Source organism: Streptomyces sp. NPDC046862 (assembly GCF_040704615.1).
Lineage (GTDB): Bacteria > Actinomycetota > Actinomycetes > Streptomycetales > Streptomycetaceae > Streptomyces.
In genome coordinates this window covers 113,359-171,029 of record NZ_JBEYXP010000015.1, presented here as the reverse complement: position 1 = coordinate 171,029, position 57,671 = coordinate 113,359, and the positions used below count along the sequence as shown (strand labels likewise).

Annotated in this window: 44 protein-coding genes and 6 pseudogenes (1 of these 50 running past the window's edge); 21 read left to right on the top strand and 29 right to left on the bottom strand. The window is 70.1% G+C overall.

Going from position 1 to position 57,671, the window contains the following annotated elements:
• Positions 1-31: 31 nt before the first annotated feature.
• From AB0959_RS19085 to AB0959_RS19070, 4 genes and pseudogenes are all read right to left on the bottom strand, one after another.
• Positions 32-505, bottom strand: coding sequence for a VOC family protein (locus tag AB0959_RS19085; protein WP_366827562.1), 474 nt, complete (start codon positions 503-505; stop codon positions 32-34).
• 459 nt (positions 506-964) lie between these two features.
• Positions 965-1,135, bottom strand: coding sequence for a hypothetical protein (locus AB0959_RS19080; RefSeq protein ID WP_366827606.1), 171 nt, complete (start codon positions 1,133-1,135; stop codon positions 965-967).
• The gene (locus tag AB0959_RS19075; protein WP_366827600.1) at positions 1,128-1,214 is read right to left on the bottom strand and encodes a hypothetical protein; all 87 of its coding nucleotides are present in this window, start codon (positions 1,212-1,214) and stop codon (positions 1,128-1,130) included. Before AB0959_RS19075 ends, AB0959_RS19080 begins: the two co-directional genes overlap by 8 nt.
• A 107-nt stretch (positions 1,215-1,321) precedes the next feature.
• Positions 1,322-1,372 (bottom strand): annotated as a pseudogene (locus AB0959_RS19070) (hypothetical protein); the annotation flags it as partial.
• Positions 1,373-1,408: 36 nt separating this feature from the next.
• On the opposite strand from AB0959_RS19070, the gene AB0959_RS19065 reads away from it, so the two are divergent.
• A complete protein-coding gene (locus tag AB0959_RS19065) occupies positions 1,409-1,582 on the top strand; it encodes a nucleotide disphospho-sugar-binding domain-containing protein (protein ID WP_366827561.1) in 174 nt (57 codons plus the stop codon).
• Positions 1,583-1,885: 303 nt separating this feature from the next.
• Here AB0959_RS19065 and AB0959_RS19060 read toward each other — a convergent pair whose 3' ends face one another.
• From AB0959_RS19060 to AB0959_RS19045, 4 genes are all read right to left on the bottom strand, one after another.
• Complete coding sequence (locus tag AB0959_RS19060) at positions 1,886-2,731, bottom strand: putative RNA methyltransferase (protein WP_366827560.1); 846 nt, start codon at positions 2,729-2,731, stop codon at positions 1,886-1,888.
• A 93-nt stretch (positions 2,732-2,824) separates the two neighbouring features.
• A complete protein-coding gene (locus tag AB0959_RS19055; RefSeq protein ID WP_366827559.1) occupies positions 2,825-3,148 on the bottom strand; it encodes an NDP-hexose 2,3-dehydratase family protein in 324 nt (107 codons plus the stop codon).
• A 508-nt stretch (positions 3,149-3,656) separates the two neighbouring features.
• Positions 3,657-4,079 carry a hypothetical protein gene (locus AB0959_RS19050; RefSeq protein ID WP_366827558.1) on the bottom strand — a complete coding sequence of 141 codons (423 nt, stop codon included), beginning with the start codon at positions 4,077-4,079 and terminating at the stop codon, positions 3,657-3,659.
• A 168-nt stretch (positions 4,080-4,247) separates the two neighbouring features.
• Positions 4,248-5,189, bottom strand: a complete 942-nt coding sequence (locus tag AB0959_RS19045; RefSeq protein ID WP_366827557.1) for a hypothetical protein — start codon at positions 5,187-5,189, stop codon at positions 4,248-4,250.
• 247 nt (positions 5,190-5,436) lie between these two features.
• Here AB0959_RS19045 and AB0959_RS19040 point away from each other — a divergent pair, with 247 nt between their 5' ends.
• Positions 5,437-6,327, top strand: coding sequence for a M23 family metallopeptidase (locus AB0959_RS19040; RefSeq protein WP_366827556.1), 891 nt, complete (start codon positions 5,437-5,439; stop codon positions 6,325-6,327).
• A 4-nt stretch (positions 6,328-6,331) separates the two neighbouring features.
• On the opposite strand, the gene AB0959_RS19035 is transcribed toward AB0959_RS19040, so the two are convergent.
• The 4 genes from AB0959_RS19035 to AB0959_RS19020 form a co-directional block, all read right to left on the bottom strand.
• Positions 6,332-7,738, bottom strand: a complete 1,407-nt coding sequence (locus AB0959_RS19035; protein ID WP_366827555.1) for a serine/threonine-protein kinase — start codon at positions 7,736-7,738, stop codon at positions 6,332-6,334.
• Complete coding sequence (locus AB0959_RS19030; RefSeq protein WP_366827554.1) at positions 7,735-8,604, bottom strand: serine/threonine protein kinase; 870 nt, start codon at positions 8,602-8,604, stop codon at positions 7,735-7,737. Before AB0959_RS19030 ends, AB0959_RS19035 begins: the two co-directional genes overlap by 4 nt.
• Positions 8,605-8,946: 342 nt before the next feature.
• Entirely contained in the window at positions 8,947-9,285 is a 339-nt protein-coding gene (locus tag AB0959_RS19025) for a hypothetical protein (protein WP_366827553.1), read from the bottom strand.
• Positions 9,286-9,437: 152 nt separating this feature from the next.
• A complete protein-coding gene (locus AB0959_RS19020; protein ID WP_366827599.1) occupies positions 9,438-10,640 on the bottom strand; it encodes a helix-turn-helix transcriptional regulator in 1,203 nt (400 codons plus the stop codon).
• A gap of 333 nt (positions 10,641-10,973) precedes the next feature.
• On the opposite strand from AB0959_RS19020, the gene AB0959_RS19015 reads away from it, so the two are divergent.
• Positions 10,974-11,360, top strand: a complete 387-nt coding sequence (locus AB0959_RS19015) for a hypothetical protein (RefSeq protein WP_366827552.1) — start codon at positions 10,974-10,976, stop codon at positions 11,358-11,360.
• Between the two features lie 170 nt (positions 11,361-11,530).
• On the opposite strand, the gene AB0959_RS19010 is transcribed toward AB0959_RS19015, so the two are convergent.
• Positions 11,531-11,659, bottom strand: a complete 129-nt coding sequence (locus tag AB0959_RS19010) for a hypothetical protein (protein WP_366827551.1) — start codon at positions 11,657-11,659, stop codon at positions 11,531-11,533.
• 5 nt (positions 11,660-11,664) lie between these two features.
• On the opposite strand from AB0959_RS19010, the gene AB0959_RS19005 reads away from it, so the two are divergent.
• Both AB0959_RS19005 and AB0959_RS19000 read left to right on the top strand, forming a co-directional pair.
• Entirely contained in the window at positions 11,665-12,249 is a 585-nt protein-coding gene (locus tag AB0959_RS19005; protein WP_366827550.1) for a DinB family protein, read from the top strand.
• A 36-nt stretch (positions 12,250-12,285) separates the two neighbouring features.
• Positions 12,286-13,054: pseudogene (locus tag AB0959_RS19000) on the top strand (IS5 family transposase).
• Between the two features lie 51 nt (positions 13,055-13,105).
• Here the strand turns inward: AB0959_RS19000 and AB0959_RS18995 are convergent.
• A pseudogene (locus tag AB0959_RS18995) lies at positions 13,106-13,651 on the bottom strand (isochorismatase family protein); the annotation flags it as partial.
• Between the two features lie 145 nt (positions 13,652-13,796).
• Here AB0959_RS18995 and AB0959_RS18990 point away from each other — a divergent pair.
• Positions 13,797-14,072 carry a DUF6207 family protein gene (locus AB0959_RS18990; protein ID WP_366827549.1) on the top strand — a complete coding sequence of 92 codons (276 nt, stop codon included), beginning with the start codon at positions 13,797-13,799 and terminating at the stop codon, positions 14,070-14,072.
• Between the two features lie 174 nt (positions 14,073-14,246).
• Here the strand turns inward: AB0959_RS18990 and AB0959_RS18985 are convergent, their stop codons facing one another.
• The gene (locus AB0959_RS18985) at positions 14,247-14,924 is read right to left on the bottom strand and encodes an SDR family NAD(P)-dependent oxidoreductase (protein ID WP_366827548.1); all 678 of its coding nucleotides are present in this window, start codon (positions 14,922-14,924) and stop codon (positions 14,247-14,249) included.
• Between the two features lie 129 nt (positions 14,925-15,053).
• Here AB0959_RS18985 and AB0959_RS18980 point away from each other — a divergent pair, with 129 nt between their 5' ends.
• Positions 15,054-15,767, top strand: coding sequence for a helix-turn-helix domain-containing protein (locus tag AB0959_RS18980; protein ID WP_366827547.1), 714 nt, complete (start codon positions 15,054-15,056; stop codon positions 15,765-15,767).
• A gap of 94 nt (positions 15,768-15,861) precedes the next feature.
• Here AB0959_RS18980 and AB0959_RS18975 read toward each other — a convergent pair whose 3' ends face one another.
• The 5 genes and pseudogenes from AB0959_RS18975 to AB0959_RS18955 form a co-directional block, all read right to left on the bottom strand.
• Complete coding sequence (locus AB0959_RS18975) at positions 15,862-16,137, bottom strand: hypothetical protein (protein ID WP_366827546.1); 276 nt, start codon at positions 16,135-16,137, stop codon at positions 15,862-15,864.
• Positions 16,138-16,390: 253 nt separating this feature from the next.
• Positions 16,391-16,678 (bottom strand): hypothetical protein, encoded by a 288-nt coding sequence (locus tag AB0959_RS18970; protein WP_153548069.1) that lies wholly within the window; start codon positions 16,676-16,678, stop codon positions 16,391-16,393.
• 161 nt (positions 16,679-16,839) lie between these two features.
• Positions 16,840-17,850 (bottom strand): annotated as a pseudogene (locus tag AB0959_RS18965) (dihydrolipoamide acetyltransferase family protein); the annotation flags it as partial.
• 81 nt (positions 17,851-17,931) lie between these two features.
• Positions 17,932-18,900, bottom strand: a pseudogene (locus AB0959_RS18960) (alpha-ketoacid dehydrogenase subunit beta); the annotation flags it as partial.
• 1 nt (position 18,901) lies between these two features.
• Positions 18,902-19,876 carry a thiamine pyrophosphate-dependent enzyme gene (locus AB0959_RS18955; protein WP_366827545.1) on the bottom strand — a complete coding sequence of 325 codons (975 nt, stop codon included), beginning with the start codon at positions 19,874-19,876 and terminating at the stop codon, positions 18,902-18,904.
• Between the two features lie 413 nt (positions 19,877-20,289).
• Here AB0959_RS18955 and AB0959_RS18950 point away from each other — a divergent pair, with 413 nt between their 5' ends.
• The 10 genes from AB0959_RS18950 to AB0959_RS18905 all read left to right on the top strand — a co-directional run bounded on the left by AB0959_RS18950 (position 20,290) and on the right by AB0959_RS18905 (position 45,348).
• The gene (locus AB0959_RS18950) at positions 20,290-21,588 is read left to right on the top strand and encodes a cysteate synthase (protein WP_366827544.1); all 1,299 of its coding nucleotides are present in this window, start codon (positions 20,290-20,292) and stop codon (positions 21,586-21,588) included.
• Entirely contained in the window at positions 21,585-29,240 is a 7,656-nt protein-coding gene (locus tag AB0959_RS18945; protein ID WP_366827543.1) for an amino acid adenylation domain-containing protein, read from the top strand. The genes AB0959_RS18950 and AB0959_RS18945 overlap by 4 nt, the downstream gene beginning before the upstream one ends.
• Before the next feature lie 6 nt (positions 29,241-29,246).
• Positions 29,247-35,657 carry an amino acid adenylation domain-containing protein gene (locus tag AB0959_RS18940; protein WP_366827542.1) on the top strand — a complete coding sequence of 2,137 codons (6,411 nt, stop codon included), beginning with the start codon at positions 29,247-29,249 and terminating at the stop codon, positions 35,655-35,657.
• A 60-nt stretch (positions 35,658-35,717) separates the two neighbouring features.
• Entirely contained in the window at positions 35,718-39,716 is a 3,999-nt protein-coding gene (locus AB0959_RS18935; protein WP_366827541.1) for an amino acid adenylation domain-containing protein, read from the top strand.
• A gap of 44 nt (positions 39,717-39,760) precedes the next feature.
• Positions 39,761-39,973 (top strand): MbtH family protein, encoded by a 213-nt coding sequence (locus tag AB0959_RS18930; protein ID WP_366827540.1) that lies wholly within the window; start codon positions 39,761-39,763, stop codon positions 39,971-39,973.
• A gap of 85 nt (positions 39,974-40,058) precedes the next feature.
• Positions 40,059-40,754 carry an alpha/beta fold hydrolase gene (locus AB0959_RS18925; protein WP_366827539.1) on the top strand — a complete coding sequence of 232 codons (696 nt, stop codon included), beginning with the start codon at positions 40,059-40,061 and terminating at the stop codon, positions 40,752-40,754.
• A 45-nt stretch (positions 40,755-40,799) separates the two neighbouring features.
• Positions 40,800-41,624 carry an SDR family oxidoreductase gene (locus AB0959_RS18920; protein ID WP_366827538.1) on the top strand — a complete coding sequence of 275 codons (825 nt, stop codon included), beginning with the start codon at positions 40,800-40,802 and terminating at the stop codon, positions 41,622-41,624.
• 96 nt (positions 41,625-41,720) lie between these two features.
• Positions 41,721-44,426 (top strand): amino acid adenylation domain-containing protein, encoded by a 2,706-nt coding sequence (locus AB0959_RS18915; protein ID WP_366827537.1) that lies wholly within the window; start codon positions 41,721-41,723, stop codon positions 44,424-44,426.
• A 56-nt stretch (positions 44,427-44,482) separates the two neighbouring features.
• Entirely contained in the window at positions 44,483-44,626 is a 144-nt protein-coding gene (locus AB0959_RS18910; RefSeq protein ID WP_366827536.1) for a hypothetical protein, read from the top strand.
• An 8-nt stretch (positions 44,627-44,634) separates the two neighbouring features.
• Positions 44,635-45,348 carry a hypothetical protein gene (locus tag AB0959_RS18905; RefSeq protein ID WP_366827535.1) on the top strand — a complete coding sequence of 238 codons (714 nt, stop codon included), beginning with the start codon at positions 44,635-44,637 and terminating at the stop codon, positions 45,346-45,348.
• Between the two features lie 71 nt (positions 45,349-45,419).
• On the opposite strand, the gene AB0959_RS18900 is transcribed toward AB0959_RS18905, so the two are convergent.
• On the bottom strand, positions 45,420-46,385 hold the full coding sequence (locus AB0959_RS18900) for an SMI1/KNR4 family protein (protein WP_366827534.1): 966 nt from the start codon (positions 46,383-46,385) through the stop codon (positions 45,420-45,422).
• Positions 46,386-46,590: 205 nt separating this feature from the next.
• On the opposite strand from AB0959_RS18900, the gene AB0959_RS18895 reads away from it, so the two are divergent.
• A complete protein-coding gene (locus tag AB0959_RS18895) occupies positions 46,591-47,190 on the top strand; it encodes a YdcF family protein (protein WP_366827533.1) in 600 nt (199 codons plus the stop codon).
• Positions 47,191-47,210: 20 nt separating this feature from the next.
• Here the strand turns inward: AB0959_RS18895 and AB0959_RS18890 are convergent, their stop codons facing one another.
• Positions 47,211-47,936, bottom strand: coding sequence for an IS5 family transposase (locus tag AB0959_RS18890; RefSeq protein ID WP_366827532.1), 726 nt, complete (start codon positions 47,934-47,936; stop codon positions 47,211-47,213).
• 131 nt (positions 47,937-48,067) lie between these two features.
• On the opposite strand from AB0959_RS18890, the gene AB0959_RS18885 reads away from it, so the two are divergent.
• Both AB0959_RS18885 and AB0959_RS18880 read left to right on the top strand, forming a co-directional pair.
• Positions 48,068-48,274, top strand: coding sequence for a DUF6083 domain-containing protein (locus AB0959_RS18885; protein WP_366827531.1), 207 nt, complete (start codon positions 48,068-48,070; stop codon positions 48,272-48,274).
• Between the two features lie 318 nt (positions 48,275-48,592).
• Positions 48,593-49,489 carry an arginase family protein gene (locus tag AB0959_RS18880; RefSeq protein WP_366827530.1) on the top strand — a complete coding sequence of 299 codons (897 nt, stop codon included), beginning with the start codon at positions 48,593-48,595 and terminating at the stop codon, positions 49,487-49,489.
• 203 nt (positions 49,490-49,692) lie between these two features.
• Here AB0959_RS18880 and AB0959_RS18875 read toward each other — a convergent pair whose 3' ends face one another.
• Complete coding sequence (locus AB0959_RS18875) at positions 49,693-50,043, bottom strand: extradiol dioxygenase (RefSeq protein WP_366827529.1); 351 nt, start codon at positions 50,041-50,043, stop codon at positions 49,693-49,695.
• A 2-nt stretch (positions 50,044-50,045) separates the two neighbouring features.
• A complete protein-coding gene (locus AB0959_RS18870; protein WP_366827528.1) occupies positions 50,046-50,351 on the bottom strand; it encodes a hypothetical protein in 306 nt (101 codons plus the stop codon).
• Positions 50,352-50,682: 331 nt separating this feature from the next.
• On the opposite strand from AB0959_RS18870, the gene AB0959_RS18865 reads away from it, so the two are divergent.
• Positions 50,683-51,597 (top strand): DUF1963 domain-containing protein, encoded by a 915-nt coding sequence (locus tag AB0959_RS18865; protein WP_366827527.1) that lies wholly within the window; start codon positions 50,683-50,685, stop codon positions 51,595-51,597.
• A gap of 626 nt (positions 51,598-52,223) precedes the next feature.
• Here AB0959_RS18865 and AB0959_RS18860 read toward each other — a convergent pair.
• The 5 genes and pseudogenes from AB0959_RS18860 to AB0959_RS18840 form a co-directional block, all read right to left on the bottom strand.
• Complete coding sequence (locus AB0959_RS18860) at positions 52,224-53,327, bottom strand: hypothetical protein (RefSeq protein WP_366827526.1); 1,104 nt, start codon at positions 53,325-53,327, stop codon at positions 52,224-52,226.
• A gap of 285 nt (positions 53,328-53,612) precedes the next feature.
• Positions 53,613-53,981 carry a hypothetical protein gene (locus AB0959_RS18855; RefSeq protein WP_366827525.1) on the bottom strand — a complete coding sequence of 123 codons (369 nt, stop codon included), beginning with the start codon at positions 53,979-53,981 and terminating at the stop codon, positions 53,613-53,615.
• Between the two features lie 739 nt (positions 53,982-54,720).
• Positions 54,721-55,908, bottom strand: a complete 1,188-nt coding sequence (locus AB0959_RS18850; RefSeq protein ID WP_366827524.1) for a protein kinase — start codon at positions 55,906-55,908, stop codon at positions 54,721-54,723.
• 650 nt (positions 55,909-56,558) lie between these two features.
• The gene (locus AB0959_RS18845; protein ID WP_366827523.1) at positions 56,559-57,155 is read right to left on the bottom strand and encodes an ATP-binding protein; all 597 of its coding nucleotides are present in this window, start codon (positions 57,153-57,155) and stop codon (positions 56,559-56,561) included.
• A 444-nt stretch (positions 57,156-57,599) separates the two neighbouring features.
• Positions 57,600-57,671: pseudogene (locus AB0959_RS18840) on the bottom strand (GAF and ANTAR domain-containing protein); its annotated part runs 307 nt beyond the window's last position; the annotation flags it as partial.

Sequence of the window (57,671 nt, the reverse complement as noted above, 5' to 3'; positions counted from 1 at the left end):
AACACCGAGGCCGACCGGCTCACCGGCACCGTCAGGTCTCGGTGCCGGTGCGCGCCAGGATGCCTTTGAGCATCCCTGTCGCCTGGCCTACCTCGATGAGGTAACCGTCCGGATCCCGCATATAGCAGCGCAGCTCGGCGCGGCGGTCGATGGGCGGGGTGAGGAACTCGGCCCCCTTGGCGCTCGCCGTGGCGTAGAAGTCGTGGATGTCCGCCACCCGTACGTTCAGGAAGCTGGAGACGGTGTTGGGGTCCTCCGGTGTGCGCAGGACAACATCGGGTTTGTCGTCGGTGGGCCCGCCGCCTGGGTTCATGATGATCCAGCTGTTGGCGACCTTGACGATGCAGGGGTTCTCATCCAGCACCACCCTTCCACCCAGTACATCGGCGTAGAACGCCCGCGAGCGAGGGACATCGCTGACCGTGAGAAAGTGCGTGAGCACCAGGCCCTCGGCCGGTGCAGGAAGGTCGTCGGCTGCGGCGCCGGCAGACTTGAGGTCGGACATGTGCCGAGCGTATGGCGCGCATGGCCGACCGGCATCCTCAGCCGGTGTGCCTCTTCACCTGACAGAACCGTGCCCGTTGGTCCACCGATCACAGCGCGCCGGGCGCCGCAGACGTCACACCCGCGCGACGTTGCGCAGCAGAGTCGTCATGTGGACTGTGTCTCAGCCTGACGACCAAGCAGGAGTGGGAGTGCCGGCGTGGAGCAGTGCCTTCGGGAAGCGACCTGACATGCGGCTTGCTGTCTGCACCACGACGGCGAACGGCCGGACAGTGTGGTGGCGGCGGGTGATGGCGATGTCGCTCGGGGAGACCTCAGAGTTGCTCGGCTTGTTTCCCCGGCCCCACGCTGACCTACTGTCCTTTCTTCCTCCGGAGTGCCTCATTGACCTGATCGAGTGATCGACACGACGCGGGATGTCCACAGGTGTCTCCTTCGGGGCCGAAGCGTCCCAAGCGCGCTATGGCAGTTGGAGAGTCACGCATGTGGGGCCACGCGAGGAACGCATGTGCTCCCGCTCCGCCTGGCTGGTCATCTCGGTGGCGACCCGGGCGGCGTGGCCTGCCAGGATCGCGGTCAGATAGTCGCTCTCGATGCCGAACGGGCGCATGACGCCCCTGTCCTCAGCCACCGAGGCGCCAGTAGGCACCCTGCCGGTCCACCTGGTGGATCTCGTCCTCGATGCCCAAGCGGTCCCGGACATCGTGCACGGCCTGTCGGCAGGCAGGGATTGCAGTAGTCGTCGACGATCACGAACCCCACCGGGCGACACCTTCCCGTACAGGTGCGTCAGTACGTCCATGGTGACCCCGTACGAATCGCCGTCGAGTCGCATCACGGCCAGCCGTTCGACCGGAGCTGTCGGCATCGTGTCCCTGAACAACCCAGGCAGGAACCGGACCTGGTGCTGTTTCCCCGTACGGTCGCCGTGATCCACCACGGCGGGTTCGGTACCACGGCCGACGTACTGCGCGCGGACGTGCCCCAAGTCATCGTGCCGGTGTTCGCGGACGATCCCTTCTGGGCGGCCCGGCTGCACCGGGCCGGACCGGCCGGCGGGCGCCCGTGCGCCGGATGAACCAGCGGGAGCTCGGCGCGAGCGTGCTGCGGGCGGCGACCGACCCGGCCGTGGCCGAGCGCGCCCGGTGGCTCGGGCATGCCGTGGCGGCCGAACGCGGAGTCGACACCGTGTGCACCGTCATCGAGGAATGGGCACGGCTAAGGGAATCGAGGCGCCGACCGCAGGCTGAGAGCCCTCCCGCACATCACCGCCCTCGGCCAAGCCCCGACTCGCCGGGACGGGGCCACATCCCACGGGCCCGGCTCACCCGAGACGGGGGCGTCCGGCGGCCGTGTCCGATCGCCGCCGTCCCCTGGGCGGTCACCCCAGCGGCCGGTACGCGGTGAGGGTGACGGAGAGCGTGACGTCGCAGGGCTCGGGCAGCAGCGAGACGCGCTGCGCCAGCTGCCCGCCCTGCTGGTGCCAGGCGTTCGGGCCCATCCCCACCAACTGCGGCAGGGCCTTGTGGTCCAACGCCATGGTGCTGTGCAGCCCCTGCCTGGCCACCTCGGTGAAGTGCCCGGCGAACTGGTCGGCCAGCCGCTCGTCCTTCTGTTCGTCCACCCGCATCAGCCCGAGGGCGTCGACCAGCTCCCGCAGGTGGTCGGGCCGGGGCGTCACCACCAGCAGAACCCCTTCCCGACGCAGGACCCGCCGTAGCTCGGCCGGGTTGCGCGGCGCGAAGACGTTGAGGACCACCGACGCGGACCTGTCGCCGAACGGCAGCCTGTCCCAGGCGTCGGCCACGACCGCGCTGATACGGGGATGCGCCCGAGCGGCCCTGCGGGCGGCGAACTTGGAGATGTCGAGCAGGATGCCCTCACGGCCGGATAACTCCGACACCACGCGAGCGTGGTAGTAACCCGTGCCGCCGCCGATGTCGACGACGCAGCCGGGATCCCCGGACACCGGTGCCGACTCGCGCGCCAGCGCGGCCAGTGACTCGGCGATCGGGGCGTAGTGGCCGGCAGCGAGGAAGTCCGCGCGGTCCGTGACCATGTCGGCGGTGTCCGCGCTGAACCTGGCGGCCCCGCGCAGCAGGTTCACATAGCCCTGCTTCGCCACGTCGAAGCTGTGCTTCAGGGAGCAGCGCAGCGTGCCGTCGGCCATCGTCATCGCGTCGGAACAGTGAGGACAGCGAAGGTACCGCACCGCCTCTTCCCGCATCGTGTCCCCCGGCGCCGCTGTTGTCGTGACCGGATCTCAGCCTAAGCAATGCGCGTCACGTGCCGCTCAGCGGGTGGTCCGTCGGATGCCGGGTCAGCACATCGTGTGGGCACAGGCCGGCAGGGTGCGCAGTTCGATGTTGAGGTAGTTGCCGTGCGCCAGCGGGCCCGAGAGCTGACCGAGCGTCAGCCGGGCGAAGTCGTGGGGCGCGTCCTCGGGGAAGTCCGGCGGGACCTCCATGATCACATGGCGGTTCTGCGCGTGGAAGAAACGCCCGCCCTCCTCGGACTGGACGGCGTCGTAGCGGAAGCGGTCCGCGGGCCCCGACTCCACCTGCTCCAGATACGGCGGGTACGGCTGAGTCCAGGAGGTGACCTCCCGGTTGCTCGCGGTGACCTCGGCGGCCGTGATCGTCACCCATGTGACGGGTGAGAGCAGGCCATGACTGCATGGTCATCATGCCGGACGCACTCACCGACCTGCTGTTGAAGGCCGACTGACCGGTTGCCGGTTGCCGGTTGCGGGTTGCCTGGCGCAGGGCCTTGCGTGGCCGCGGCTTGAGCTCGATCACCCGGTGGTGGTCCGTCATGTCTGCTTGGCGCGAGACCGGATACAGGGGTAAGCACGGGCTCGTTGATCATGTAGGTGTCGCGTCCACATGGCCACAACCGAAGACCGTGCCCGCCGTCCCATCTCTTCCTATGCCGTGGGGCCTGGAACAACTGGCCCGTACCCACTCGCCACAGGGCTGCGGCGGTGTGGGGGTGAAGGTATCGCCGAGCGTGACGAGGTCAGACCATGAAGAACGAGCAGGACGAGCAGGACGAGCAGGACGAGTAGGGCGAGTAGGGCGAGTAGGGCGAGTAGGACGCACCGGCCGGAGCCGGTGCGCCCTACTGGTACGACCCGATACGGCCGGTTGCGATCAGGTGTTGTTTCCGCAGGTCCAGACCCACTTGTGGGCGGCCGCGTCGTCGTGGACGGCCCGGCCCTGGCCAGCGGTGTAACCGGCGGTCCAGTTGAAGGTGTGGCTGTTGTTGCGCAGGTTCCATTCGTGGCCCTGCCCGAGACAGGCGTAGGCGCTGCGGTAGTTCTCGTTGTAGTAGATGTTCACCTGTGCCGGGGAACCGCTGGTGCCCCGGTTCCCGACCCAGTCGACCTTGTTCTGGATCCAGTCCGGCCAGTCGGTGCTGTTGCCCTGGTTGCGGTAGGTCATTCCGTTGTCGTCGGCGTAGGCGCAGAACTCGCCGGTGTTGCAGCCTCCGTCGGCCTGGGCGATGCCGGGCACGGCCAGGATCGCTGTGGCGGCCATGGCCGCTCCGGCCAGCGCGGAACGAAGCTTGCTCATGATCTCATCAGTCCTTTGATCGTGTCGGTCATTGATGTCGGTGACTGGTTGATGCGCCGGATTTCCTTCGCGGCCCCGATAGCCCCGGTAGCCCCGATGTGCCGGCTGCCGGTGTCCCGGTTTGCTCCGTGGTCCCTCTTGGCCGCCTCGTTGTGCTGTCACGCGGTGTCAGCCCCGGCCGACCACACCGCGAGCCTTGGGCAGGGCGTCCAACTGCATGCGCCGCGCCGTGTCGTACGCCGTGCGGTACTCGCCGTACAGGACGTCCGAGTACTGTCGGTCCAGGCGCTTCGCCGTGGCCGAGAGCCCGGTCGTGCGGCCGCACTCGGCCTCGTCCACGGCAGTCCTGACGTCCTTCGCCTGTGCTCCCCGGCCGGTGTCCCGCAGACGGATGTCGCGCAGCGCCGGGGGATTCTCGGCGACATGGCCGCGTCGCTTCATACAGTCCCGCCACTTCGCGAGCGCGGACCGGAACGCCGGGTCCTCGGCGACCCGGCCGACCCGCATGCCGGGCAGACCGTTCACCACCTGGATCGAGCGGTACCAGGCGCGCACGTCTCCGTAGAGGCTGCGCCATGAGTCCGCGACACAGCCCTTTTTGCTGTGGCTGAGCGTGCCGCCCATGGGAGGCTTCGCCTTGAGTCTGTCGCCGCCCTCGCTCGGCCCGTAGAGGGCGTCGCCGTAGGCCTCGTACCGCGCCTTCGGAAGTGAGTCGAGGTAACGCTTTCCCTCGCTGTCCTTCCAGTTGCGTTCGAGACGCTGCTCGATGTCCCGGCCGTACCCGTGCCGCGCCGCCCATGTCTCGTCGTCGATCCCGTAAGGGAATTCGCGGTAGTCCGGTGCGGGCAGTCGGGGGGCGGGCCAGTAGCGGAAACCCTTCTCAGCCATGCAGCCCCGGATCAGCAACTGTTCCGCGCGGTGCAGGACGTCCACCTCCGCCGTCGTCGGTTTGCGGGGCGGATCCTGGCCCGGCCCGGACGCCGCGTCCGCGTTCCCCTTGGGCGGCTGGGCGGCCGAGTCGCTGCCGCCGATCGCCACGACGGCCGCGGCCAGTAGACCCGCGCACATCGCGGTGGCGAGCAGCCACCGAAGTCCCACCCCAAGACGCACGAGCGCTCCCTCCCTTGCAGTGCCTGTCCCTTGTGATGCGTGTGCGGTCTGTGAACCGACGGTTCGGAAGCTAGCCGCGGGGCGGTGCGGGAGGACATCCGGAACATGCGGGAGTCCCTTTCCCTGCCGGATCGGGCACCGTGGCGACGCAACAGCCATATGGATCGGTGACAGGGAGGGGTGGGGTTCCGTGCGGCTCCGACGAGGGAGAGGTCCGGGTCGGGCGGCCTCGGTTCTGGTCGTGCTCGTGGCGGTCTTGACGGCTCTGGCAGCCACGGCATCGGCGACTTCCGCCGCGCCACGGGCCGCGCGCTCAGCGCCCGCGGCACCGGCCGCCAGACCGGACTTCAGACTGCCCTTCGCCTGCGAGGAGACCTGGCAGCTGCAGACGTACCGTGGCCATGCGCCGGATGACAAGAAGCTCGACATGTACCGGGTGGGCGGAAACACCCTCGGCTCCATGGTGGCCGCCTCTGCGGCCGGCACGGTCACCCAGTTCTTCGAGCCGGGCGGCTTGGAGATCAACCACGGCAACGGCTGGTTCACGGTCTATCTGCACATGGACCGCATCGACGTACGCCTCGGGCAGCAGGTCGCCTCCGGGGCCACGCTCGGGCGGCTGGGCCTGGTCGGTACGAGCTCGGCGCATCTGCACTACGAGCAGCTCTACGACACCAACGGGGACAACGACGGCGAGAACGACGAGATGGTCCACCCGTTGATCCAGGGGACCGAGTACCGGCTCTCACCGGACGGGCCCTTCCCTCAGGTGACCAGTACCAACGCCTGTGGCGGCGGTGGCGGCGAGCCCACGAGGTACTGGGTGGACACCTTCGCCGACGCGACCGGCTACGCCGCCGTCGACTGCGTCGGCGACAGCAGGCCGCAGTGCGCGCCCCAGGGCAAGCTGTACAAGGGCACCAACTACGTCCTGTGCAAGAAGTGGGGTGACGAGGTGCGGGTGGGCGACTCGTACAACCACTGGTGGCTGCTGACCGATCTCGACGAGGTGGCGCCCGGTGGGAAGGGCCGTGCCTATGTGTCGGCGTACTACCTCCAGCGCTGGGGGAACGACGTGGCGAAGGACAACGACGGCCGTGTGATCCGTGACTGCGGCGCTGACGAGGTTCCCGCGTGACGTCTCAGGAACACTCGGGCAGCACCGGATGGTCCTGCGTACGCACAGCGGGCAGCCAGGCCGTCCTGCTCGGTTCCTCGTCCGGGAGGCGGACCCGGAACCACCGGGCGGAGCGGATGCCGGTCTCGTCGGTGACCGCCGTCCCTCGAGGAAGGTGGCAGTCGACAGAGAGTACGTCGTCGTGCCACACCCGGGTCGCCACGACGTTCTCGACGGTGTACGGGCGTGCGGGATCCACGGCGAGTCCGAGGCTGCACGCCGGAAGGCGGTCCTCGGCTCGGTCACGGCACAGCTTCACGACGTTGTACACGGCGATTCGGCCCGCCGGTTCGGCGGCGTCACGCCCCTCGGTCCTGTCCCCTCCGGCGGCGTACGTCCATCCGGCGGCGGCCACCCCGCACAACGCGGCGGCCACGGCGACGCCGAACAGCGTCTTCCGCCGTTCGCCGGACCTCGGGACCGGCGAGACCGTCGGGACCGATGCCGTCCGCATCCGAGCGAGCAGGCTCTCGGCGGTGTGGACGGCGCGCTCGGCGTGCGTCGGGGCCAGGCAGTCGGCGGCCAACTCGCGCCAGAACAGAGGGACGGCGTTGTCCAGTCGCAGCGGCGCGCGCCCCTCGCCGTACTCCTGCACCGCTGCCCCGCGCGCCATCGGTGTGGCCCCGGGGAACGGTGACGTACCGTCGGCGAACATCTGGTGGATCACGATGCCGAGAGCCCAGATGTCGTTGCTCGGCCGCACCTGCACGCCGCGTTCGCCCAGCGGGGCTCTCCAGCGCTCGGGAGGCAGATAGTCGAGGGTGCCCAAAGGCGGCATGTAGCCGTGGGTGCCGTGGGTGCCGTCCAACTCCACGGCTAGTCCGAAGTCGGAGAGCCTGGCCGAACCGTCGGCCATGATCAGTACGTTGTCGGGCTTGAGGTCGCCGTGCACCCAGTTGATGCCGTGCAGATGGACCAGCCCCTCGCAGATCTCGGTGAGGAGCCGGGACTTCTCGAGCTCCGTGGGCCCCGGCCCGTCCTGTTCGAGGAACCGGCGCAGGCTGTGCCCCGCCCGCTCCATGACCAGAACGACGGATCCGTCAAGAACGGGGTCGCCGGGTTCGCTGAGCACGACCGAGTCGAGCATGCGGATCAGCCGTGGATGGCGGGCCCGGCGTCCGAATTCGCTTTCCCGCCGGGCGGTCTCCACGAGGGCGCGCGCCTGACGTGGGGCCAGCCCGGCGGTGGGCAGGAACTTGAGCGCGACGACTTCCTCCTGCCCGTCCCCGGACCCGGCTCCTGGTTGGCTGTCCCTCGGGCCTGCGGGCCGGCCCTCGTAGACGGTCCCCCAGCCTCCACTGGCGATCCGTTCGCCGACCTCCCAGTTCCCCACCCGGTAGCCGGGCGGGAGCTGGTCCAAGGGCGCGCTCACTCGGCGTACGCTCTCGCCCGTGCCCCTGCGGACGCACGCGGAGGCAGCAGACCGAGGTGCTCCTCGCGGACCAGCCCGAAGCGGAGCGCGAGCCCGACGATCGACTCGCGCTTGCCGTTGCGGCGTGCACCCTGTCCCGCCGGGTCTGTGGCGGCTGGGGCGCCCAACCGGAGTTTCTCCTCGGCGAGGTAGTCGATGTGGGAGCTGACGGCGCGGGCGGTGAGCCCGCCGTACTCCGAGCAGCTCCTGAGCCGTTCGACGACCTGGGGCGTGGTCGGCACGGCGACCGCCGACTCGTCGCGCAGCCGGGGTTCGCAGAGCGCGACCAGGACCAGGAAGTAGGTGGCGGTCTCGTCCAGGGAGTAGGCGGTGAGGGTCTGCGTCCCCCACCGGCCGCCCGCGTGTTGCGCGCGGTCCGGATCGAGGTACACGTGATCCGGCGCGAACACCAGGAAACTCGCCGTCGATCCCCGGGTGGGCAGGACGACCCGGGCGAACTCGAAGGGAATGGGTGCCCCCGCCCGGCGCGGCGGGACGCGTAAATATTCCCCCGCCCCTTCCGGGTTCTCCACCAAGTAGCTATGGGTGGCACTGAAGTTGCTCAGTTGCCAGTGATCCTCGGTCACCCGTATCTCGCCCGCCAGCCGGGAGACCGCCGGATCACCGAGCCGCAACTCCACCGGGGTGTTGGCCGAACCGCGCCCGAATCGGGCCACCTCACCCGGCCCCAGCCGCAGGGTCACCGGCCCCGCACCGTGTTCCAGTCGGCCCTCGGCCTCGGCGTGGCTCCCGTTCCCCACCCCGCAGCCGTAGCCTCTCCCGTTCCACTCTCCGTCCTGCGGAAGATGGATCACTACTCCGCTCATCCCAATCCCCCCATACTTGCGGGCTTCGCCCGTCGGTGCCGTACACGGTGAACACCAAGCTGTCTCCGAGGAGTTCACTGCCGTCGTTGGCCTTCCCCAGGGTGCCGCTGACAACGTGCGTCGTCACGACGGCGGGCCGTCCGGCTGTTCACACGATCGCCAGTTCGGTCGTCCGGCCGCCCTGCTCCACGGTGCTCCGCGCGGCCGGTGTGCTCCTGGTGTACGCGGACGTGGGCCACTCCCGTCGTCACCGAGGGGCCGCGCTCCGGGTCATCGGCAGCGATCGGTCCACGTCCAGCGGTCCACTCCCTGCGCCCCCTGCGCCGCGCGGGATCGCTGCCGTCAGGCAACAAGGTGCCCGGTCGGTTTGGTGTGCACCTTCATCGCCGGACCTGAATGGGACCCATCTTCGGCCAGAGCACGGGTGTGCGCTGGGCGCTTGCCGCGCCGTTCGACCGGAACATCAACAAGATCCACGAGCGCGCTGGAGAACTTTCGAGGCAGGAAGGCTGCTGTGGTGCCGGATGCGGCCTCAGTGACGGCGGCCAGGGCGTCGAACAGGAAACGACCCAGATCCCTGCGGTACCCGACCGGCAGACTGCCGAGGGAAGCCAGGACACGCTGCCAGGCCTCCCACTCGTCGGGCCCGGTGAGACTGGTGGCCACATCCTCGAGCATCATCCGGACCTGGTGCGGGCTTCGTTGTCGGGGCTGCCAGCCGGTGCGGCGGGCAGCGTCCGACATGACCACGCGGGGGCCGACGAGCGTAGCCCTGCCCGTGCCTGGTGGCGAGCCGGCCGCCTCGGCTGAACGGGGCCGAGCACTACAGGCTCTTATGACGCAGGTGCGATCGTCCCGACTCGCAGATACTTCGCGAACTTGATCTGGGTGAGGGGCGCATAGGCGTCTCCCTTGTTGCCCGGCGGCTTCGATCCGTACTCGGAGGTGAAGCTGAACTCCCCGGCGTTCTTGACGTTGAACGCGCCGTACTCCTGCAGTGCCTTTGCGACCATCCGCTCGTACGGCTTGAGTGAGGTGTCGGCGTCGATGTCGTACGCGCTGTCCAGCCAGATGAACTGCCCTTCACGCCAGCGGCCTTGCCCCGGCCCGTCGCTGCCAACCGCCGGGAAGACGTACTGGCCGTTGTTGTCCGGAGTGCCGAAGCTGAGAGCATGATTGATGCGGCCGGCCTTCCAATCGGCGTGGGTGATCACTCCGGCGAGGCGGGACAGGCCGCTGCCGGTGGCCTGTCCCTTCTCGGAGACCGACGAGCCGCGGGTGTTGGACACGGCTCCCCATTCACAGCTCGGTTTTCCGTCCTGTACCTCGGTTCGCCAGCATTCCAGCGATCGCCCGTCCGGTGTGATCACCACCGTCCACTCGCGCTCTGGTGGCGGCGCCTTCCACGAGGCGTCCCATGGAAAGTCGATGTTCTCGAAGGGATTGGGCCCCCACTGATCGAGGTGCTTGCGCGGGGTGACTTCGTAGGTCGGGGTCTTGGAGGTGGCACGGTACACAAGGGAGCCGGCCTTGCCGGTGTACAGCTTTGCCCGGCCTCGGCCCCGGGCCAGCAGATCGGTGACCATCTGCGCGGAGTCGGGTGACAGACGGGGACGCGGATGCCGTTGATTGAAGACATCATCGTCAGCGAAGAGGCGGGGGGAGTGGTCGGCGGAGTCCGACGGTGGCGGCTCGTGCGCAAGCCGATTCGTGAGAATCGTTCCGGCGACCGCCAAGGTGAGCGCAGCGGTACCAGCGGCGGCAACGACCGGCCACCGGCGTCTCGGTGTCGGTGCAGTGCCGGACTCGGCCTCCGCCGCCCGCCACCGTCGTTCCCATTCCGCGCGGTCGCCGCCGCAGGCTTCGACGTAGGCCAAGGCTATTTCGAGGGGCGGCAGCTGTCTGCCTTTCGCGGCGTTGGACAGGGCACTGGGCGACTGTCCTGTGCGCGCGGCCATCTGGCGGTACGTCGGGCCGCCTGCCGAGTCACGGAGAGCACGTAACTCAAGGGCGAATTGTTCTGCAGGATCCTCCACCGGATCGCCCGATCGAGGATGTGATGCTGCGGCCACCTGTCCGCCCTCCAAGCCATGGCCTGTGATCGTCCGTATATGACGTCCCGTCAACTTCTTTGAGTCTAGAGAGGCGAAGATCTGAGGAACAGGTCTCGCACGTCGGCATACCGCAGAAGGATGGACTTCATGGATCAAGGATGGGCGGCCCTCGCGGGAGCCGGAGTAGGCGTCGTCGGCACCCTGTGTACCTCGTGGGTGACATATGTGGCTGCTCGCCGGCAGACACGTGACCAGGGGGCAGTCGAACACAGTCGGGCGCTGCGGAGCGAACGTCTGGAGGCGTACCTCGCATTCATGAAGGCAGCGGAGCCAGTCGACAGCGTGCTGCACCGAGTCGCGCACCAAGACGGTGTACGGGTCTCCGCGCGGAACGCCCCGCCTCCGGCCGATGTGTTGCACGAAGCCGTCGAGGGCCTCGCCACCGCAGTCGACGCGCTCTACAAGGCACAGGCGCGGCTCGATCTGATGGGTCCGAAAACCGTGGCCGCGGAGGCCGTGAACGTGTGGTCGGACGTGAGAACCCTGCGGACGTACCTCGAAAGGGTGCGCCACGCGATGCTCGAAGGGGAGTTGCCGGACGACGGGTATCGCACCGGCCTCGAAGACGCAGTTGACGCGGTCGAGGTGAGCCGGGAGGAGTTCGCCCGGCGCGCTCGCGAGGTGATAGAGACCCCGCCGTGAGGCGATTGACGCGCGGTCAAGAGGGTGTTCAGGTCTTGCGTTACACCATGATCTTGAGCGCCCTCTCTTCAAACTCGCGCACCGGCCCCGACCACCGGAATCATGCGTTTAGGGCGAGTTACCCGTTACTACCAGGGAGATCCCCGGAAACGACGGTCTGAAAGGCTGGCTCACGTGGGCAGCTTCCCGAGCTCCTTGCGGCGGGTCAGGGCGGCGACCGTGGCCTGCCGGCAGTACTGCCAGTCGTTGCGGACTACGTACGGGATCTTGAGGCCACGAGCAGCCCATGGCAGGCTCATGCCGCATGATCGATGAGTTCGCCAAGGACAACCTGCACAGGAGACTGCGGCGGGACCGCGAGACGCTGCTCTGGAAGCTCGATGGCTTGTCCGAATACGACGCCCGCCGGCCTTTGACAGCGAGTGGGACCAACCTCCTCGGCCTGGTCAAACACGTGGCCAGCGTTGAGGCCAGGTACTTCGGCGAGGTCTTCGACCGCCCTTCCCCGGAACCGCTGCCCCGGTGGCAGGACCACGACGGCAGCGATCAGTGGGCGACCGAGGACGAGACGCGCGATCAGATCATCGAGTCCTACCGGCGCACGTGGGAACACTCGGATGCGACGATCAACGAGCTTCCCCTCGACGCCCCCGGCCACGTGCCGTGGTGGCCGGAGCCTTATCCCAACACGAACCTGTTCGCCGTCATGGTCCATGTCCTCAGCGAGTCCGTCCGGCATGCCGGGCACGCCGACATCCTGCGCGAGGGCCTCGACGGCCGGACCGGGCTGCGCGCCGAACACGAGCAGCGGATCGACGAGGAAGCCCGTGTCGCCCACTGCGCGAAGATCGAGCAGGCCGCCAGATCGGCCGCATCAGTCAAGGCTTAGAGGCTGGCCCACGTGACTTGATGTTCGAGCGGCATGATGCCGGCCGTGGGTGCTGATCTGTCGAAGCGTCTGGTTCCTGATGAACTCGGGGAGCCGGTTGCCCCGTTACTGCCGTCGTTCGCCGCTCGACCGCAAGGTGGTGGAACCGCTCCGTGTGACGAGCCGGCCGTGTTCACCGCAGTGGTGTACGTGCTGACCAGAGGCTGTGCCTGGCGGCATCTGCCGCCGACATTCGGCACGTCCTTCGCCACCGCGCATCGCCGCTTCAGGGGCCCGGGGCGAGGTGGACTGGACCTCGGCGATCGTCGACGCGGCCTCCGGTCGCGCCAAACAGGGGGGATCGCTGGCCGGGCCGAACCCGGTCGATCGCGGCAAGAAGGGCAGCAAGCTGCACGTGCTGTCCGATGCCCAGGGCATCCCGCTCGTCGTCGCCGTGTCCGGCGCGGACATGCACGACAGCCTCGCCCTCAAACCGCTTATCCGTGGCATACCCGCCGTCCGGTCCAGCCGGGGACCACGGCGGCGCCGACCCGTCAAACTCCACGCGGACAAGGCGCACTTCTCCGCCGAACACCTCAACTGGCTGCGCGAGCGTCGGCTCGTCGCGCGCATCGCGCGGCCAGGCGTCGAGTCCGGCGAACGCCTCGGCCTGCACCGCTGGAAGATCGAGCGGTCGATCGCCTGGCTCTTCGGTTACCGCCGCCTGACCGTCCGATACGAACGAAAGGGCTCGCACTTCCTCGCCTTCCTCGGCCTGGCCGCCGCCCTGACCTGCTACAAGAAGCTCGCGAAACTCGCCACGTGAGACACCCTCTAATGGGCAAGGGAAATGGTCTATAAGGGCAGGCTGGGTAGTGGCCGCGATCAGTTCCGCAGCCGTCACGACTCGTGCGAAGCCTCCGCCGTGCAGGACGTGGCCGTTGCCCGCGCCAGTTCGGCGGCGGCGAGGTGCCGGCCGTTCGGGTCCGTCCGGTCGAAGGTGTGGGTGGCGTCGAGGGCGAGCAGGACGTCATGCGGGGGTTGCCGCCCAAGCGGGCAGTGCGCTCCACGCACATGTTGGTCTGGATTCCGGCCAGTACCAACTGGGTAAATCCGTGCGCCTGGAGTCAGGCGTCCAGGTCGAGGGTGCCGTAGAACGCCGAGTTCACGGCCTTGTTGACCAGCAGCTCCGGGCCGGGCCCCAGGGCCGCGCCGCTCCTCGACGTCCGCCTTGAAGGCGTTGCCCGGCTGCTCGGCTGCCCGGGGCGCAGCGGCGAGTCCGCGCGCGCCGAGTCGGGTCGTACGGGGACCACGGGCCGACCCGAGTCCTGCCAGGCGCCGAGCAGCGCTGCGATGTTCCGGTCGGCGGATTGTCGCGCGGCCGCCAGAACTCCGGGGCCTGGAAGCCCTGTTGTACGCGTACGGGCCTTCGGCGTCACCCTGATCAGCGAGGTGGGGCGACCGTACCGACCGGGGGGTGTCGGCGTTCGAGCTGCGCCGGGTGGCCGCTGGTGCGCAGGCCGTGCCGGTGCGGGGCTGGCTCACTGGGCCGGGCCTGGTTGTTGTCGATGTCGCGGTCCGCCGACGATGCCTCCGCGCTCGCCTTCCAGCAGTTGCTAGCCGAACGCTGGGCGACGGCGGCAGTGGAACAGTCGACGCGGGATGCCGGGCAGCCCGGTGCTCGACTGCGCTGCTACCGCGTCGATCAAGGGGTTTCCTCACGTTACCGAAACCATCCCCCTTTCCGCGTCGCCGACCGCCCTCGCGTCGGGAGGGCTCAGCGGGGATGCCTGATTCGGTTCGCTGTTTCGTGTGCTCCGGGGTGGACGTCGAGGGGGTGGTGACGGGCCGGTGCAGGGTAAGGGTGATGCCGATGCTGATGCCAAGCAGGATCACGCCAGGCAGCAGGGCGGGTCGGCTGCCGCTGGTTCAGACGCCCCCAGTGATCGTGCCGCGACGGAGCACGCCGCGGCACGACGAGGGTTCGAGAGGCAGGCGGCCGGGAGGCCGGCGCGGTGTCAGCGGCTGAAGACGAGCTCGGCCTGGTCGCGGCGGGTGGTGTGCAGCTCCCAGTAGACGGGGGAGATCTCCTCGGGCTTGGCGGTCGGGAAGCCGGGGACGACCGACATGCCGATCGACACGTCGATGCCGACGTGGGCGGCCTGGATGCCGGTGCCGTCCAGTTCCTTGTGCAGGTTGATGGCCCAGTTGCGCAGGGCCGCAGCGGCGGCGTTGACGTTGCCGACCTGCGGCACCGGGTCGATGGAGCCTGCGCCGGTGGTGAACAGCAGGGTGCCCGCGCCGGCCTCCCGCATGGCGGGCAGCACCGCACGGGTGGCGGCGATCGCTCCGTAGAGCTGGAACTCCATCTCGTGCTGCGCATGCGAGGGTTCGGTCGCGCTCGGGGTGGTCAGGACGGTCGAGTCGAAGCCGCCGACCGGGGAGTACTCCAGGACGTCGATGCCGCCGAAGCGCGCGGCGGCGTCCTTGAGCGCCTGGGTGAGCGCGTCGCGGTCGAGGACGTCGGCAGGGAAGGCGGCGGCACTGATGCCTTCGGCGGTCAGTGCGGCGGCCAGGTCCTCGAGCTTGGCGCGGTTGCGGGCGATCAGCGCGACGTCGTAGCCGTGGGTGCCGAATGTGCGCGCAATGGCGAGACCGAGCTGGGGGCCGGCGCCGACGATGGCGATGGTGGGCATGGGAAAGCCTTTCATGGAGGTATAGGTGGACAGGGCTATCCGTTTTTGATCCGGAAAGCCCTATCCGGTTCACGGTCGAGCGTAGCACGGGAATCGGATAGGGCTTTCCGATTTGCTAGCCTGATCGACATGGACCCCCGAGACCAGCACACCGACGGCACCGGCAGCAGGGCCGACTCAGCGGCCCCGCCGAAGCGCAGCGACGCGGAGCGCAACCGAGCGCGGATCATCGCCGCCGCGCGCGCAGTATTCGGGCGCGACGGATTGGACGCGTCGATGGCCTCGGTCGCACGGGAGGCAGGGGTGGGGATCGCCACCCTCTTCCGCCACTTCCCCAACAAGGAGGAGCTGGTCGTCGCGGTCTTCGCGGACCGCATGGAGGTGTACGCGCAGGCCACCGCCGAGGCCCTGGCCGACCCGGACCCGTGGAACGGCTTCACCGGCTATATCCAGAAGGTCTGTGCGATGCAAGCCGCCGACCGCGGCTTCGCCGACATCCTGACCATGAGCTTCCCCGGCGCCCGGACCCTGGAAGTACTCCGCGCACAGGCGTACCAGGGCTTCCTCGAACTCATCGGCCGCGCCAAGGACAGCGGGCAACTGCGTGAGGACTTCACCAGCCGGGACCTCGTCCTCCTGCTGATGGCCAACGCCGGCGTCCTCAGCGCCACAGCAGACGCCGCCCCGGATGCCTGGCGCCGCCCCGTGGCCTGGATGATCCAGTCCTTCCAGTCCCCGGCCCGCGGCCCGCTACCGGAACCGCCGGAGGACGCCGCACTGTACGAGGCCATGCGCCGCGCCAGCCACGGCGTAACCTCCCCCGAGACCGGGAAGCGGCGCTGAACGACCGGACGGTGGGCAGGCCGTGCGGACGCAGAGGTGTCGACCGGCGCCCCGCACTGCCTCGCAAGCGGTGGCGTCGCGATCTCGTTCAGCGTCAGGGAGAGGTGGGCGGCTCAAGCATGCTGCGGGCACTGTCAGCTGCTTTTCGGCGGTGCCAAATGTGAGGGCCTCGAAGACGGGTCCAGCCACCGACGACGAGGACCTGGGTGCCGGCGGCGAGCGGCTCGACCAGCCATCGCCGGAACGGGGTGTCCTGGGTTTTCCAGGCGGGGTCGTAGTTGTCGTACTCGCGGTCGTCTGGGCCGATGATGGGCATGGGGGCTCTCGGCTGCTTCGCGAACCGCGCGAACGTCTCGTGGTTGAACGGCACGACGGAGGCTTGCTCGCCGACCAGCGTCTCCCGCCACTGCCCGCCGGCCTTGAACCGTCAGATCACGCCCTCGAACTGCCGCCGCAGCCGCTCCGGGTGCGGGCCGTACTCGACGATCGGCAGGTACGGCTCGATGAACTCCCATTCGTCGTCAGCCAGTTGCACTCGCGTCACGCAGGAAGATCTGCCGGTCCAGGTCCCGCCACGAGGGTGATTTCCGCAGATTGATCACGGCCCGATATGCGCCCCAAGGTCAGCCGAGACCACGATGAGCGGCCCACAACACTCCGGCACGGCTGGCAGCATCGGAGACCAGGGCCGCCAGTTCGGGTTTGTCGGGCACAGGGAACGAGACGTATGCGCCCCGACCACCACCGACTGGTCTGCCATAGGCCTTCACGGCGAGGTGACCGTCCGGGAGAAGCCGGACGTTGAGTGTGGTCAGCGTGAACGCTTCACCGCGTCGAGTGTCCGTCCAGCGGAGCGCCTGCGGGATCACGACATTGATTGCCAGAGCACTTACTTCCAGATCGCTGCTCATGGACGGATGATCTCACGCGAGTCACCGCAGGCGGCCGCACGCGGCTTGTGCGGCAGGCAGTTTGACCACTACTCGATACGCGCGCCCCCAGACCGGTCATGTCCTCCCATCTCCTCCCTTCCGAAACGGCGGTTCTCCTGCTGTCGACGGACGACATCCGCTCAGGAGCAAGTACCTAGCCGCTCGGGAGAGTTGAGGCCGTCGATCACATGCCGAAGGAAGCCGGCCGCCGTGTCGCCGTCGCACACACGGTGGTCGAAGGTCAGGGACACATTGACGATCTTCCGGACCTCGACACGGCCGTCCCGCACCCAGGGACGGTCGGTGATGCGGCCCACCCCGATCATCGCAGCCTGAGGGTGGTTGAGGAGCGGGGTGGCTCCGTCGACCTCGAAGCCACCGTAGTTGTTCAGGGTGAATGTGCCGCCGGTGAGGTGCTCGGAGGGGATCGTTCCGCGGCGGGCGAGGGTGGTGAGCCGCCGCAGTTCGGCGGCGAGGTCGTCGAGACAGAGGCCGGCGGCGTCCCGGACGACCGGGACGACCAGGCCGTGGTCGGTCTGTGCGGCGAAGCCGAGATGCACCTGTGGCAGCCGGACGAGTTCCTGACGGCCAACGTCGACACGGGAGTTGAGCTCCGGGAACGCGGCGAGCGCGTCCAGGCACGCCCGGGCGAGCAGGGGCATCAGGCCTGCTTCGTAGGTGGCACGGGCGGCGAGCAGGCTGTCGGCCTCGGTGTCCGCCCAGATGGTCACGGCGGGCGTGTCACGCTGCGCACGGACAAACTTCTCCGCCGCGGGGCCCAGCGGGGCCCGGACGGCGGCCGGGAGGGGGCGGGCCGCTGTGTCCCATGCGTGCGCGGCATCGGCCGCCGCGGGCGTGGTCGTCGGCCGCGACGACGGCTGACGTCCGGGCAGGCCCGAAGTGCCGTAGCCGGTCAGGACGGCACCGGATGCCGCTGTTTCCTCCGCTACGGTGAGCAGCGGCGCCCCCACCTCGACGACTTCGCCGGCCCGGCAGTGCAGGGCAGTCACGGTGCCGGCGTACGGACTCGGCAGTGTCACCACGGACTTGGCCGTCTCGACCTCCGCGACGACCTGGTCGTGCACGACGGGGTCGCCCACGGCGACCTTCCACTCCAGTACCTCCGCCTCGGCCAGCCCCTCACCCAGGTCGGGGAGGAGGAACGTACGGCCGGGTGCGGCGGTACCGGTGGCGGCCGGGGTGCCTTGGGCCCGTCGTGCCGTGGCGGGCAGCAGGCGGTGCAGGCCGCCCAACACCCGTTGTACGTCCGGCAGATGAGCGCTTTCCAGCAACGGTGGCGGATACGGGATGTCGAACCCCGTGACCCGCAGCACCGGCGCCCGCAGCGCGTCGAAGCACCGCTCCTGCACACGCGCCGCGATCTCGGCGCCGACTCCGGCGAAGCCCTGGGCCTCGTGCACGACCAGGCACCGCCCGGTCCGCCGCACAGACGTGGTCAGCGCACCGTCGTCGAGGGGGACGAGGGTGCGCAGGTCCAGCACCTCGACGTCGAGGCCCTCCGCGGCGGCAAGGTGGGCCGCTTCCAGGGCCACGCCGACCGACGGGCCGTAGGCGACGAGTGTGGCATCGCTTCCGGCCCGGCGCACGGCCGCGGTGCCGAACGGCTCGGTACGGACGGGAAGTTCGAGCGGTTCCTTGGTCCAGTAGCGGCGCTTGGGCTCCAGGAAGATCACGGGGTCCGGGTCGTCGATCGCCTCACGCAGCAAGGAATACGCGTCCGCCGCCGTCGCCGGTGTCACGACCTTCAGGCCCGCCGTGTGTGCGTAGTACGCCTCGCTGGAGTCACTGTGGTGCTCCACGCCGCCGATGCCACCGCCGTAGGGGATCCGCACGACAAGGGGCAGTGCCAGGGCGCCCCCGGTGCGGTTGCGCATCTTGGCGATGTGGGAGGCGATCTGCTCGAACGCCGGATAGGCGAACGCGTCGAACTGCATCTCCACCACCGGCCGCCAGCCGGCCATCGCCATGCCGACGGCGAGGCCCGCGATGCCCGCTTCGCTGACCGGAGTGTCGAAGCAGCGCCGGTCGCCGAAGGCGTCTCGCAGCCCTTCGGTGACCCGGAACACGCCGCCGAGGCGCCCGACGTCCTCACCGAAGACGACGACGCGTTCGTCCGCGCCCAGCGCGTCCCGCAGGGCGGTGTTGAGTGCCTGGGCCATCCCCGTGTCGACCGCGGTCATGTCAACAATCCTCCAACTCTGCCTGCAGAAGGGCCTGTTGATCCGCAAGGTGTCTGGGCGGCGCAGCGAAGACATGGTCGAAGAGGGCTTGCGGAGCCAGCTCCGGGGCTTTGGCAAGCCGTTCGCGTACACCCGCGGCGTACGCTTCGGCCTCGGCCGCAGCGGTCTTCGTGTCGGCGTCGGTGAGCAAGCCCCGATCGCGCAGTGCCGACTCCAGCCGGGCTATCGGGTCGCGATCCCGCCAGCGGTCGGCCTCCGTGGCCGTGCGGTACCGGGAAGGGTCGTCGGCGCTGGTGTGCGGGCCCATCCGGTAGGTGTGCGCCTCGACAAGCCACGGTCCACCGCCCGCCCGGGCGTCCTCGACAGCCGTGGTCAGCACGGCGAGCACGGCCGCGGCGTCGTTACCGTCCACCTGCTCCGCGCGGACGCCGTAGCCGACTCCCTTGTACGCCAGGCTCGGTGCCGCGCACTGCTCGGACAGCGGGACGGAGATGGCGTACCCGTTGTTCTGTACCAGGAACACCACCGGAGCCTTCAACACGCCCGCCAGATTGAGGGCTTCATGGAAGTCGCCCTCGCTGGTGGCACCGTCGCCCACCAGTGCGAGGGCGACGGTGTCCGTGCCCTTGAGCCGTTCGCCGTGGGCCAGTCCTGTGGCGTGGGCGGCGTGGGTGGCCAGCGGGGTGCACTGCGGTGCCGTGCGGTGCCGTACGGGGTCGTAGCCGCAGTGTGCGTCGCCGCGCAGCAGTGTCAGTGCCTCGACGGGGTCGATCCCGCGGCTGACCAGCGCGACAGAGTCGCGGTAGGTGGGGAACAGCCAGTCCGTGGCGCGGAGTGCCAGCGCGGCGCCCACCTGGCAGGCCTCCTGGCCGAGGCTTGCGGGGTGGACCGCGAGCCTGCCCTGCCGGGCGAGTGCCGTCGCCTGCTCGTCGAAGCGGCGCCCGACGACCATCTTCCGGTACGCCGCCAGCAGCATCCCGGGTGCCGGTTCGGGGTACGTCCGGCTACCGCCTTCAGGTGGGGGCGACTCCCGCTTTTTGCCATTCGATGACAGTAGGGATACCGGAATATTGGACGGGAGCCATGGAGAAGGTTCCGTTTCTTTTCCGGCGGCCGTTTGCGCGGGCGTATCACCCATGATTCCGCCACTCCTTCTTCATGACCTGCTCGGCACAGATGATCTCCCTGATCGGTGCTTACTCAACTGCCCAGCAGGCACGGGTGGATGACGCGGAACTGAACACTCCGACGAGTGATGTGAGGACACGGTAAGCGCTTCACATCTGTTGGCGTGGGTTTGCCAACTGATAATCCTCCCGTCGCCCGCCCTTCCTGTCGTGCCGGGTCCAATTGATCAGCGACACGCGGCACTGCGGAAGGCAAGTGAAGATGTCCGGAGTACGCCCGGGAACACGCCACTACACGGTCGTCTGTTCCTCATGCGGAACCCGTTACGAGGACGACGGCCTCCTCCTGGACTGCACCCGCCGACACGAACCGGCATTCCTGCGTGCCGAGTACGAGGGAAGCGGAACTCAGACGCGGGAAGGTTCCGGGCTGTTCCGGTACGCCTCCGTGCTTCCGGTGACCCGTACGTTCGCGGACGTACCCGGACCGGTCGTCCACCAGGCCCAGCGGCTTGGCCGCCGGATCGGACTCGACCGGCTGTGGGTCGCCTTCAACGGCCACTGGCCGGAGCGCGGGGCGCAGTTGCCCACCTGCACCTTCAAGGACCTCGAGGCGTACACGGTACTGGGCCGGTTGCCCGACAGCGCGCCCCTCCTCGTCATCCCCTCCGCGGGCAACACCGCCGCCGCGTTCGCCTGGGCCGCCACCCGCCACCGCGTGCCCTGCCTGCTCGTCGTGCCGGCCCCGGCCATGGAGCGCATGCGCTTCCCCGGCCCTCTCGGCCCCTGTGTTCGCATCGTTGTCCTCGACGGTACCGCCACCTACAGCGACGCCATCGCCTGCGCCGACCTGCTCGCACGGCTGCCCGGCCACCACGCCGAGGGCGGCTCCCGCAACGTCGGCCGCCGTGACGGGCTCGGCACCGTCATGCTGGCGGCCGCCGAGGCCATCGGACGCCTGCCGGACACGTATGTACAGGCCGTCGGCAGCGGCACCGGCGCCATCGGCGCCCACGAGGCGGCAGGTCGCCTGCGCACCGCGGGCGAGGCGCTGCCCCGCCTGCTGATGTGCCAGAACCTTCCCTTCGCACCGCTGTACGCGGCCTGGCAGGCGACCGGTCGGGCCCCCGCGGAAAGGGAACTTGAGCCACTGGCCCGGGAACTGACCAACCGCCACCCGCCCTTCACCATCCGTGGCGGCGTCCGCGACGCGCTCGTCGAGAGCAGGGGCGACATCCGATGTACCGACAACGAGGCCGCCCTCGCCGCCATCGCCCTCTACGAGGAGGTCGAGGGCATCGACATCGAGTCAGGCGCCGGAGTCGCCCTCGCCGCCCTCGCCGACGCGGTCCGCGCCGGACAGGTCCGCCACGACGAACTGGTCCTCCTGAACATCACCGGCGGCGGCCGCGCCCGCCAGGCCCACGACCTGACACTGGTCCCCGCCGAACCCTGGCTCCGCATCCCCTGGCCCGGCCGAGACGAGGGCCCGGGCGTCGTCGCCGAGCAGGTGAAGCGGCTCCTGACCAACTCCTCCGCCGTCGCCGAGGCCGCCCGATGACCCACCCGCACGTCCTGGAACCGTCCGCCGCGCAGCGCTCGATGTGGTTCGGCCAGCAGCTCGACCTCGCCGGCCCCGCATACAACGTGGGCGAGTACACCGAGATCCACGGCCCCGTGGACGCCGACCGGCTGCACGCCGCCGTACGACAGGTGGTGGCCGTCACCGAGACGCTCCGGGCCCGTTTCACCGCCACCAACGACACCGTGTGCCAGGTGATCGACCCCGAACCCACCTGGGATCTGCCCGTCCTCGACCTCGCCGACCGCCCCGACCCCAGGGCGGCGGCCGACACCTGGATGCGCACCGACTTCGCCACGCCGTTCGACACCCGCCGCGGTCCGCTCTTCCGGTATGCGCTGATGAAGTTGGCCGACTCCCACTGGATCTGGTACCAGCGCTACCACCACATCGCCGTCGACGGCTACAGCTGCTCCCTCATCGCCCGCCGCGTGGCCGACGCCTACACCGCTCTGGCCGCCGGCATTCCGCACACCCCGCCGCCGGCACTCCTGGCCCCGCTGCTCGCCGAGGACGAGGCCTATCGCTCCTCCGAACGCCACGCGTCGGACCGGGCGTACTGGAGCCGCACCCTGGCCGACCGTCCGGACCCGGTGGGCCTGTCCACCCGTCCGCCCGAGATCGCCGACCACTTCCTGCGCCGTACCGGTCATCTCCTTCCGGAGGCAGGCGACTTGGTGCACGCGGCCGCCGAACGGGCCGGCACCCGCTGGTCCCGCGTCGTCCTCGCGGCCACCGCCGCCCACCTTCACCGGCTCACCGGAGCCCGGGAGGTTGTTCTCGGCCTCGCCGTCACCGCCCGCGAGAGCGACGCCGAACTCGCCACCCCGGGCATGGCGTCCAACGTGCTCCCGCTGCGGCTGTCCGTACGACCCGACACCGCAGCCCACGACCTCGTGCGCCAGGCAGCCACAGCCACCCGCGAGTTGCTCGCCCACCAGCGCCACCGCGGCGAGGACGTGCGCCGCGAGTCGGACTGGCCGCGGGACGGTCGCCGTTTCTTCGGCCCGGTGGTCAACATCATGGCGTTCGGCCCCGAACTCCGCTTCGCCGGCCACCCCACCACCCGCCACAACCTGTCGACCGGGCCCGTCGAGGACCTCGCCGTCAACGTGTACGACCGCGCCGACGGCCATGGCATCCGTGTCGACCTCGACGCGAGCCCCGTCCACTACACGGACGCCGAACTGACGTCCCACCATCGGCGTTTCATCCGGTTCGTAGAGCAGTTCGCCGCGGCAGTGGTCGGTCCAGGCACGCCGGTCGGGCGCGTGGAGGTCGTGTCGGACGACGAGCGGGAGCGGGTCCGGCTCGTGGGTGCACGTTCGCGCGCGGCAGCGGCGACCGTGGTCGAGCGGTTCGCGGCGTGTGTCGCGGCCGATGCGGACGCCACGGCGGTGATGGACGGTGAACGCGCTGTCAGCTACCGCCAGTTGAACTCCGAAGCCAACCGGCTCGCTCATCGGCTGATCCGCCTCGGCGTCCGGCCGGAGGAGCCGGTCGCGGTCCGGGTACGTCGGTCGGGAGACCTGGTCACCGCGCTGCTGGCCGCCCTCAAGGCCGGTGCCGTGTATGTCGGCCTCGATCCGCACTCCCCAGTTTCCCGCATCCGGCACATCCTCGACGAGACAGCGGCGAAGGTGGTGCTGACCGACACGGCCAGGCATGCCGAGGCGGACGATGGAGTTGTCCATGTCGTCGTCGGCCACCCGACACTCGACACCGAGCCGGACACCGACCCCGCCCTTCCTGTGCATCCCGCCCAACTGGCCTACGTCAGCTACACCTCCGGCTCCACAGGCACCCCGAAAGGCGTCGCCGTCACCCACCACGACGTCGTCGCCCTGGCCGCGGACTCGGCGTTCGGCGGCGGTGCGCACGCACGTGTGCTGGTGCACTCGCCGAGCGCGTTCGACGCCTCCACGTACGAGATGTGGGTGCCGCTGCTGAACGGCGGGACGGCCGTGGTCGCCGATCCGGGAGATGACGTGGACGCGGCCGCCGTCGCCCGCCTGACGGAGCGTCACGGACTGACGGCGCTGTGGCTGACCGCCGGGTTGTTCCGCCTCGCCGCCGAGGAGGCCCCTGGCTGTTTCGCGGGGCTGCGACAGGTGTGGACCGGTGGCGAGGCTGTCCCCGCCGACGCCGTGCGGAGAGTGCTGGCAGCGTGCCCGGGGCTGACGGTCACCGACGGCTACGGCCCGACGGAGACCACCACCTTCGCCACATCCCGACCTTGCACGGCGGACGCACCCGTACCCGATCCGCTGCCGATCGGCCGCCCTCTCGATGGCATGCGCGCGTATGTCCTCGACGCGGCCCTGCAGCCGCTCCCGCCGGGCGTGGTGGGGGAGTTGTACGTCGCCGGGCCCGGCGTGGCCCGCGGCTACCTGGGCCGCCCCGGCGCGACCGCCGAACGCTTCGTCGCCGACCCGTACGGTCCGCCCGGCGCCCGCATGTACCGCACCGGTGACCACGCGCGCGTGACGGCTCACGGCGAGCTGGAGTTCCACGGCCGCGCGGACGGCCAGATCAAGCTCCGCGGCTTCCGCATCGAACCCGGTGAGATCGAGGCGGCCCTCGCTGCCCATCCCGAAGTCGCCCAGGCGGTGACTGTTGTCCGTGAGGACCGGCCCGGCGGCGATCGACGGCTGGTCGCGTACGCGGTCTGCGCGGCAGGTGTCGCCTCGGCCTCGGATGCCCTGCGCGACCATCTCATCGCCCGCCTGCCCGACTTCATGGTCCCCTCAGCCGTCGTAGTCCTCGACCGGCTGCCGCTGACTCCCAACGGCAAGATCGACCGGGCAGCACTCCCTGCGCCGCCCGCAACTGCCGTCCCACAGACGCATGCCGCCCCACGCACCCCGCAGGAGCAGGTCCTGTGTGGCCTTTTCGCCGACGTGCTCGGGCTGCCGGACGTGGGCCCCCGTGACGGCTTCTTCGCGCTCGGCGGCCACTCGCTGCTCGCCCTGCGTCTGCTGGGCCGCATCCGCGCCGCCCTCGGCGCCGACCTGACCCTGCGCGATGTCTTCCAGGCGCCCACTCCGAGGGGGCTGGCCCGGCTGGTGGACCGTGCCGGGAAGGCCGTACGCCCAGCCCCGCGGCCGACTCCGCGCACGGCGCCGGGGGAGGCCCCCTTGTCGTCCGCCCAGCGACGGCTGTGGTTCCTGCACCGTCTGGAGGGGCCGGGACCGGCCTACAACATCCCCCTCGCCGTACGGTTGACCGGCGCCCGCCTCGACGTGGAGGCCCTGCGCGCGGCCCTCGCCGACCTCGTCGCCCGGCACGAGATCCTGCGCACCGTCTACCCGGACGCCGACGGCCGTCCGTGCCAGCGGCTCTTGGAGCCGGCCACGCCGGACCTGCAAGTCGTCGACCATGTGGCCGAGGCCGAACTGCCTGGTCTTCTGAGCCAGTTGGCGGGGGAGGGGATCCGGATCGACGAGGACGCCCCGTTCCGTGCGCACCTTCTGGTTCTCGGCCCCGAGGACCACGTGCTCCTCCTCGTTCTGCACCACATCGCCGGCGACGGCTGGTCCCTGGACCCCCTCCTGCTCGACCTGGCGTCCGCCTATCGCGCACGTCTGCAGGGGCGGGAGCCGGGCTGGGTGCCGCTGCCCGTCCAGTACGCCGACTACTGCGTCTGGCAGCACGAGGTGCTCGGCCACGAAGAGGACCGTCAGCTCTACCACTGGCGCGCGACGCTCGCCGGGCTCCCCGACGAACTCCCGCTTCCCGCCGACCGCCCGCGGCCTGCTCGCGCCACCCACCAGGGCGGCGACATCCCCGTCCGGCTGGACGCGGACCTGCACCGGGGGCTGCGCGCGCTTGCCGGAGAGACCGGCACCACGGTGTTCATGGTCGTGCAGGCGGGACTCGCCACCCTCCTCACCCGGCTGGGCGCGGGCACCGACATCCCACTCGGCACGCCGGTCGCCGGACGCGCCGACGAGGTGCTGGACAACCTGGTCGGCTGCTTCGTCAACACTCTCGTCCTGCGCACCGACACCTCGGGCGATCCCAGCTTCCGGGAACTTCTGGGCCGGGTACGGGAAACCGACCTCACGGCCTATGCCCACCAGGAGCTGCCGTTCGAGCACCTGGTGGAGGCACTCAACCCACCCCGCTCGCTCGCCCGGCACCCGCTGTTCCAAGTGATGCTCGCCTTCCGCCCCACCGCAGGGCCCCGCCTCGACCTCCCCGGACTGCACGCCCACGCCCTGCCCGTGGAGACCGGGGCCACCAAGATCGACCTGACCTTCAACCTGGGCGAGCACCGCACCGCCGACGGCTCCCCGGACGGCATCGAGGGCACCCTCCAGTACAGCTCCGACCTCTTCGACCGGCGCACCGCCGAGGAACTGGCCACCCGTCTCGAGCGGTTGCTGCGGGCCGCGGTGCGTGAACCCGACCGGGCGATCGATGCGCTCCACATCCTCGCGGACGGCGAACGCCACCGACTGCTGGAGGAGTTCAACGACACGGCACGGGACGTGCCCGACACCACCTTCCCCCGGCTGTTCGAGGCGCGCGTCGCCGAGCTGCCGGACACGGTCGCGATCGAGGACGGCGCGACATCACTTACATACCGTCAACTCGACCTGCGCGCCGACCGGTTGGCGCGTGCGCTCGCCTCGCATGGCGCCGGCCCGGGCCGGATCGTCGCGTTCTCGCTGCCCCGTTCGGTCGACCTCGCGGTCGCCGTGCTCGCCGTTCTCAAGGCGGGCGCCGCGTATATGCCGCTGGATCCGGAGCATCCGGCTGACCGCACCGTCTATCTTCTCGCCGACGCGGAGCCCGTGTGTCTGATCACTCGGGACTCGCTGCCTGCCGACCGCCCGGTCGGCTGTTGCGTCGTGGATCCCGACGCCGTCCCGGACGATCCGGACGTGCCCCTCCCAGAGGCACGGCCCGCCGACGCCGCCTACCTGATCTACACCTCCGGCACTACCGGCCGCCCCAAGGGCGTCGTCGTCGAGCACCGCAACCTCACCACCTACGTGGCCCGTTGCGTGAAGGCGTACCAGAGCCTGCGCGGTACCTCGCTGCTGCACGCCACGATGTCCTTCGACGCCACCGTGACCACCCTGCACGGAGCGCTCGCCGCCGGCGGCCAGGTGCACGTCGCCGGCTTCCACGACGCGGGCGCGGCGCCCGTGAACGGTGGCTACACCTTCCTCAAGGCGACGCCCAGCCACCTCCCGTTGCTGCCCGCCCTGCCGCACGACCTGTCGCCGGCCGAGGAGTTCATGCTCGGCGGCGAGGCGCTGGTCGGCGAGGCCCTGCGCAGCTGGCGCCGGGACCACCCCGACGTACGCCTGATCAACCACTACGGCCCGACCGAGCTCACCGTCGGCTGTACCGACCACCGCATCGAGCCCGGAGAAGAGCTGCCGACCGGTCCGGTGCCGATCGGCCGCCCCATGTGGAACACCCGGGCATATGTGCTCGATGCCCGCCTGAACCCCGTACCGGTCGGTGTCGAGGGCGAGTTGTATGTCGCCGGTGATCACGTGGCTCGTGGCTACTGGAGGGGGCCGGGCCTGACCGCCGAGCGGTTCGTCGCCGATCCCTTCGGGCCGTCCGGCGGGCGCATGTACCGAACCGGCGACCTGGCCGTATGGCGGGCCGACGGCACTCTGGAACTGCGCGGGCGGGCCGATGGCCAGCTCAAGATCCGCGGCCTGCGGATCGAGCCCGGCGAGGTCGAGGGCGTGCTCACTTCCCATCCGGCCGTCACCCAGGCCGCGGTGGTGGTGCGCGAGGACCTAGCCGGCGTACGGCGCCTGGTCGGATACGTCGTCGGAGTCGCCGAGGCCGACTGCCCGGCCCTCCTCGCGCACGCCGCGCGGCAGCTGCCCGCCCACATGGTTCCCGAGGCGCTCGTGGCGCTCGCCGCGCTCCCGATGACGCCCAACGGCAAGCTGGACCGCGCCGCCCTGCCCGCACCGGCCACCGCCCGGGAAATGGTGAACCGGGCGCCGCGCACTCCCCAGGAGGAGGCGCTCAGGGGGCTGTTCGCCGAGGTCCTCGGGATCCCCAACGACGGCATCGGTGCCGACGACGGCTTCTTCGACCTGGGCGGCGACAGCATCACCTCCATCCACCTGGTGAGCCGCGCGCTCGCCGTGGGGCTGCGGCTGACTCCGCGTGACGTGTTCGAGCAGCGTACGGTCGCCGGTCTCGCCGCCACGGCGGCGGCTCGCCCGGCTCCCGGTCCCGTCCAGGGACAAGCCGCGCCGACCGGACCATTGCCCCTCACTCCGGCCATGCACCGGCTGCTCGAACGCGGCGGCCCGATCGGGGCGTTCAGTCAGTCCGTCCTGCTCGTCACCCCCGCGGGCGCCGACGAGAGGCGGCTGACGGCCGCCCTGCAGGCCGTACTCGACCATCACGACGTGCTACGGCTGCGTCTGGCGCCCGACGGGCGGTCGGCCGAGGTTCCGCCTCCGGGGACCGTCGACGCCGCCACGGTGCTGGAACGCATCACCGGGCGGGTGGACTTCGCCGACGTGGTGCAGTGGTCGGCCTCGCAACTCAGCCCGGAAGCGGGCGGCGTGATGCGTGCGGTGTGGTGTGACGCGGGTCGCGGTCGCCCCGGACGGCTGCTGCTGACGGTCCACCACCTGGCCGTGGACGGCGTCTCCTGGCGCATCCTGTGCTCCGACCTGGCCGCGGCCTGGCGTGAGGAGGAGCTGCCGGAGCGGGGCACCTCCTTCCGGCACTGGGCCCGCCTGCTGGAGCGGGAGGCCCGTACGCCGGGACGGCAAGCCGAACTGGGCCTGTGGCGAGCGGCGTTGGAGAATCCCGGCCCGCAGCTGGGTCTCCGTCGACCGGACCCCGAGCGGGACGTCGTCGGCGCGATGCGTCACCTCACCAGGATCCTCCCGGCCCAGGTCGCCTCCGAGCTGCTCACCAAGGTGCCCGCGGCATTCCATGCCGGGCCCGAGGACGTCCTGATCGCGGCACTCGCCGCCGCCTTCGCCCGATGGCGGCGGCACCCGGCCCTGCTGCTGGACATCGAGCGGCACGGCCGGGAGGACATCTCCGACGGCGTCGACCTGTCCCGAACGGTCGGCTGGTTCACCAGCGTCGTACCCGCGCGCCTCGACCTCGCCGGAGTCGACACCGAAGACCCGGCTCAGGTCCTCAAGACCGTCAAGGAACAGCTGCTGTCCGCCCCGGACCATGGCATCGGATACGGCCTGCTCCGTCACCTCGACCCCGACCACGGTCCGCTCCTCGCAGCCCTCCCGGCTCCGGAGATCGGCTTCAACTATCTGGGCCGGACGGCCCGTTCGGCAGACGGCGACTGGGCGATCGCGCCGGAAGCGCTGCGCCACCTGGGTGTCGCGCACGACCCGTTGATGCCCGTGGCCCACGGCCTGGAGATCACCGCCGCGACCGCCGAGGACGGCCGGCTCGACATCACCTGGTCCTGGGCTCCCGACCTCTGGTCCGAGGACGACGTACGCGCCCTCGCGGACCGGTGGATGGCGGCACTGACCGCGCAGGCCGAGGGAGACACCGGCGCGACGGGCGGGCACACCCCGTCCGACCTGCCCCTGGTGTCGCTGTCCCAAGCAGAGATCGACGAACTCGAAGCCGAGTTCGGCAATGAGTGGAGGTAACCCACGGTGACTCGGTCCGGCTCCGGAATCTCCGACATCCTGCCCCTGTCGCCGTTGCAGGAAGGCCTGCTCTTCCACTCCTTGTACGACGACGAGCAGTCCCCCGACCTCTACGCGACCCAGCAGATCCTGGAGTTGACGGGCCCGGTCGACCCCGCCGTCGTGCGCGCAGCAGGACAGGCCCTGCTCGACCGGCACCCCAACCTGCGCGCCTGCTTCCGCCGCCGGGACACCGGGCGATCCCTGCAGATCGTGCCCGTGGACGTCGAACTCCCCTGGGCCGAGGACGACATGTCCGCCCTCGGGGAGGACGACCGAGACAAGGAGTGGGAGCGGCTGCTGGACGAGGAGCGCGCCCGCCGCTTCGACCTCGCCAAGCCGCCGCTCCTGCGATACCTGCTGGTCAAGTGGTCCGCGGACAGCTATCGCCTGCTCGTCACCAACCACCACATCCTGCTGGACGGCTGGTCGAAGCAGCTGCTGGTACGCGAGTTCACCGCGCTGCACTCGGGTGAGCACCCCGCGGCTCTGCCGCCGGCGCCCGCCTACCGCGACTACCTCGCCTGGCTGGGACGGCAGGACCGCACCGCCGCCGAGACCGCCTGGCGCCACACCCTGGCGGAGGCGGGCGAGCCCACGCTGCTCACCCCGGGTGCGACCGGCGCCACCGCCACCGTCCTGCCCCGCGAACTGGTCGTCGATCTTCCCGAGCAGCTGACCAGCGCCGGTGAGGCCACGGCCCGGTCCCTCGGGATCACCCTCAACACGCTCGTCCAGGGCGCCTGGGGCGTGCTGCTGGGCAGATTGACCGGCCGCACCGACATCGTCTTCGGCCAGGCGGTGACCGTCCGCCCGCCCGAGCTGCCGAACATCGCGTCCATGGTCGGCTTCTGCATCAACACCGTACCCACCCGTGTCCGTTGGGACGAGGACGGCACCGTCACCGATCTCCTCACCGTGCTCCACCGGCGGCAGGCGGCCCTGCTGCCGCACCAGCACCTGGGACTCTCCGATATCCGGCGTGCTGCGGGAAGCCCCGGCGAACTCTTCGACACTCTCCTGGCCTTCGAGAACCACCCGGCCGCGGGCGGCCCCGGGACGTCCCGTGTCACTCAACTCACCGGCCGCGACGCCACTCACTACCCCCTCACCCTCGCCGTCCTGCCCGCCCGCCGCCTCGCCCTGCGCCTGTCCTACCGGCCCGACCTGTACGACGAGACGGGCGCCCGGCAGCTCCTGGACCGGTTCGCCTCCGTCCTGGAGGCCCTCGTAGCCGATCCCACACGCCGTGTACGCGAGGTGGAGATCCTGCTGCCGGGGGAGCGGCAGCGGATGCTGGGGGAGGGGCAGCGGATGCTGGGGGAGGGGCAGCGGATGCTGGGGGAGGGGCAGGGCGTGGCCCCGGCCGGCAGGCCGACGGACACCCTGCCCTCGCTCTTCGCCCGCCAGGCCGCTCGCACCCCCGACACCACCGCTGTCGTGCACGAGGGCACCCGGCTCACGTATGCCGAACTCGACGCCCGTGCCGAGCGGTTGGCCCGGCTACTCGCAGCCCGGGGCGCGGGGCCCGAGCGGCTGGTGGCGCTCGCGCTGCCCCGCTCGCCGGAGCTCGTGGTGGCGATCCTCGCGGTCCTCAGGACCGGCGCCGCCTATGTGCCGCTCGACCCCGAATACCCCGCGGATCGGCTGGCCTTCACACTGGCCGACTCCGCCCCCGTGCTGCTTGTGACCACCGGCGACGTGGCCCCCGGTCTGCCCGCCTCCCAGATCCCCGTCGTCCTGCTCGACGCCCCGGAGCGCTCCGGGAAACTTCCCGCTCCCGCCCGGGACCTGGCGAGCGATCACATCGCGTACGTCATCTACACCTCGGGCTCGACGGGCCGCCCGAAGGGCGTGGCGGTCACCCACCGCAACGTCGTACGGCTCTTCGACCACACCCGGCACTGGTTCGACTTCGGCCCGGACGACGTGTGGACGCTGTTCCACTCCTACGCGTTCGACTTCTCGGTGTGGGAGCTGTGGGGCGCGCTGCTGCACGGCGGCACGCTCGTGGTCGTCCCGTACGAGGTGAGCCGGGAACCGAAGGAGTTCCTGCGGCTGCTGGCGCGCGAGCGCGTCACCGTGCTGAACCAGACGCCCTCGGCTTTCGGCGAACTCCTGCGCGCGGACGCCGCCCTGCCGGACGTCGGACGCGAACTGGCCCTGAGGTACCTGGTCTTCGGCGGTGAGGCACTCGACTTCACGCAGGTCCCCGAGTGGTACACCCGGCACCCGCAGGACGCGCCCGTACTGGTCAACATGTACGGCATCACCGAGACGACGGTCCATGTCACGGGCCTGCCGCTGACCGAGGCCGCGGTACGCGACCGGCCGCGGGCCGGCGGCATCGGACACGCCATCGCCGACCTGCGCGCGTACGTCCTGGACGCGGGTCTGCGAATGGTGCCGCCCGGCGTAACCGGCGAGTTGTACGTGGCGGGAGAGGGCCTGGCGCGCGGGTACCTGGGGCGGCCGGGGCTGACGGCGGGGCGCTTCGTCGCCGATCCGTTCGCCACCGTCGCGAGTGAACGGATGTACCGTACGGGCGATTTGGTGCGGCAGTCGGCCGACGGGGAGCTGGAGTACCTGGGCCGGGCGGACGACCAGGTCAAGATCCGGGGCTTCCGCATCGAACTCGGCGAGGTCGAGGCGGTGCTCGCAAGCCACCCCGACGTGGCACAGGCCGTCGTCCTCGTACGGGACGGCCGGCTGGTCGGCTACGCCGTCGGACGAGCCCTCGACGCCGATGCTCTGCGCCGCCACGCGGGGCGGACGCTGCCGGACCACATGGTCCCCTCCGCGATGGTCGTCCTCGACCGGTTGCCACTGACCTCCAACGGCAAGCTGGACCGCGCCGCCCTGCCCGAGCCCTCCAAGGAGAGCAGGGGCCGTGCCCCGCGCACCCCGCAGGAGGAGATCCTGTGCGGGCTCTTCGCCGACGTCCTCGGCCTGGATCCGCACCGGGTCGGCGCGGACGACGGCTTCTTCGACCTTGGCGGCGATTCCCTGCTCGCCATGCGACTCAGCGACCGCATACGGAGCGTGCTGGGCACCGCGCTGCCCGTACGGGCGGTGTTCGAGGCGGTGACCCCCGCCGGGCTGGCAGCGCGGCTCAGCGAAAGCGAGGGCGGTGCCCGGCGTCCGGAGCTCACGGCGCGGGAAGACGCGGACGCCCCGATTCCGCTGTCGTACGCCCAGCAGCGGCTGTGGTTCATGAGCCGCCTCGACGGCAGCAACACCTACACCGTTCCGTGGGCCCTGCGCCTCACAGGCCCTCTCGACCGTACGGCGCTGGAGGCTGCGCTCGCCGATGTCGTGACCCGCCACGAACCGCTGCGCACCCTCCACCCCGACTTCCAGGGCACTCCGTACCAGCGGATCCTGAGCCCGGAGGCGGGACGGCCGAGCCTTGCCGTCGTAGAGGTCACCGGGGCGGAACTCCCCGCGCTGCTGACCGTCGCCGCCGGGCACCGCTTCGACCTGTCCGCCGAAACGCCGCTTCGCGCCACCCTGTTCAGGCTCGATGACGACACACACGTCCTGCTGCTGCTCACGCACCACATCGCCGTCGACGGCTGGTCCATGGCGCCGCTGATGCGCGACCTGAAGACGGCGTACGCGGCCCGGATCACCGGACGCGGCCCGGGGTGGCGGCCACTTCCCGTCCGGTACGCCGACTTCGCGCACTGGCAACGCGAACTGTTCGGCGCGACGGCAGGCGGAACAGGGAATCTGCTGGAATGTCAGACCGGTTTCTGGCGAGAAGCGTTGGCGGGGGCTCCCCAAGAGCTGCCGCTGCCTGCCGACCGTCCCAGGCCCGTCGAGCCCAGCGGACGCGGCGACCGCGCCGCCCTCACCGTCGACGCGGAACTGCACACCTCACTCGCCGACCTCGCCTCGGCTTCCCGGGCCACCCTGTTCATGGTGCTCCAGGCCGGCCTCGCCGCGACGCTGACCAGGCTCGGTTCGGGCACCGACATCACCATGGGCACGCCGGTCGCCGGACGCCCCGACGGCAGGCTGGACGACCTGGTCGGCTTCTTCGTCAACAGCCTCACTCTGCGCACCGACACCTCCGGCAACCCCACCTTCCGAGAACTCCTGGGCCGCGTCCGGGACTTCGACCTCGCTGCCTACGCCCACCAGGACCTGCCGTTCGACCTCCTCGTGGATGCCCTCAGCCCGCAGCGGACCCTCGCCCGCCATCCGCTGTTCCAGGTGATGCTGGCCTTCACCGGTCACGCCTCGGACGTCGACCTGTCCCTGCCCGGCCTCGGCGTGGCACGCGAGCCCGTCGAGACCGGCGCGGCCCGCTTCGACCTCTGCCTCTACCTGAGCGAGCGGCGCCATGGCGACGGCACCCCTGCGGGCATCGACGGCATCGCCGAGTACAGCACCGACCTGTTCGACCAGGCCACGGTCCAGCGGCTTACGCGGCTGCTCGTCCGCTTCCTGACCGTCGTCTCCGCCGACCCCGACCGGCGCGTCGACGACGTGGACCTCCTGGGGGACGACGAGCGTCGGCAACTCGGTCAGTGGAACGCGACCTTCGACGAGATCCGGCCGCCGTCGGACGTGTCGGCCCTGATGCCCGATGGAAAGCTGGACCGCACGGCGCTTCCCGGGCCCGCGCCCGCGCAGGCGCCTGGGGCAGCCGGGGGACAGGAACCGGCGACCCCGGCTGAGCGCGTCCTCGCCGAGCTCTTCCGCGAGCTGCTGGGGCTGCCCGAAGTCCCACTCGACCAGGACTTCTTCGCCCTCGGCGGCGACAGCATCACCTCGATCCGGCTCGTGAGCCGGGCAGCCGAGGCCGGAGTCGTGATCAGTGCCCGGGACGTCTTCAAGCACCAGACGGTCAAGGAGTTGGCGGCCGTGGCTCGTGGGCCGGTCGGCGGCTTCGCCGACGGTGTGGGCGCTGCCGGCGTCCACGCCGTCGACGGAGTGGGCCCGGTCCCCCTCACTCCCATCATGCGATGGCTGCTCGAACGCGGTGGCCCGGTCGGGCGGTTCAGCCAGTCCGTCCTGCTGACGGTCCCGGCCGGCGCCGGTCTGCCGCGGCTGACAGACGCCCTGCAGGCCGTGCTCGACCACCACGACATGCTGCGTTCCCGGCTCACCCGGGCCGTGGAACTCGACGTCAGTCCGGTCGGCCGCGTGCGCGCCGCCGATCTGCTCGACCGCCGGGATGTTTCCGGGGTGTCCGGCACCGATGACCTCCACGGGGCCGTGGCCGAGGAGTTCGACCGGGCTGTGGGACGGCTCGATCCGGTGGCCGGGGCGATGGTCCGGGCCGTGTGGTTCGACGCCGGACCGGGCCGGACCGGGAGGCTGCTGCTGGCCGTCCATCACCTGGCCGTGGACGGGGTGTCCTGGCGCATCCTCGTACCCGATCTGAAAGCCGCCTGGGAGGCCGTCGTCGCCGGACGGAGCCCCGAACTGCCGCCCGTCGGCACGTCGTTCCGCCGCTGGTCCGAGACGCTGGGCCGACACGCGCGTACGCCGTCGCGGGTCGCCGAGGCCGCGCTGTGGCGCCGTATCGCCGACGCCCCTCGCGCTCCGCTGGGCCGGCGTCCGCTCGACCCCGACCGGGACACCGCCGCTGGCACGCGCTCGCTGCGGCTCGCGCTGCCCCCCGAGACCACTGGGGCGCTGCTCACCAGCGTCCCGGCCACCTTCCACCTCGGTGTCCAGGACGTCCTGCTCACCGGCCTCGCGCTGGCCGTCGCCGACCGGCAGGGCTCCCCGCACGTCGTACTCGACATCGAGGGGCACGGTCGCGAGGAACTGTCACCCGGGCTCGAACCGTCGGGCACGGTCGGCTGGTTCACCTCGCTCTACCCGGTCCACCTGGATCTGGAGGGCGTGGACGTGGCCGACGCTCTGGCTGCCGGACCCGCCGCCGACCTCTCCGCCACCCGGGTCGCGGAGTGTCTGCGGGAACTGCCCGACCACGGCGTGGGACACGGTCTCCTGCGCCACCTCAACCCGGACACGGCAGCCGAGTTGGCCAAGGCGCCCATACCGGCGATCGGCTTCAACTACCTCGGCCGGTTCAGCGCCCCCGACACAACCGGCACCGAGCTGTGGGCCTTCGCCCCCGAGTCGTCGGCACTCGGCGCAGGCTGCGACCCCGGCCTCGCCGCCGCCCACGCCCTCGACATCAACGCTGTCGTCCACGACACGGCCACCGGACCCCGGCTGGTGGCCGACTGGGCGTGGCCCAAGGACGTGCTGACCGAGCCGGAGGTACGGGCGCTGGCCGAGTCCTGGTTCACGGCGCTCACCGCACTCGTGTCCCGAGTCGGCAAGCGCGCCGGTCTGTCGGTCGCGGGCCTGTCCCGGGACGAGCTCGACGAGTTGACGGCGGGCCTCGACTAGCCGGCCTTCCGAGAAGCCCAGCAGCTCCAGCAGAGCCAGAACACAGCGAGACGAGGCGACATGACGCAGCCCGGGCCGGTCGACGTACTGCCCCTGACCCCGCTCCAGGAGGGCCTGCTCTTCCACGCCCTGTACGAGCACGAACGGGACGCCCCCGACGTGTACGTCGTGCAGCTGGTCTTCGAACTCGAAGGCCCGGTGAACGCCGGCCGCCTCCGCGCCGCCGCTGAGGCACTGCTGGACCGCCACCCGAACCTGCGGGCGGCCTTCCGGCGGCGCCGCGGCGGCCAGCCGGTGCAGGTCGTCCCCCGCAGGGCGACACTGCCGTGGGCGGAAACCGATCTGACCGAGCGGGCCATCGGCACCGACACCGAGAAAGCGTGGACCGAACTGCTCGACGAGGACCGGGCCCTCGGTTTCGACCCCGCCACCCCTCCCCTCCTGCGCTGCACCCTGGTCCGCACCGGCGAGCGCCGCCACCGGCTGCTCGTCACCCACCACCACATCCTGCTCGACGGCTGGTCGGTCTCCGTACTCCTACGGGAACTGCTCGCCCTGTACGCCGCCGACGGCGGGCCGGCCGTACTGGCGCCCGTCGCGCCGTACCGCTCCTTCCTCGAATGGCTGGACCGCAGGGACCGTGCCGCCGCCGAGGACGCCTGGCGGGACGCGCTGGCCGACGTGACGGAACCGACCCGACTGGCCGCGACCACCACACCGGGCGCCACGAACCCGGCACAGGCCAGGACCGAGCTGTCGGCGGAGACCGGAGCCGCCCTCACGGCATGCGCCCGGAGCCTCGGCGTGACCGTGAACACCCTCGTCCAGAGCGCCTGGGCGATCCTGCTCGGCCGCCTGACCGGCCGCGACGACGTCGTCTTCGGCGCCACCGTCTCCGGCCGCCCACCCGAACTCCCCGGCGTCGAGTCGATGGTCGGCCTGTTCCTCAACACCATCCCGACGCGGGTCCGGCTGCGGCCCCAGGAAAGCCTGGGTGCCCTGCTCCGCGAGGTCCAGGACGGCTACGTCCGCCTCCTCGACCACCACCATCTCGGCCTGGCCGACATCCAGCGCGCCACAGGCGTCCCGGAGCTCTTCGACACCCTCGTCATCTTCGAGAACTATCCGGTGGATCCGGAGGCGAAGGGCGACGGGCGTGACGGTGGGCGTGACGGCGACGGGCGTGACGGTGAGGGGCTCCGCGTCGTCGGCTCAAGCGGTCGCGACGCCACCCACTACCCCGTGACCCTCGTGGCCCTCCCCGGCCCCCGGCCCCGCTTCCGACTGGCCTACCACCCGGGACTGTTCGACGCCGGATGGGCCGACGCCACGCTCGCCCGCCTGGTGCGCATCCTTGAGACCATCGCGGCCGACCCGGAACTCCCACAGGGCCGCATGGGGCTCCTGGCGCCCCACGAACTCCCGCGGCGGACCCAGCTCACGCCGCCCGCGACCCGCACCCTCACCGACCTCTGGTCGACCCAGGTCGCGGCCACCCCGGACACCGATGCCGTACTGGACCGCGGCAACCGCCTCACATATCGCGAACTGGACGCCCGGGCCGAGCAGTTGGCCGGCCGCCTCACCGCCCTCGGTGCAGGCCCCGAGCGGGTCGTCGGTATCGCTCTGACCCGTACGGCGGAGCTGGTCGTCGCCGTCCTTGCCGTACTGAAGTCCGGTGCCGCGTATCTGCCGCTCGACCCCGCCTACCCGGCGGACCGCCTGGCGTACATCGTCGGCGACGCCGGCCCCATAGTCGTCCTCGCCACCAAGGAGACGGCGGGATCTTTGCCGAAGGGCACACCGCTGCTCAACCCCGAGAGCGAGATGACGGGTCGCCAGGAGCGCCTTCCCGCACACAGCTTGACCTCGGACAACCTCGCCTACATCACCTACACCTCCGGTTCAACCGGCCGCCCCAAGGGCGTTCTGGCGACGCACCGCAACGCCGTCGAGTTCGTCGAGTGGACGTACTCCGAGTTCGGTCCCGAGCGGCTGGCCAAGGTGCTGTTCTCGACCTCGCTCAACTTCGACGTGTCGGTGTTCGAGATCTTCTCGCCGCTGTTGTGCGGTGGCCGTATCGAGATCGTCGAGAACCTCCTCGCACTGACCGAGGGCACCCCTCGGGACGCCGGCCTGATCAGCGGCGTACCCACGGTCATGGCCACCGTGCTCGCCGAAAGGGCGGCCGCCTCACCGCACACGGTGGCCCTCGGCGGCGAACCGATCCCCGAACAGCTCCGGGCCGGCATCGAGGCCGCCTTCCCCGGGGTACGGCTCGTCAACTTCTACGGGCCCACCGAGGCGACCATCTACGCCACCGCCTGGCAGTCCGGCGCCGACCCGGACGACAAGGCCAGGCCGCCCATCGGGCGCCCCCTCGCCCGCAACCTCGTCCACCTCCTCGACCATGCGCTGCACCCCGTGCCAGACGGGGCCGTCGGTGAGGTGTACGTGGCGGGCGGCGGCCCCGCCCGCGGCTACCTCGGCAGGCCGGGTCTGACGGCCGAGCGGTTCGTCGCCGACCCGTTCGGGGGCCCGGGGGAGCGCATGTACCGCACGGGCGACCTGGCGGTGCGCGGATCCGACGGGCAACTGCGCTTCCTGGGCCGGGCCGACCACCAGGTGAAGCTCCGCGGATTCCGGGTCGAACCAGGGGAGATCGAAGCCGTCCTCGCCGCACATCCGGCTGTCGCCAAGGTGGCGGCCACGGTAAGGGAGGACCAGCGCGGCGAGAAACAACTGGTCGCCCACGTCGTACCCGCAGGGGCCGTGGCCGAAGCCGTTACTGCCGAGGACCTCCGCGACCACCTCGCCCGCGCCCTCCCCGCCCACATGATCCCCTCGGCGTTCGTCACGCTCGCAGCACTCCCGTACACGGCCAGCGGCAAGCTGGACCGCAAGGCGCTGCCCACTCCCGACGCGCCACTCGCCGCCAAGACGGCCCCACGTACCGAGCGGGAGGAGACCCTGCGCGGCATTTTCGCCGAGGTCCTCGGCCTCGCCCCGGCTCAGGTCGGCGTCCACGAGGGTTTCCTCGATCTCGGCGGTCACTCCCTGCTGGCTCCCCGTCTGACCTCGCGCATCAGCGCCGAACTCGGCGTCGACCTGCGCATGCGCGACCTCTTTGACACACCGACCGTGGCGGCGCTGGCCCGACGTCTGGCCGAAGGCGACCATCCAGGAGGGCTCGACCATCCGGGAGGGCTCGACCACGCCGAAGGGCTCGACCACGCCGGCGGGCTCGACCACGCCGGCGGGTCGGGTACGGCCCCCGTGGGGCCCCTGCTCCCACTGCGCACACGAGGCGACCGCGAACCCCTGTTCTGCCTTCCTCCGGCCTCCGGCCTGTCCTGGGGCTTCGCCGGGCTGGCCCGCCACACCAGCCCCGGCCGTCCGCTGTACGGCCTGCAGTCCCGCGGCCTGACCCCGGGCCAGGACCCGGCCGGCAGCCTGGCCGAGGTGGTCGCCGAGCACACCGCCCTCATCCGCGAGACCCAGCCGCACGGCCCCTACCACCTGCTCGGCTACTCCATGGGCGGCCTCGTCGCATACGACGTCGCCGTCGGCCTCCAGGCGGCAGGAGAGCAGGTCGCACTCCTCGCGCTGCTCGACTCCTTCCCCGGATCCTGGATTCGGCAGGGCCCCGCCCTGTCCGACCGCCCGGCGCTGCTGCGCAGCCTCCTCGCCATCCTCGGCCGTCAGGTGCCCGACGACGAGACGGAACCGCTGACCGAGAGCCGGTTCGCGGAGCTGGTCCGCCGCGTACCCGACATGCCCGGCAGCCTCGACGACGCCGAACTGACGGCCTTGGTCGACGTGACGGCGAACAACCGGCGCCTGCTGGGTGAGTTCGCCCCTGCGCCGTACCGCGGGGATCTGCTGTTCTTCACCGCCGCACAGGATCCGGACCTGGTCCCCGACCGGTACCGCTCCTGGCAGCCGTACGTCGAAGGCCACGTCGACAACCACGACATCCCCTGCACCCACGGAGAGATGACCCGGCCCACGTCACTGGATCTCATTGGCCCGGTGCTGGACGGCCGGCTCCGAAAGTAGTCCGAAAGCACCCGACGCAACCGCCCACCACAGGAGGAACCGCCATGACCACCAACCCCTTCGACGACGACAGCATCGAGCACCTGGTCCTGGTGAACGACGAGGGACAGCACTCCCTGTGGCCGGCTTTCGCCGAGATCCCGGTCGGCTGGACCGTCGTCCACGGGCGGGCGAGCCGCCAGTCCTGCCTGGAGTACGTCGGCGAGCACTGGACCGACATGCGCCCCAAGAGCTTGATCAAGGCCATGGGCGAGTAGACACCTCCCTGGTAAGCCCCCCAACGTCCCCCGCGAGGAGAGACCGGCAGCCATGCCCACGGATGACCCGACAGACTCGACCGACATGACCAAGCTGGTGTGCCTTCCGTACGCCGGAGCGGGCGCCTCGTTCTACCGCCCCTGGACTGCCCTGGCCGGGGAGGCGCTGGAGGTCGTGCCGCTCCAACTGCCCGGCCGTGAAAGGCTGATTGACGAGGAGCCCCACCGGGACGTGCACAAGGCCGTCGACGGGCTCCTGCCCCAGCTGCGGGAACGACTCGGCCACGGCGAGCACAGGGTTGCCCTCTTCGGGCACAGCCTCGGTGCCGTGCTCGCCTACGAACTGGCACACCGGCTGGTCACCGAGCCCGGCGTCGAGCTCGTCCACCTGTTCGTCAGCGGGTCGCCGCACCCCGGCCAGGGCCGTGAACAGCGTGCCACCGGTCTGTCCGACGACGACTTCCTCGCCCGCGTCGCCGAGTTCGCGGGCTACAGCCATTCCGCGCTCGACGACCCGGAGATGCGCGAGATGCTCCTGCCCACCCTGCGCGCGGACGTCGAGATGCACGAGACCTATGTACCGAGCACCCCCCTTCCGCTGGACGCGCCCCTCACGGTCATCCGGGGCGAGGATGATGCCCTGGTCGGCCGCGACGACGCCGCGTCCTGGAACACGGCGTCCGGCCGCGACTTCGAACACATCGAGATCCCCGGCGGCCACATGTATCTGACCGAGTCGGCATCCGCCCTGGTCCGTGTGATCGCCTCGAAGGCGCTCTAGCCCTCGCCCTCGCCCCCTTGCCCCTTCTCGACTTCGGAGTACCCGATGCGTCTGCATGGCAAGTCGGTCCTCATCACCGGCGCCGCCCGCGGACTCGGCAGAGCAGCAGCGATCGCCTGTGCGGCTGAGGGCGCGGACCTCACCCTGCTGGACATCTGCGCCGACCTGCCGGGCGTGCCCTACCCGCTGGGCACTCCGGGACAGTTGGAGCACACCGCCGCGCTGTGCCGGGACGCCGGCGCGGCCGTTCTCACCGCGGTGGCCGACATCCGCGACACCCACGGCATACGGAAGGCGGTGACGCGTGCCGAGGACCGGTTCGGCCGGATCGACGTCGCCGTCAACAACGCGGGCATCGCCGCACCCTCGGGCAAGCCGGTGCACGAGATCGAAGAGGACGAGTGGTCCCTGATGATCGACGTGGACCTCTCCGGGGCCTGGCGAGTGATCCGCGAGGTAGGCGGGGCGATGAGTGCCCGGCGCGCCGGCAGCATCGTCAACGTCGCCTCCACCGCCGGGCTCGTCGGTTACCGGCACTTCGCCGGTTATGTCGCCGCCAAGCATGCCGTCGTCGGTCTCACCAAAGGGGCCGCGCTCGACTTCGCACCCATGAAGGTGCGCGTGAACGCGGTCTGCCCGGGGTCCGTGCGCGACGACGCGGCGGCCGAGGGCCGGATGCTCGCCGAGATCGCCAGGGCGCTGGAGGTGCCCGTCCCCGAGCACGAGAAGACCTTCGTCGAGGCACAGCCCATGAACGCGCTGATCGAACCCGAGGACGTCGCCGCCGCGGTCGTCTTCCTGGCCTCGGACGAGTCCCGGCACATCACCGGGTCGGTCCTGACCGTGGACGGCGGGTTCAGCGCCCGCTGAGACATCTGCCCGAACAAATCAGGGCAACAAGAGCAACACGAGCAACAAGAGCAACAAACGCATCAGGAATAGCAGGAACAGCAAGGAGTACGGCCCGTGTCCGCGTCGCTGTCCGATCCACTCCTCCACGCGACCCACTGCCACGCGCTGCGCGTCCGGTCGGGCCGCTCCCCGGACCCCGTCCGCGGGCCGGGGCTGTGGACCGAAGACGTCCCCGTGGCCGCGACGGACCCGCTGGCCGAGCGCCGACGCGCCACCGAACTCGCCCGCCCGAGCCGCGATCCGCGCAGAGTCCTCCTGCGCTATGCCGACGGCCTGTCCGACCTGATCGTCGTCGCCCCGCGCGGGCGCTGGGACCGTACGGCCCTCGACCGGCTGGCAGCCGGGAAGTCCGTGGCACCGAGCGACACCCCTGCGGCACCTGCGGCGTCCCCGGCCACACCCGCTCCGGCCTGGGGGCTGGGCGGCGACGGCCCCAGCACTCCCCATGTCGTCGCCCTGGACGATGGCGGCGACGAGGCAAGCTGGCTCACGGCACTCGCCGTCACGCTGCGCCGCTACGACCCCGCCACCCCAGCGGTCATCGGCACCGACCACGGCAGCTTCACCGTCGAACCGGCCGCCACGCTCGGCGAGTCGACGCCCACCTCCGCGACGGGCCCCGCACTCACAGGTCTGCTCTTCACCGACGACGCCGACCACACCTCGGATACCTCGGACGGCACCGCCCTGTCCGGCGACGGCGAGACCGAGTATGTGCCCTGCCTCGCGCCGCCGTTCCCGCTCACCGTCTCCGTCCTCCGGGACTCGGGCGGGCGGCGGCTGCGCTGCGACCATCTGGGCAGTCACTTCTCCGCGGAGATCGCGGCCCAGTTCGTACGGCACCTTGTGCACGTACACCAGCAGGTCCAGCACCGCCCACGGACTCCGCCGGACGACGTCGAGCTCCTCGACGAGGCGGAGCGCGCCCGCACGGCGGCGCTCGGCCGACCGCCCCGTTCCCTGACCACCAGGCCGGTGAGCGTGCCCGGGGCGTTCGCCCGGATCGTGGCGGCGACGCCGGACCGCATCGCCGTGACCGACGGCGACACGGACCTGACCTATCGCGAACTCGACGAGCGGGCCACCCGCTCGGCATACGGCCTGCGAGCACGTGGAGTCGGTACCGGTGATCGCGTGGGTGTGTGTCTGGAGCGCTCCGCCGAACTCGTCGTCTCCCTGCTCGCCGTGCTGATGGCCGGCGCGACCTATGTACCCGTCGACCCCGACTACCCGGCGGACCGGCTAGCCCACACGGCACGGGACGCGGGTCTGGGCGTCGTGATCACCCGGCTCCCGGAGTTCCCGGCCGCGGCGGACTGCGTGCGGGTGACGCCGGACGAACTGGTGGACGAGACGCGAGGCGGGGGGCCGGCGCCGGAGGAGAACACGAGCCCTCCGGCCCCCTCACCCGACGCTGCCGCCTATGTCATCTACACCTCTGGCTCCACCGGCAGGCCCAAGGGCGTCGTCGTACCCCACCGCAACGTGATCGCCCTGATCGACGCGACCCGCGACGAGTACGGGTTCTCAGAAGCGGACGTGTGGACCTGGTTCCACTCCAGTGCCTTCGACTTCTCGGTGTGGGAGATCTGGGGCTGCCTGCTGACCGGCGGGCGGCTGGTCGTGGTGCCGTACTTCGTCTCCCGTGAACCGGACCACTTCCGCGATCTGCTCGTCGCCGAGCAGGTCACCGTGCTCAGCCAGACCCCGTCGGCCTTCGCCCAGCTCCTGGACGTCGACCACGCCGAGGTGTCCGTGCGGCTCGTCGTCTTCGGTGGCGAGCCGCTGGACACGCGGATGCTGCTGCCCTGGTTCGACCGGCACCCCGAACGGTCCTGTCGGGTGGTGAACATGTTCGGCATCACGGAGACCACCGTCCATGTCACCGAGCAGACTCTCACCCGGAAACTGGCGCTCTCCGCCACCCGCTCCGTCGGGCGCACCCTGCCCGGCTGGCATTTGTACGTGGTGGACCCGGCCGGACGGCTGCTGCCGCCCGGCGTGGCGGGCGAGATATGCGTCGGCGGTGCCGGCGTGGCGCTCGGCTACCTGGGTCAGGAGGAGCTGACCGGCCGGCGGTTCGTACCGGACCTGTTCACCGGCGGCCCGATGTACCGCAGCGGCGACCTCGGGCGCCTGCGCCCCGACGGGCGGCTCGACCACCTCGGCCGGATCGACAGCCAGGTGAAGATCCGCGGCTTCCGGATCGAGCTCGACGAGATCCGCTCCGTTCTGTTGGAGGACCCCGACGTGCGCACCGCGGCCGTCCTGGTACGCCGCGACGACCCGGCGGGCGCCGCCACGGCCAGGATCGACGCCTACGTGACCCTGTCGTCCGGGGGAGACCCCGCCGGAGTGCGTGAGCGGGCCGCCGGCATCCTGCCCGAGTACATGCTCCCCGCCACCGTCACCGCACTGGACGCACTCCCGCTGACGGCCAACGGCAAACTCGACGCGGCGAAGCTCCCCGCGCCCGCCGCCCTGCCCCCATCGGGCCGGGACGGGGCCCCGGCCGCTGCGGCCACCGATGACCTCACAGCCAGCGTGACGGAGATCTGGAGCGATGTGCTGGGCGTGGCCGTGGACCTGGACGACGACTTCTTTGAACTCGGCGGCAATTCCCTGTCCGCCGTGCGTATCGGTGCTGCCCTGCGGGCCCGCGGTCTGCCGTCCCTGCGGCTGCGAGAGCTGTACCGGCACCCGACCGTCCGGGGAACGGTGGCGAGTCTCAGCGCCATGGACGAGCACCCCCGGAAGTGACCAGAAGCGATCAGAGGCATTCGGCGACACTCAGGCATCAGGCTGATCAAGACCGAGTGCGTGCGAGGCCGCGTCTTCGCCACACGTTCGAACGGCTCGGCTTCCTCAGCCCGATCGAGTTCGAGGAGAAGCAGTACGCCGAGCAGGCGACGGCCGAACCGGCGCACCTGAAACCCCATCAACCCCTGCTGGCCAGATGATCGGCTCGGTGATTCGGTGGGCCGACGACTTCGACAACGCGGCGGGCGACAACGCCTACTGGGACGCAAGCGACTGGAACGCCTACACCGACGGCAGGTGGGGCACTCGCGCGACAACTTGGAACGGCTCGGGCAAGGAGAGAATCGACCTCGGCTGGTCGGTGACCGTGCGCGTGGACGCCAGTAGCACCGCGACCGCGACGGCGGACGTCGGAAACTCGGGGATTCCCAGCGTACGGGAGGCGGTGAAGAACAGCGCCGGCAATACGTGGACGTCGGACAACAGCCGTAACGTCGTGTGTGGTACCGGCTCTTCCTGGAGCGTGCACCCGGCCGACACTTCGGTGGGGACGGTCGATTGCGACGGGTTCGCGATGGCCTCGACACACGAGTCCGGCGGCTACCCGGGGACCACGGCGGATCCGAACCCGAACCTGGTGAAGAAGGGCACCGAGTGCGCCCAGTTGTTCACCGACAAGATGGGGGACGGTTCGGCGAACTTCGGCCTCCTCGCGGACACCCGCACGGCGACGAAGGGGCCGACCGGTACGGAACGTTGCGGGCGTGCAGCAATCCCGCGCGTGCAGAACCAGATGGCATTCAACGAGTTCCCGGCCCCGGCGTGGCGGATGCTGGACGGTGACGGCTTCTTCGTGACCCTTCCCGGATTCGAGCACTGCACGTCAACCGCGACCTCCTGCACCTGGCGCAAGATCGGCTGACGCGGCCTGAGGCAGCAGATGAAGCAGCAAAGGGGCCAGCCCCCTGCGGGCTGGCCCCTTCTCTTTCGTGGTCAGCCGGTCAGGGGCTGCCATCGGCCTTCCTGTGCCGGGTCGATACTGCTGAGCCACACCAGCGCCCCACCGATCAGACCGGGCTTGTCCCGGGTGGCCAGGGCGGGGGAGTCGAGCATGTCGGCAGTCTCTTCCAGGTAGGTGACCAACGTATCCAGCACTTCGCCAGGGCCTTCGTTATAGCGAGACCAGCGGCCCAGGTAACCGCTCGCAGCATCCAGGTACAGGCCCGAGGTGCTGTCAGCCGGGCCCAAGGCGACCACGGGAATCCAAGTTGCCTTCCACACGGTAATCCGGTCGTCTTCGGAGCGGTCGGCGTTGAGGGTGTCCTCGCGGGCCTGGGCGTCCATCATCAGCCGGTAGAAGGCTGCCACGGCATCCAGGGGCATCAGCGCCCTGTTGCCCGGGAGGCATCCCCAGCCATCACCCCCGTCGTCGCCCGCCGTCAGCAGCCACAGGACCTGCAGCTCAACGGGTATCTGAATGCCGAGGTCCTCTTCCAGGGCTGCGACGGCGGCGGGACTGGCACCGGCGCGGAGCGCAGCGTAGGAGCCAGGGGCGTTGCGCTTGAGCCAGCCGGTGATGCGCCGCCATGCCTCGGCGACCTCCCGTACGGTGACCGCGGCGGTGGCAGGGTCGCCAGGCTGGTCCCGGCCCTGTCCCTGTTCCTGTTCCTGCTCTTGCTCTTGCTCCTGAGCATCTGTGGAGGGCTCGGTGGAGGGGGTCGCTCTCAGAAACCGGATCTCGATCCGGTCCGGCTCGCGGATGTAGCCGACAGACAGGTCGGGGCAGTCCTCGAACATGTTACCGTCAACCGTCACGGTCAGGACGCCGGGTAACCCCGAGGGCCGGCCCATGCCGGGGTCGTCTGCCAGCTGGCCGGCCAGGGCCTTCAGCGCGTAGGGAACGCCCGCCCCGAGCTGGGCGGCGATGTCGCGTACGTCCGGCTGGATTTCGACCTTCACAGCCTGGTGCTCCTTGCTGGTCGGATGGAGGACGGTTCCCGTCACACCGTAGGCCGTCACCGCTCACCGGCGGGTGGTGCGCGGGTCAGCCAGGCGGTGGCGGGAGCTTCCGGGTACAGCTGCCAAGAGGTCCTGACAGAATGCGCCATTTGTAGCGCGGCTGGTTCCTTCGCGACCCGGTACTGAGGTGCCCTAGAGTCGCCGCATGCGGCGAAGGACAGGATTGGCGATAGCTGGGGTTGCAGCCCTGGCCTGGGGCGAGTGGTTGAACTGGCGCTGGTCTCGAGTTCTCGTGGGGGAAAGCGGGGGCGGTTCGGTGGCCGTGGTGGTGTTGGGGTACCGCAATCCCCAAGCGACGGCGAACTTGATCAACCGATGGCGAGTCCGTGCTGGAATTCGCTCTATCGCCGCTGACGGCGTGCATGGGACCTGCGTGATCTTCAGTGGCGGCGCGACGGGCACTGGCACCACGGAGGCCCAGCTGATGGCTGACTACGCGAAGTCGGTGCTTGAGTTCGACGGCACGGTGCTCCTCGAAGACCAAAGCGCGACGACGTGGGAGAACATCACGAACGTAATCCCACTGCTTGAAGACGTGGACCGCATCAAGATCGCCTCTCAGCCGGCTCATGCGCTCAAGGCCCGCGCGTACTTGCGGCGGCAACGCCCCGATCTTGCAGAGAGGCTGGTGCACGCGGATGACTACCGCGCTGGCGAGTGGATGGTCGTCAAGCCGCTGCTGGCTCTGTACGGACTTTGGACACTCCGCGGTCTCAAGGCCGACGAACGGAAGGTCTCGCCGTAGCCAGCCGCTGTCGCTTGGTGTCAGGCACGGTGGTTCTTGAGCCCAGGCCAGCAGATGATGCTGCATCCCGGAATGAGGAAGGCTTCGTGGATGTCGTCGCGGAACTCCCAGTGGATCCGCAGACGGCGGAAGCAGGGCAGATGGGCGAACGAGCGCTCCACGGCCCAGCGTTGGGTGCACAGGCCGGAGCCGTGCTCGGTGCCGCGGCGGGCGATCAGCGGTTTCACGCCGAGATCCCAGACGAGACGGCGGTACTTGTCGTGATCGTAACCGCGGTCGGCCGGCAGCACGTCAGGCCGACGTCGGGGCGGGCCGCGCTTGCCCCGCACCGGCGGCACAGCTTGCAGGAGCGGGATCAGCTGGGTGACGTCGTTGTGGTTGCCACCGGTGAGGGTGGCGGCGAGTGGGATGCCGGGCGCGTCTGTGAGCAGGTGGTGTTTGCTGCCCCGCCCTGCCTCGGTCGACAGGGCTTCGTCCGGTCTTTGTTCCCCCTCCAACGCTCGGATGGGGGAGCCGTCGACCGCCGCCCTTGAGAAGTCCAGAGCGTTCGCGCTGCGGAGCTTGGCGAGGATGACCTCGTGCAGACGGGCCCAGCCCCTGGCTTCAGTCCATTCAGCCAGACGACGCCAGCGGGTCATGCCTGAGCCGAAGCCGAGTCCCTGCGGCAGGTGCTCCCACGCGATGCCGGTATGTAGCACGAACAGGATGCCCTGGAACACGAGCCGGTCCGGATGCCGCGAGATCATCGGTCGTGGAGTGATCCAACCATCATTTCGGTAGGAGCTCTTAGCGCCTCGCTGCTCGTCCGCCCCGTCCAGTCCAGTCCAGACCAGTCGCAGTCGACAAGTGGGTAAGATGCCGCGGCTTCCTGGCTGACTTGCCCCCCGCCGAACTGACCGCCGCTCACGTCCCCGAACCCTGCCGCTGGCACCTGAGTGGCGGCATCGCCTATCCCCACGGCGACGGCAGCGCCTGGTGCCGCATCCCGCACGCCGTGATCTGCCCCGCCACACCCTCACCTGCCGAACCGGCCCCTACCTTGAGACGATCCGCCGCCAACTGGCCGTCCGTACCCGCCGTCTGACCGACGCCGGCGCTCTCACCCCCGCCCCTCTTTCCGCCAGCGGACAGGCCCCTGACGCCGACGCCCCCGCCCGTCCCGTCGTGCGAATCCTGCTGTGCCGCTACCTCGCCGAGCACGGTTCGACTGCGCCCATCCGCCCTCGCGTTGGGGGCGGTGAAGAGGGGTGCCCGCCTTCAGCGTCAGCGAGTGCTGAGCACCCGGACGGCGCCGGAGCTCGTCGTGGGACGCTCCGCTTCCGCAGGTGGCTGCCAGCGTTGGTTGCGTTGGGGGGGGCGAAACGTTGTGGCCCGTGCCGCCGCGCGCGGTCAGAATGGCCGGATGCGCCGTCTCGTTGTCATTGACGCTCCGTCCAATCTCGGCCTCCGGCCGCCTACCGAAGGCAGCGTGCCTGGGTGCTACAAGCTGGCGGGCGCGCTGCGGGAGCAGCGGCTGGTGCAGCGGCTCGGGGCGTACGAGGGCGGAGTCGTCGTTCCGCCCCGCTACGACCGCGGCGATTGGAGGGAGGGCGACGGCGTGTTCAACGCTGAGGCGATCGCCACGTACACCTGCAAGCTCGCCGACCGCATCGAGCACCATGTCCGGGCAGGAGACTTCCCGGTTGTCCTGGGCGGGGACTGTTCCATCCAGCTCGGTGCCTCGCTCGCTCTCCGCCGCATCGGGCGGTACGGACTCGCCGTCATCGACGGATCCGCGGACTTTCGGCACCCCGGGAACTCCGACCGTATCGGTGCCGCGGGCGGCGAAGAGCTGGCCATCGCGACCGGCCGTGGCCAGACGGACCTGACGGACCTCGAAGGGCTGCGGCCGTATATCAGGGACGAGGATGTACGGATCTTCGGCATCCGGGACTACGACGAAGAGCGGGCCGAGCTCAGAGAGTTGAAGATCACGAACGCGACGGTCGGGGAGATCCGGGAGTGGGGCGCCGAGGAACTGGCGGGAGCGGTTCTGCAGACCTTTGAAGTGCCCGTGACCGAGGGTTTCTGGGTGCATCTGGACGCGGACGTGCTGGACCCGTCCGTCATGCCCGCCGTCGACAGCCCCGACCCCGGCGGGCTCATGCCCGACGAACTCGCCCCGCTGCTACGGACCTTGGTGGGGTCGGAACGGTGCGTCGGCTTCAACCTCACCATCTACGATCCCGATCTCGACCCCGACGGCTCCTGCGCGACCCTCCTCGCCGACCTCCTCCAGACGGCCTTCACCCGCCTCTGACCGGGAGCGGGCCTGGTCAGCAGGTCCATGAGCTTGGTCCGTGGATATCGAGGTCGGCAACCAGAACGAAGGAGCGAGATTACCGTGTCCACAAGCGTGCCCTCCAAAGCACCGATGGCGGACCAGTTCACCAGCGATGGTGAGTGAATCGGACCCGATCGATTGAGACCGGGACCAGTTCGGCCGAGACGGGACAGGTGGGGTCACAGGCCGTGGGCGATGGGGTGCAGCGGTTCATACAGCGGAAGTTCGGCGCCGCTGGGGAGCCGGATCGCAGTCAGTCTGCCCCAGCGCTGTTCGCTGACCGGGCGGGTGATCTCGACGCCCTTGGCGCGGAACTCGCCGAGCTGAGAGTCAAGGTCGTCGCACATCAGGTAGAACTCGTGCTGGGGCGGGCCATCGGTCGGGTGCACTGCGACTTCGGCCGGGGGCAGCTTGAAGATGAGCCAGCCGCCGCCCGCGTCGACGCCGGGAAAGTCGAGGACGTCACGGATGAAGGCACGGTCCGCCTCGGCGTCCTGGCTGTAGAGGATGACATGTGCACCGCTGATCATGGCTAGCCCCTGTCCATCGACGTGCTGGCGGTCGTGTCCCCGGGATCCTGGCACACCAAGGTCGAGAAAATCGTCGACTGGGTTCGATGACACAGCGACTGACTTGAAGGGCCAACGGACATCGGGGCAACACGAGCGACAGAGCCGCCTTCCAAATTCGGAAGGCGCCGTTCGAACTGCCGCCGCTTCCACAGCCGCGCGACGACTTCCTGCTGGCCGGTGCCGAGGAGACGATCGGTAAGCAGCACGACCCGTACCGGCACCGGTACCGACTCAGGTCCGGCAGGCTCGTCGGAAGGTGTCGTCACGGCCCCACGGTATGACGCAACGACATCACCGCTCGGGCAGCTTCCGGCGGAGCATGTCCATCGACTTCTTCACGTCTCCGCGCTGATCTACCTGGTCTCGTCGCGCTGGCCTGCCTCGGTGGTGTCGGCGTCTTGCTGTTGCTGTCGGTCCTGCCGCGGCACGTGCGGTCTCCGACCGGGAACGGGCGCGGCTGTCCCGGTGGGGCCCGGGGGCATCGGTCCGGTACCGCTGCCGGACGAGGCACGCGTGGCCCTGCGCGACCAAGGTGTGCGGCGCGAGTTCGGTTGGCTGGCGGTGCATGCCACCTGCGGGTAGGTACCATGCCCGGCCATGGACTATCACCGTCAATTCCATCGCGAGGCGATCGAGCGGGGCATCCCAGAGGATGAGGTCAGCAAGTTCGCCGAGTTCCTGCGTTTCGCGATCTGGACAAGCGAGCGCCCCAACGGCGTTCCGGTCGGGCGAAGCGGCGGGTTACCCCGGCTGCCGGTGGGCATGGAGTGGCCGACCTCCGAGCACGGGCCGCTGCCGTTCGTCGCCTCCTTCGACTGTGCGGCGCTTCCCAGAGTCGACGGCCTCGCCCTGCCGGCGGATGGCTCGCTGCTCCTCTTCCTGCACCACGAGTGGGCCTACGACACCTGTTCCGTCGCCGACGAGCAGAAGTTCGCGCGGGTTGTGTATGTACCGGCCGGCACCGATACCGCAACAGTGGAGGAGCCCGACCACGACGAGGAGATGTTCTGCGATATGACGCTCGACTTCGTCGGCCGGGAGTACGACCTCTTCGCCACAGTCACCGCGGAACTGCCCAGCTGGTTCGAGGAGGACGATGAGGATTCGCGGTCCGACAACCAGGAGCACCTGGCTCGCAACCTGGCACACCTGAAGGAACTCTGCGCTCTGGCCGCAGAACTCTGGCCAGAAAGCAACGGCACCGCCGTCTATCTCGGCGGGTACTCCATGGGCATCGGCGAGCTTTCCACCGACAACATGTACACCACCCCAGAGACCGCGATGGCGGAGGACATTCTTGAGGCACGCGAAAAGGCCGGCGAACTCGTCGTCCCGCCGGACGAATGGGATCTGCGCCTGGAGGAAGAGGCTCTTCGGGTGATGCGCGAGTGGGTGCCGCTTGCCCAGTTCGGGCCGGACGACGTCCACCACGCACGCTTCCTGATCCGCCACGACGACCTCGCCGCCGGTCGATTCGACAAGGCACTGTCCTTCACCGCATTCACCGAATAGGCGGCGCGCCGTCGGCGTACGTCCCGCGACGCACGCCGATCGCCGCGCTACGACGCAGTCCGGGCGCAACGCCCTGGAACAAGGGGCAGCTTGTCCCGGGACAGGTGACACACAGGCATGGCTTTGCGTTCCTGGCCACGGCCAGGAACGCAAAGCCGAGCGTCGTACCTGCTCGGCACGACGTCCTCCTGTCTGCGAGCGGATCGGCGGACCGATCCCACCCACCAGCCATCCGGTACTGCGCCAACTCGGCCAGCGCTATCCGGTCCCCGCCGCCCGCGTCCACACCGATCATCACGGATCCGCTCGCTTCCTGTCCGGTGCGGCACTGGCTGATCGGCGCCGCGCTGACTGGTCACAGCAGCAGCCAGCCCCGACCAGACCACCGACCACCGACCACCGACCACCGACCACGAAGGCCCAACCAACCGTCACGAAGCGACAACGCCCCCGTCGAGCCGTAATCCCCTCCGGCAACCCGGCCGCCCTCTACCCCCCTCGGACCACGCCCCACATCAGGAAAGAAGAGAGAAGTGAGTGGGTGGGACAGGCCCCGGGTGGGGGGGCGAGGGGATCGGGCGCTCTCACTGGGGTTGCGCCATCGGCCGGCCACCTGGACGAAATCACTAGGTGCACAGCCCCGGCAAGGCGGCATCGGCGGTGATCGCATCGGCTACCTGGTCGACGGTATGTCCGGCGGTGTCGATGCGCAGATCACCGATCCCGGCGTCTTCCAAGGCGGCGGCCGATGCCACCGCCTGGTCGGCGACGTGGAGCAGGTGTGTGACGGACTGCCCCCGCAACGGGTCGCCCGGTTGGGCCCAACTGCCGCTTTGTCCACGGGACATGATGCGTTCCGTCAGGTGCTGCCGTCCGGCGTGCAGTCGGCACAGCGTGAGCTCGGCCGCAGGAATCGCGTCGGCGTACGCCTTGACCGTGGCCTCGTCCTCGACCGGGCCGGACATGATCAAGCACTGGGCCCCGGCCGCACGGTAAGTCCGCCACACGGCGGCCAGGTTGCGGGCCTTGACCCGGTGGTGGGCGGGATCATCCGGAACCGGGCGGCAGAAGCCGAGCTGGTCGAGATCGAGATACGCGGCGGTGGCACCCGCGCCCAGGACTCTTTGATAGACCTCGAAGCCGACCGTCGACTTGCCGACGCCGGTCGCGCCGCACAGCCACAGAACAGGAAGATCAGCGGAAGGCTCTGCCTGCGCCGTGGCCGGGCTCCTGCCCACAGCGGTGACCGCCGACGGCCCGAGGGCGTCAGCTGACCGGTCCAGGGCCGAGGCGGGCCATCCGCCGGTTCGCTCCCCGACACGCCGTGCAGCCTCGTTCACCGGCAGACCGCTGGTGTCGACGCAGGCGTCCGCGAAGGTGCTCGCGTCCAGGGCGTCGGCTTCCCGCAGCACCTCGTCGACCAACTCGGCAGGACCTCCGCGGCCGGTGAACCGCTGGCGAAGGGCCTCCCGGTCGGCACGCAGGCGGCAGACCCTCACCGCGGCCTGCGGAATCTGATCGACGTGCACTCCGCGGGCGGGATCGACGACACCCGAAACGATGAGACACCGGGCGCCGACCGCCCGGAAACCGGCCACCACCGCATCAACGTTGCGTGCCTTCATACGGTGCCGCCCTGGATCCCCCGCAGGTTCGGGATAGCAGATCCCCAACTGGTCGATGTCGACGAAACCGCTCTCGATCCCGGCCCGTATGAGGTGGGCGTGCATCTCCCAGCCGACCGTGGTCTTACCGACTCCTGGCGGACCGCAGAGCCACAGCACGGGGAACGCAGCGCCCCTCACCGGCTTGCCGCCGGATCCGGGCGACGCACCGCGAGCTCCGCAAGCGCGGGTTCGATGACAGGCATCATGGGCCTGGATTCTCTCCATCGCGCACCTGCTTGTCGACAGATTTTGGCGCGCTCGCGGAACGTCCTCACGAGGGTCGGGAACAGGCAATGACGCGACGAGCAGCTGGCACCGCCCTGCCGGCTCCGGCTCGGGGAGCTACCGTTAAAGAGCCTGTTCGGTCCAGTGGGCGTAGCTGGGCTGGTCGGGGAGGGCGATGAGGGACACGTCCAGCCCGTCGCGCTGTTCCCCGGGGCGTAGCAGCGGTTCAATCACGGATCGTGTGGGCCATCCCGACCATTGCTCGATCCGCACCAGGCGGCCGACGCTGTCTGGATCGAAGGCATCAGCGGCGAACTGCGTGACCTCCATGACCAGGTCGCCGGGTCGGGGCTGGTCCATTCGGTCGCGCAACCGGGCCACCGCCGGCGTCGGATCGCCCAGGTGCGTGGCCGCCCACAGGGCCCGGCCGACGTGGGCGAGGTGCTCCACGAGCTCTTCAGGTGTGGGTCTTCTCGGCGGTGTTGTGCTCACGTGCGTCCCCCAGGTCGTGGGCCCGCCGGTGCGCGCAGCCGGATGATGCAAACCGGCGGGTGGGGGAGGGCCGCGGGGCCGCTCGCAGCTTACTCAAGGTCGAACCTGCCCGCATACAAGGGCCGGACGTGCCTCAGATCGCGGGTCACCTAAGGATGGTTGGAGGAGCCCTTCGACGGCTTGCTCTTGGTGCTCGGCTTGCCTTGGCCTTTGCCGGTCTTGTTCGCCTGCGGCGGCGACGGGTTGGTCTTGTCTGCTGAGCCGGTCGTCTGAGCGCAGTAGGCCGCCACCTGCTGTTCACCGCCTGCGGCCTGGATGAGGCGTTGCCAGGCCGTGGCGTCCAGGGCGTGGCCTCGGTTCTTGACGCGCTCGTGGGCGCGGCAGTGCGCCTGGACGTTCTTGGCCGTGTCGGGGCGCTTGGCGGGCGTGGGCGGTGTCGTGCTGGGCCCGGCCGTAGGACGCTGTTGGCCCGGGTGCGCCGGTGGCTGGTGAGTGCTGGCGCTGGGGATGGGATCGGGTGTGTCGTGCTGCTGGGTGTGCCACGCGGATGGAGGCGAAGGCGATGCAGCCCAGCAGGGCGCTCGTCACGACGGCGACCGCACCGTCGCGCACCCATCGTTGCCTTGGGACTGGGGCAAGGTGGCGCTTCCGTATGGCAGCCGGCAGCCGGCAGCCGGCAGCCGCATCCCGCGTCAGGGCTGACTGCCGCCTGGTCCATCGGCGTCCGCTTCCCTGCCTCTCAGTCTCTTCCGTGTTGTTCCTTCCCCTTCCTGCGCTGCTCGTCAATCGACTTCTCCCTGCTGACGTCGCGGTCCTCACGTGGTTGAGATGCCGTGGAGGGCGACGGCGTCGTCGAGGGTGCGTCGGACAGGGGAACCGCTTCGGTCGGCGGGGTACCTGTCGGAAGGGGAGAGGACGGGGCGCCGTCACCGGAGTTCAGCGAGGTGCCGAGAGCGGTCGCTGCCGCGCACAGCAGCACCGCTGTGCCTCCCAGCAGGGCTTTCGACAGGCCTCTGCGGCGACCGCGGGGGCGTGCGTGCGCTGCTTGGGCGCGTGCGACGCGGGTCGCAGTCGTGGCGGCGGGTGGTTCGGGCCGGGGGATGGTTTCGCGAGGGTGCTCTTCGTGCCGTAGCCCGGCGAGCGAGGCGGCTGCCTGCTTGGCGGTGGGGCGGTGCGCGGGGTCCTTGGCCAGTAGGCGCAGGAGAAAATCGGCCAGGGGACCGGGTATGTCGGGGCGCAGCCGGGTGGGCGGGACAGGGGTGGCATCGACGTGTTGCTGCACGACGGCGTGCATGGTCGCAGCCTGGAACGGTGGTCTGCCGGTGAGTAGTTCGTACAGCACACAGCCCAGCGAGTAGACGTCGGAGGCGAGTTGGGCGGCACGCCCCAGGGCGCGTTCCGGGGCGAGGTAGTCGGCGGTGCCGACGATCTTTCCGGTGGCTGTGAGGGTATGGGCGTCGTCGTCTGCGAAACGGGCGATGCCGAAGTCGGTGATCTTCGCGGTGCCGTCAGCGGTGAGCATCACGTTGGCGGGCTTGATGTCCCTGTGGATGACGCCCTGATCGTGCGCGGCGGACAGGCCCGCCGCCATCTGCGCGGCGATACCGGCCGCCTCGTGCGGGGGCAGCGGGGCCCGCAGAACACGCTCTTGGCGAAGGGTCCAGCCGTCGATGAGCTCCATGACCAGGTAGGGCCGACCGTGGTGGGAGCTGAAGTCGTACACGCTCACCACGTGCGGGTGGTTGAGGCAGCCAGCGGTCTGTGCCTCCAGACGGAATCGCTCGGCGTCCGTCTCGTCGTGCGCGCGCAGGAGCTTCACCGCCACCGCGCGATCGAGGGCCTGGTCCGTGGCTCGCCACACCTCGCCCATCGAGCCGCGAGCCAGCGGCTGGTCCAAGTGGTACCGATCCGCCAGAAGCACCCGCACCCTCACCCTTCTTCCCCGGACGGCAGCACCCACAGTGACGCCCAATTCATCTTGCTATGGACTGGGTTGCGGCGCTTCGGGCGATGAGCCTAGCGAATCGGCCCGGACGTGCGGAGTGCCGGTCTTGCGCGAGGCGGTCAGACGACGGGGTGCACTGCCCGACCCCAGAGTGCGTGTTCGCCCAACCGGGGGAAACGAGCGAACACGACAGGACCTGGTTGGGTGGTCCACCGGTTACAGCGCACCGGGCGCCGCAGGCGTCACACGCGCGAGACGATGCGCAGCAGAACCGGCATGAACCCGAGCCGTCGACGGGGCACGCCGTGGTGCTTGCAGCCTGGCCCCAGCCTGCGAGTGGGCCTCTGGATCGAGAGATCGGCACGTCGTACCTGGTCAGCGGCCCGCTGGTCGTCGACACGCCCCATAGCGTTCGCTCTGCCATGGCAGGCTGTCCGTAAGGTGCTTCCCTGATTCTGGCCCCGCCGTGAGCGCCGATACCGTCATCTGTGCCGAGGCTGACTACAGGCGTCTTCTTTCCGGTCAGGGGCAACTGGGATGGCGTCCTGCAGAGGTTGAGGACCGGCTGATCTGCAGCGTGTGCAGCGCAGGCGCAGTGCGTCTCCGCCTGATGACCAAGCGGGAGTGTGCGGTCATGGTGTCTGCCGTGATGTGGCCGCCCAATGGGTGGGCAGGACGATTCTGTGTTCCAGGCGACGAAGATCATGTCGGGCAACAACCGCGCCCTCGCCCGGCGCGTCCAGGCCGCCGGGCGTTCTGTTGCGAGGGGTGGTGCCGTGGTGCGGTATCAGACGCAGGGCGGTGATCTGCTTTCCCGTGGCGTGGGGTACGACGGCGACTCTGTCGCTGATCATGTGAACGAGGCGCAGTCCGTGGCCACCGACACGGTACCGGTCGCTTCTCCTGAGCACCGGTTCCTCGCGGGAGGTGTCCCACACGGTGATCACCAGTGCGGCGCTGGACAGCTGCAGGGTCATCCCGCAGGGGCCAGGGGCATGCTGGAGGGCGTTCGTGACCAACTCGCTGACGACGAGCTCGGCATCCATAGCGACAGGTGTGGGCACGGGGGCGCGGGCGGAGCGGTGGGCATGGGCGAGAAAGGCGTGTAGCGCTCGGCGCGCGTCCACAGCGCGGACCGTGTCCTCGGCCCAGGCCGTGCTGTAACGCAGCGTGCCGTGCTCGCCCTGCCCCTGCTGATCCACCGCCTGCTTCCCAAGCGGGATGACCATGGGCGCTCTTTCTTTGTGTTCACCGCATCCTCGGCGGCCTTCGCAGTCGTATACCCGGGCTTGGACCGCGCACACCGCTGCTGATGCTGGGGCGAACGTCCCGCCGACATCATGCGATTGCTCCAGCTGAGGCGTGCCGCCCTCCTTGTGGCGGGTGCGATGAGCCGACTGAGCGCCACGGGCAGGGTGTTGTGGGCGGCCGGGTGGACGTGGTGGTTGTGAGGGTGTGACACGTGCGGCGCCCGGTGCGCAGTAACCGGTGAGCGGTGACAACGGCCTCGCAAGGCCCGCTTTCCCCCCCGTGAGCGGGTCGTTGCCTGCGGGGGCGGGCAGGTTCCCCCGTCGCCTGCATGTCCCGTTCCCCCTCCGGCCTCCCAACTCGTCAACGCTCCGTAAGGTACGCACCGCCGAGGCATCGCGTCAGAGCGGCGCTCGGGCTGGTGATCAGGCCGGGTCGGTGGGCTTGTCCCGGACCCGCTGGGCGACGTCGCGCAGCTTGATGTTGTGGTGCTGGGA

Bases quoted from the DNA above. Each gene is read 5' to 3' on its own strand.
- AB0959_RS19025 (WP_366827553.1), bottom strand. From the start codon at position 9,285: ATGATGCTCGAGGATGTGGCCACCAGTCTCACCGGGCCCGACGAGTGG.
- AB0959_RS18990 (WP_366827549.1), top strand. From the start codon at position 13,797: ATGTCGCGGTCCGCCGACGATGCCTCCGCGCTCGCCTTCCAGCAGTTG.
- AB0959_RS18945 (WP_366827543.1), top strand. From the start codon at position 21,585: ATGACCCACCCGCACGTCCTGGAACCGTCCGCCGCGCAGCGCTCGATG.
- AB0959_RS19050 (WP_366827558.1), bottom strand. From the start codon at position 4,079: ATGAGCAAGCTTCGTTCCGCGCTGGCCGGAGCGGCCATGGCCGCCACA.
- AB0959_RS18955 (WP_366827545.1), bottom strand. From the start codon at position 19,876: ATGCTGCTGGCGGCGTACCGGAAGATGGTCGTCGGGCGCCGCTTCGAC.
- AB0959_RS19060 (WP_366827560.1), bottom strand. From the start codon at position 2,731: ATGCGGGAAGAGGCGGTGCGGTACCTTCGCTGTCCTCACTGTTCCGAC.
- AB0959_RS18925 (WP_366827539.1), top strand. From the start codon at position 40,059: ATGACCAAGCTGGTGTGCCTTCCGTACGCCGGAGCGGGCGCCTCGTTC.
- AB0959_RS18970 (WP_153548069.1), bottom strand. From the start codon at position 16,678: ATGAGCAGCGATCTGGAAGTAAGTGCTCTGGCAATCAATGTCGTGATC.
- AB0959_RS18985 (WP_366827548.1), bottom strand. From the start codon at position 14,924: ATGCCCACCATCGCCATCGTCGGCGCCGGCCCCCAGCTCGGTCTCGCC.
- AB0959_RS18980 (WP_366827547.1), top strand. From the start codon at position 15,054: ATGGACCCCCGAGACCAGCACACCGACGGCACCGGCAGCAGGGCCGAC.
- AB0959_RS18930 (WP_366827540.1), top strand. From the start codon at position 39,761: ATGACCACCAACCCCTTCGACGACGACAGCATCGAGCACCTGGTCCTG.
- AB0959_RS18895 (WP_366827533.1), top strand. From the start codon at position 46,591: ATGCGGCGAAGGACAGGATTGGCGATAGCTGGGGTTGCAGCCCTGGCC.
- AB0959_RS18920 (WP_366827538.1), top strand. From the start codon at position 40,800: ATGCGTCTGCATGGCAAGTCGGTCCTCATCACCGGCGCCGCCCGCGGA.
- AB0959_RS19010 (WP_366827551.1), bottom strand. From the start codon at position 11,659: ATGAGCCTGCCATGGGCTGCTCGTGGCCTCAAGATCCCGTACGTAGTC.
- AB0959_RS19085 (WP_366827562.1), bottom strand. From the start codon at position 505: ATGTCCGACCTCAAGTCTGCCGGCGCCGCAGCCGACGACCTTCCTGCA.
- AB0959_RS19030 (WP_366827554.1), bottom strand. From the start codon at position 8,604: ATGAGCGGAGTAGTGATCCATCTTCCGCAGGACGGAGAGTGGAACGGG.
- AB0959_RS18935 (WP_366827541.1), top strand. From the start codon at position 35,718: ATGACGCAGCCCGGGCCGGTCGACGTACTGCCCCTGACCCCGCTCCAG.
- AB0959_RS18890 (WP_366827532.1), bottom strand. From the start codon at position 47,936: ATGATCTCGCGGCATCCGGACCGGCTCGTGTTCCAGGGCATCCTGTTC.
- AB0959_RS18860 (WP_366827526.1), bottom strand. From the start codon at position 53,327: ATGCACGCCCACCTCATACGGGCCGGGATCGAGAGCGGTTTCGTCGAC.
- AB0959_RS18845 (WP_366827523.1), bottom strand. From the start codon at position 57,155: ATGGTCATCCCGCTTGGGAAGCAGGCGGTGGATCAGCAGGGGCAGGGC.
- AB0959_RS18865 (WP_366827527.1), top strand. From the start codon at position 50,683: ATGGACTATCACCGTCAATTCCATCGCGAGGCGATCGAGCGGGGCATC.
- AB0959_RS19005 (WP_366827550.1), top strand. From the start codon at position 11,665: ATGATCGATGAGTTCGCCAAGGACAACCTGCACAGGAGACTGCGGCGG.
- AB0959_RS18950 (WP_366827544.1), top strand. From the start codon at position 20,290: ATGTCCGGAGTACGCCCGGGAACACGCCACTACACGGTCGTCTGTTCC.
- AB0959_RS19015 (WP_366827552.1), top strand. From the start codon at position 10,974: ATGAAGGCAGCGGAGCCAGTCGACAGCGTGCTGCACCGAGTCGCGCAC.
- AB0959_RS18880 (WP_366827530.1), top strand. From the start codon at position 48,593: ATGCGCCGTCTCGTTGTCATTGACGCTCCGTCCAATCTCGGCCTCCGG.
- AB0959_RS18875 (WP_366827529.1), bottom strand. From the start codon at position 50,043: ATGATCAGCGGTGCACATGTCATCCTCTACAGCCAGGACGCCGAGGCG.